This window comes from Massilia sp. CFBP 13721 (genome assembly GCF_014842025.1).
GTDB lineage: Bacteria > Pseudomonadota > Gammaproteobacteria > Burkholderiales > Burkholderiaceae_D > Telluria.
This window is the reverse complement of the sequence record NZ_JACYUY010000018.1, coordinates 56,755-114,425: the sequence shown is the minus strand read 5'-3', so window position 1 is coordinate 114,425 and position 57,671 is coordinate 56,755. Positions and strand designations below refer to the sequence as shown.

General features: G+C 57.4%; 45 protein-coding genes and 3 pseudogenes (2 of these 48 only partly in view). 33 read left to right on the top strand and 15 right to left on the bottom strand.

Annotation, left to right across the window (positions count from 1 at the left end):
- Both IFT60_RS17420 and IFT60_RS17415 read left to right on the top strand, forming a co-directional pair.
- On the top strand, nt 1-637 hold the end of the coding sequence (locus IFT60_RS17420) for a P-loop ATPase, Sll1717 family (protein ID WP_192053823.1). 845 nt of this gene lie to the left of the window's left edge; the window shows 637 of its 1,482 coding nt (coding positions 846-1,482); its start codon lies beyond the left edge, outside the window; the stop codon is at nt 635-637.
- 147 nt (nt 638-784) lie between these two features.
- Nucleotides 785-1,712: pseudogene (locus tag IFT60_RS17415) on the top strand (IS5 family transposase).
- 83 nt (nt 1,713-1,795) lie between these two features.
- On the opposite strand, the gene IFT60_RS17410 reads toward IFT60_RS17415, so the two are convergent.
- Complete coding sequence (locus IFT60_RS17410; protein WP_192053821.1) at nt 1,796-2,980, bottom strand: hypothetical protein; 1,185 nt, start codon at nt 2,978-2,980, stop codon at nt 1,796-1,798.
- 1,088 nt (nt 2,981-4,068) lie between these two features.
- On the opposite strand from IFT60_RS17410, the gene IFT60_RS17405 reads away from it, so the two are divergent.
- The gene (locus IFT60_RS17405) at nt 4,069-4,335 is read left to right on the top strand and encodes a hypothetical protein (protein ID WP_192053819.1); all 267 of its coding nucleotides are present in this window, start codon (nt 4,069-4,071) and stop codon (nt 4,333-4,335) included.
- A gap of 190 nt (nt 4,336-4,525) precedes the next feature.
- Nucleotides 4,526-5,899, top strand: coding sequence for a competence protein CoiA family protein (locus IFT60_RS17400; RefSeq protein ID WP_192053817.1), 1,374 nt, complete (start codon nt 4,526-4,528; stop codon nt 5,897-5,899).
- Between the two features lie 29 nt (nt 5,900-5,928).
- Here the strand turns inward: IFT60_RS17400 and IFT60_RS17395 are convergent, their stop codons facing one another.
- From IFT60_RS17395 to IFT60_RS26635, 4 genes and pseudogenes are all read right to left on the bottom strand, one after another.
- The gene (locus IFT60_RS17395; protein WP_192053815.1) at nt 5,929-6,204 is read right to left on the bottom strand and encodes a response regulator; all 276 of its coding nucleotides are present in this window, start codon (nt 6,202-6,204) and stop codon (nt 5,929-5,931) included.
- A gap of 162 nt (nt 6,205-6,366) precedes the next feature.
- Nucleotides 6,367-6,879 carry a hypothetical protein gene (locus tag IFT60_RS17390; RefSeq protein WP_192053813.1) on the bottom strand — a complete coding sequence of 171 codons (513 nt, stop codon included), beginning with the start codon at nt 6,877-6,879 and terminating at the stop codon, nt 6,367-6,369.
- A gap of 509 nt (nt 6,880-7,388) precedes the next feature.
- Nucleotides 7,389-7,636 (bottom strand): annotated as a pseudogene (locus IFT60_RS27100) (DDE-type integrase/transposase/recombinase).
- Nucleotides 7,633-8,010: a hypothetical protein gene (locus IFT60_RS26635; RefSeq protein WP_229510954.1), complete on the bottom strand. Its 378-nt coding sequence runs from the start codon at nt 8,008-8,010 to the stop codon at nt 7,633-7,635. Before IFT60_RS26635 ends, IFT60_RS27100 begins: the two are co-directional and overlap by 4 nt.
- A gap of 556 nt (nt 8,011-8,566) precedes the next feature.
- On the opposite strand from IFT60_RS26635, the gene IFT60_RS17380 reads away from it, so the two are divergent.
- Both IFT60_RS17380 and IFT60_RS17375 read left to right on the top strand, forming a co-directional pair.
- Entirely contained in the window at nt 8,567-8,893 is a 327-nt protein-coding gene (locus tag IFT60_RS17380; RefSeq protein WP_192053811.1) for an H-NS histone family protein, read from the top strand.
- A 1,908-nt stretch (nt 8,894-10,801) separates the two neighbouring features.
- Complete coding sequence (locus IFT60_RS17375; protein ID WP_192053809.1) at nt 10,802-10,972, top strand: hypothetical protein; 171 nt, start codon at nt 10,802-10,804, stop codon at nt 10,970-10,972.
- Between the two features lie 352 nt (nt 10,973-11,324).
- Here the strand turns inward: IFT60_RS17375 and IFT60_RS17370 are convergent, their stop codons facing one another.
- On the bottom strand, nt 11,325-12,554 hold the full coding sequence (locus tag IFT60_RS17370) for a site-specific integrase (RefSeq protein ID WP_192053806.1): 1,230 nt from the start codon (nt 12,552-12,554) through the stop codon (nt 11,325-11,327).
- Between the two features lie 1,520 nt (nt 12,555-14,074).
- On the opposite strand from IFT60_RS17370, the gene IFT60_RS17360 reads away from it, so the two are divergent.
- From IFT60_RS17360 to IFT60_RS17305, 12 genes are all read left to right on the top strand, one after another.
- On the top strand, nt 14,075-14,791 hold the full coding sequence (locus tag IFT60_RS17360; protein ID WP_192053802.1) for a nucleotide-binding protein: 717 nt from the start codon (nt 14,075-14,077) through the stop codon (nt 14,789-14,791).
- Nucleotides 14,772-15,329, top strand: a complete 558-nt coding sequence (locus tag IFT60_RS17355; protein WP_192053800.1) for a hypothetical protein — start codon at nt 14,772-14,774, stop codon at nt 15,327-15,329. Before IFT60_RS17360 ends, IFT60_RS17355 begins: the two co-directional genes overlap by 20 nt.
- Before the next feature lie 105 nt (nt 15,330-15,434).
- Complete coding sequence (locus IFT60_RS17350; RefSeq protein ID WP_192053798.1) at nt 15,435-16,478, top strand: CAP domain-containing protein; 1,044 nt, start codon at nt 15,435-15,437, stop codon at nt 16,476-16,478.
- 673 nt (nt 16,479-17,151) lie between these two features.
- On the top strand, nt 17,152-17,376 hold the full coding sequence (locus IFT60_RS17345; protein WP_192053796.1) for a hypothetical protein: 225 nt from the start codon (nt 17,152-17,154) through the stop codon (nt 17,374-17,376).
- Between the two features lie 545 nt (nt 17,377-17,921).
- Nucleotides 17,922-19,031, top strand: a complete 1,110-nt coding sequence (locus IFT60_RS17340) for a tyrosine-type recombinase/integrase (RefSeq protein WP_192053794.1) — start codon at nt 17,922-17,924, stop codon at nt 19,029-19,031.
- Entirely contained in the window at nt 19,018-19,890 is an 873-nt protein-coding gene (locus IFT60_RS17335) for a hypothetical protein (RefSeq protein WP_192053792.1), read from the top strand. Before IFT60_RS17340 ends, IFT60_RS17335 begins: the two co-directional genes overlap by 14 nt.
- A gap of 308 nt (nt 19,891-20,198) precedes the next feature.
- Nucleotides 20,199-21,275, top strand: a complete 1,077-nt coding sequence (locus tag IFT60_RS17330) for a ParA family protein (protein ID WP_192053790.1) — start codon at nt 20,199-20,201, stop codon at nt 21,273-21,275.
- Nucleotides 21,272-22,312 carry a ParB/RepB/Spo0J family partition protein gene (locus tag IFT60_RS17325; protein ID WP_192053788.1) on the top strand — a complete coding sequence of 347 codons (1,041 nt, stop codon included), beginning with the start codon at nt 21,272-21,274 and terminating at the stop codon, nt 22,310-22,312. Before IFT60_RS17330 ends, IFT60_RS17325 begins: the two co-directional genes overlap by 4 nt.
- On the top strand, nt 22,309-22,665 hold the full coding sequence (locus IFT60_RS17320) for a hypothetical protein (RefSeq protein ID WP_192053786.1): 357 nt from the start codon (nt 22,309-22,311) through the stop codon (nt 22,663-22,665). Before IFT60_RS17325 ends, IFT60_RS17320 begins: the two co-directional genes overlap by 4 nt.
- A 232-nt stretch (nt 22,666-22,897) precedes the next feature.
- A complete protein-coding gene (locus tag IFT60_RS17315; protein WP_192053785.1) occupies nt 22,898-23,953 on the top strand; it encodes a hypothetical protein in 1,056 nt (351 codons plus the stop codon).
- 1,118 nt (nt 23,954-25,071) lie between these two features.
- Entirely contained in the window at nt 25,072-25,854 is a 783-nt protein-coding gene (locus IFT60_RS17310; protein ID WP_192053783.1) for a hypothetical protein, read from the top strand.
- On the top strand, nt 25,832-26,104 hold the full coding sequence (locus IFT60_RS17305; RefSeq protein WP_192053781.1) for a hypothetical protein: 273 nt from the start codon (nt 25,832-25,834) through the stop codon (nt 26,102-26,104). Before IFT60_RS17310 ends, IFT60_RS17305 begins: the two co-directional genes overlap by 23 nt.
- A 786-nt stretch (nt 26,105-26,890) precedes the next feature.
- Here IFT60_RS17305 and IFT60_RS17300 read toward each other — a convergent pair.
- The 7 genes from IFT60_RS17300 to IFT60_RS17275 all read right to left on the bottom strand — a co-directional run bounded on the left by IFT60_RS17300 (nt 26,891) and on the right by IFT60_RS17275 (nt 34,198).
- Nucleotides 26,891-27,241 carry a DUF3147 family protein gene (locus IFT60_RS17300; protein WP_192053779.1) on the bottom strand — a complete coding sequence of 117 codons (351 nt, stop codon included), beginning with the start codon at nt 27,239-27,241 and terminating at the stop codon, nt 26,891-26,893.
- A gap of 507 nt (nt 27,242-27,748) precedes the next feature.
- Nucleotides 27,749-28,015, bottom strand: coding sequence for a hypothetical protein (locus IFT60_RS26305; protein WP_197986376.1), 267 nt, complete (start codon nt 28,013-28,015; stop codon nt 27,749-27,751).
- Between the two features lie 39 nt (nt 28,016-28,054).
- Nucleotides 28,055-31,291 carry a CusA/CzcA family heavy metal efflux RND transporter gene (locus tag IFT60_RS17290; protein WP_192053777.1) on the bottom strand — a complete coding sequence of 1,079 codons (3,237 nt, stop codon included), beginning with the start codon at nt 31,289-31,291 and terminating at the stop codon, nt 28,055-28,057.
- A 1-nt stretch (nt 31,292) separates the two neighbouring features.
- The gene (locus IFT60_RS17285) at nt 31,293-32,468 is read right to left on the bottom strand and encodes an efflux RND transporter periplasmic adaptor subunit (RefSeq protein ID WP_192053775.1); all 1,176 of its coding nucleotides are present in this window, start codon (nt 32,466-32,468) and stop codon (nt 31,293-31,295) included.
- Nucleotides 32,465-33,067: a TolC family protein gene (locus IFT60_RS26630; protein WP_229510962.1), complete on the bottom strand. Its 603-nt coding sequence runs from the start codon at nt 33,065-33,067 to the stop codon at nt 32,465-32,467. Before IFT60_RS26630 ends, IFT60_RS17285 begins: the two co-directional genes overlap by 4 nt.
- A gap of 30 nt (nt 33,068-33,097) precedes the next feature.
- Nucleotides 33,098-33,723: TolC family protein (locus tag IFT60_RS26625; protein WP_229510953.1), on the bottom strand; the 626-nt coding region annotated here is incomplete at its 3' end.
- Between the two features lie 91 nt (nt 33,724-33,814).
- Complete coding sequence (locus IFT60_RS17275; RefSeq protein ID WP_192053773.1) at nt 33,815-34,198, bottom strand: hypothetical protein; 384 nt, start codon at nt 34,196-34,198, stop codon at nt 33,815-33,817.
- Between the two features lie 1,329 nt (nt 34,199-35,527).
- Between IFT60_RS17275 and IFT60_RS17270 the strand changes: the two genes are divergently transcribed.
- The 14 genes and pseudogenes from IFT60_RS17270 to IFT60_RS17205 all read left to right on the top strand — a co-directional run bounded on the left by IFT60_RS17270 (nt 35,528) and on the right by IFT60_RS17205 (nt 54,205).
- Nucleotides 35,528-38,236, top strand: a complete 2,709-nt coding sequence (locus tag IFT60_RS17270; RefSeq protein WP_192053771.1) for a TonB-dependent receptor — start codon at nt 35,528-35,530, stop codon at nt 38,234-38,236.
- Nucleotides 38,237-38,323: 87 nt separating this feature from the next.
- Nucleotides 38,324-39,016, top strand: coding sequence for a hypothetical protein (locus IFT60_RS17265; RefSeq protein WP_192053769.1), 693 nt, complete (start codon nt 38,324-38,326; stop codon nt 39,014-39,016).
- Nucleotides 39,013-40,815, top strand: coding sequence for a 2Fe-2S iron-sulfur cluster-binding protein (locus tag IFT60_RS17260; protein ID WP_192053766.1), 1,803 nt, complete (start codon nt 39,013-39,015; stop codon nt 40,813-40,815). Before IFT60_RS17265 ends, IFT60_RS17260 begins: the two co-directional genes overlap by 4 nt.
- A gap of 56 nt (nt 40,816-40,871) precedes the next feature.
- Nucleotides 40,872-41,174: pseudogene (locus IFT60_RS27095) on the top strand (transposase); the annotation flags it as partial.
- Nucleotides 41,175-41,371: 197 nt separating this feature from the next.
- Nucleotides 41,372-42,529, top strand: a complete 1,158-nt coding sequence (locus IFT60_RS17250) for an acyltransferase family protein (RefSeq protein ID WP_192053762.1) — start codon at nt 41,372-41,374, stop codon at nt 42,527-42,529.
- Nucleotides 42,530-43,485: 956 nt separating this feature from the next.
- Nucleotides 43,486-45,753 (top strand): copper-transporting P-type ATPase, encoded by a 2,268-nt coding sequence (locus IFT60_RS17245; RefSeq protein ID WP_374001143.1) that lies wholly within the window; start codon nt 43,486-43,488, stop codon nt 45,751-45,753.
- Nucleotides 45,754-45,774: 21 nt separating this feature from the next.
- Nucleotides 45,775-47,715 carry a copper resistance system multicopper oxidase gene (locus IFT60_RS17240; protein ID WP_192053758.1) on the top strand — a complete coding sequence of 647 codons (1,941 nt, stop codon included), beginning with the start codon at nt 45,775-45,777 and terminating at the stop codon, nt 47,713-47,715.
- Complete coding sequence (locus IFT60_RS26620) at nt 47,712-49,016, top strand: copper resistance protein B (RefSeq protein WP_229510952.1); 1,305 nt, start codon at nt 47,712-47,714, stop codon at nt 49,014-49,016. The genes IFT60_RS17240 and IFT60_RS26620 overlap by 4 nt, the downstream gene beginning before the upstream one ends.
- Nucleotides 49,017-49,141: 125 nt before the next feature.
- A complete protein-coding gene (locus IFT60_RS17230) occupies nt 49,142-49,486 on the top strand; it encodes a four-helix bundle copper-binding protein (RefSeq protein ID WP_192053756.1) in 345 nt (114 codons plus the stop codon).
- A 322-nt stretch (nt 49,487-49,808) separates the two neighbouring features.
- Nucleotides 49,809-50,480 (top strand): heavy metal response regulator transcription factor, encoded by a 672-nt coding sequence (locus IFT60_RS17225; RefSeq protein ID WP_192053754.1) that lies wholly within the window; start codon nt 49,809-49,811, stop codon nt 50,478-50,480.
- Nucleotides 50,477-51,883: a heavy metal sensor histidine kinase gene (locus IFT60_RS17220; protein ID WP_192053752.1), complete on the top strand. Its 1,407-nt coding sequence runs from the start codon at nt 50,477-50,479 to the stop codon at nt 51,881-51,883. Before IFT60_RS17225 ends, IFT60_RS17220 begins: the two co-directional genes overlap by 4 nt.
- Nucleotides 51,884-52,246: 363 nt before the next feature.
- On the top strand, nt 52,247-52,615 hold the full coding sequence (gene copC, locus IFT60_RS17215) for a copper homeostasis periplasmic binding protein CopC (RefSeq protein ID WP_192053750.1): 369 nt from the start codon (nt 52,247-52,249) through the stop codon (nt 52,613-52,615).
- Nucleotides 52,616-53,506, top strand: a complete 891-nt coding sequence (locus IFT60_RS17210; protein WP_192053748.1) for a CopD family protein — start codon at nt 52,616-52,618, stop codon at nt 53,504-53,506. It abuts the gene before it with no gap.
- Nucleotides 53,507-53,863: 357 nt separating this feature from the next.
- Nucleotides 53,864-54,205, top strand: coding sequence for a CzcE family metal-binding protein (locus IFT60_RS17205; RefSeq protein ID WP_192053746.1), 342 nt, complete (start codon nt 53,864-53,866; stop codon nt 54,203-54,205).
- Nucleotides 54,206-54,280: 75 nt separating this feature from the next.
- On the opposite strand, the gene IFT60_RS17200 is transcribed toward IFT60_RS17205, so the two are convergent.
- Nucleotides 54,281-54,775, bottom strand: coding sequence for a DUF305 domain-containing protein (locus tag IFT60_RS17200; protein WP_229510951.1), 495 nt, complete (start codon nt 54,773-54,775; stop codon nt 54,281-54,283).
- 1,110 nt (nt 54,776-55,885) lie between these two features.
- Between IFT60_RS17200 and IFT60_RS17195 the strand changes: the two genes are divergently transcribed.
- Nucleotides 55,886-56,569: a c-type cytochrome gene (locus IFT60_RS17195; RefSeq protein WP_192053744.1), complete on the top strand. Its 684-nt coding sequence runs from the start codon at nt 55,886-55,888 to the stop codon at nt 56,567-56,569.
- A 60-nt stretch (nt 56,570-56,629) separates the two neighbouring features.
- Here IFT60_RS17195 and IFT60_RS17190 read toward each other — a convergent pair whose 3' ends face one another.
- Nucleotides 56,630-57,671: the 3' portion of a type II restriction enzyme NmeDI-related protein gene (locus tag IFT60_RS17190; protein WP_192053741.1), read on the bottom strand. Its footprint extends 248 nt past the window's final position; only the last 1,042 of its 1,290 coding nucleotides appear in the window; the start codon falls outside the window, past its right edge — the gene reads right to left on this strand; the stop codon is at nt 56,630-56,632.

Genomic DNA, 57,671 nt, shown 5'->3' with positions numbered 1-57,671 from the left:
TTATCAAAATTATGAGCCAGCCATTGATGGGGCCGCCATCAGAAAAATAATTTTTAAAGAGCCTTTCGCTTGGGGAACTGGCAGGTTTGTAGACTCGTTTAGGCCGATCCATATCTTATCGGCTGGGCGACCACGCTGGGCTGCTCAACTATGTAAGTTAGCCGCGAAAACTGCGTATAAAAATAGCTCGTCTCTTATTACTATAAATCACATTCACGACGTCTTACAGGATTACGGCAAGTTTCGAGTTGACGACCTCTATAAAGAGCATCGACACCAGTGTGCAGTGATGCAGGATATTGTAGAATCGTTTGCTGGCGGCCAACGTCGATTCGCAACAGATGCATTACTCGAACATATAGCCGAAAAAATAATCCGGCGAATCGGGATTCCGAAGATCGACGGCATTACAGCCGCTGAGGGACCACTTTCTGTTGCACATTTCCTTTTCCGTTGTGGATTTATAGCTGCACGAGATGATCAAGATCCTTCCGGGTTAGGATTCATTAAATTTGAGGACAGGCCGAATTTGCTCTCCGTCCAAACTAATTTAGATGATAATCTGGTTTGGGAAATTCACCCAAGTTATCGCCATTTCCTGCGTATTCAGGGAACTCGTGGCGCTGAAACTTTCTAATCAGTACTAGTACTAGCTAGTTGCGGACAGTTGATGTCCTTTGCGTACGCGAGGTAATAAAGGGATAGGATCAGTGGGGAAAAAGGCTTTATTGCGTAAAATCAGGCTCGGCCAGCGTAGAATGTGTCGGTCTGTTAGCCTGAACAGATGAAACCAGGTTTACAGAAGTACAGCACGACCAACTGGAAGGCATACAATGAAGCCTTAAGGCACGCGGTTTACGGCTCATCTGACCTGATCTGAATCTGAACTGGCACGGCCAGCCGAGCGGCAAGCGCAGGCGAAGACAGATGTTCAGCGATGAGGCTATCCAATTCTGCCTGAGTATTAAGTGCCTATTTAACTTGCCGCTGCGTCAGGCCATGGGCATGACACAGAGCCTGCAGATCCTGGCTGGGCTTGACTGGTCGGTGCCGGACTACAGCACGGCAAGTCGGCGGCAAAAGACGCTGTAGGTGATAATGGACGCCATGCCGACTACGACAGGATTGCATCTGCTGGTGGACAGCACGGGTATCAAAATGCTGGGCAAAGGCGAATGGAAAACGAAAAAGCATGGCGCAGAGTATCGCCACCAATGGCGCACGATGCATCTCGGATCATGCGTCCACGCTCGAGATCCGGGCCATGGAGGTAACCGACAAAAGTATCGGCGACGCACCTGTCCTGCCAGCGCCGCTCAGCCAGATTCCTGTCGACGAGAAGATTGCCAGTGTCAGTGGCGATGGCGCTTACCACACGAAGGACTACCATAAGGCGATCGCTTTGCGCGCCGCGCATGCCATTATCCCGACCCCCAAGAATGCCAAGCCCTGGAAGGCCCAGCCATTACGGTGCAGACACATGCAACGACATCCTGTACACAACACGCAGGCTGGGACGGGCAATCTGGAAGAAGTGGAGCGGCTAGCATCGCCGCAGTCTTGTTGAAACCAAAATGCGATGTTTCAAACTGCTGGGTGAACGCGTCATGGCACTTGACTTCGATCGTCAGGTCGCCGAAATAGAAGTGCAGGCTGCCGTGCTGAACCGCTTTACTCGACTGGGTACCCCGGCTACGGTCCCAGTGTTATAAACAAGCTACAAATAGCGTCAGCTCGGCCTTGCTCGATTTGCGCAACAAAGCCGTACTGATCATAAATCTGATGGGACGCAATATTAAGGCCCACCGTTCCTAAGCGTACGTTCCCATCCCCAAATCCACCACGTTGGCCCACCACCACTGCCTCCGGATTGTATTAATAAATCGATCCCGAGCGCAAGCTTCAAAAGACGCCGTGCTGCTTCCAGACATACATACGCCTCAGAGTGCTTTGGCATGCGCATTTCATGCGCCCATTTATTTCTAGTCTTTCGCGCTATTTCAAGATGCCTATACAGTTCGCTGTCTACTTTTCCAGTCATTTCTAAGATTTCGACCATAACTGAGGCAGTATAGTCTCGCCCTCTCAATTTCTTTAATCTCTCACCACCGATTTTTTCGCCAATATCCTTGTCTTTTTTCGACTCCACAATTAATCGATTCCATAAGATGGAAACCAACTGTTCAGATGCCCCCCACGCCAACATTACGCATTCGCCCGATCTACCTTCACTATCACGGCGTGCAGCGATAAAAACTGCCTCAATGATTTGTACGATACCAGAATCGCCAGTTCGAAGAATGTTATCAAGCAAGGTGAATGACAGGTCAATTGCACTAAGATCAACAACTCTCCTATGCAATGCTGGTTTGGAAACGTTGTCTTTATTATTGGCAACGTTTCGAGCCAAAGCATGCATGTCATATACGTTATCATGGTACCCATGTGCTTCATCGAAGGATAGAGATTTATGCGTATTCTGCGATGCCACTGGCACACCAGCTGGGGCATAAATACCGAACAATCGTTCTTCAGCGGTAGATAAGCAAGCCTGATGCACGTTCATAACCTGCGCGCGCAGAACCCCATAGGAGTCTGCCAACTTACGTTGTTTCTCATTCTCTGGAGGAATGCGATACATCTCGTTTGGGTGCTCATATCCTGGAATTCGGACTATCGGTGCAAGCGGCCATTGTGAGAAGTCAAAGAGAAACGTACCGTCTCTTTTTGCACAGACCTTGATGTTGCAAGAGAGATCTCTTCTATAAACAATCTCGTGATGAAGTTTTGGATCAAAAAATCGAGCTTGCTCATCTTCTAGAGCAATCCCCAACCAAATGGCCGGGAAACGGAAATATCCTTCGACAGCTGCCGATACACCGTCGGGCGTAACATTTTTGAAATCCGTCCTAGGGGTCGTATAAAGCTCCTCATTATTCGGATCCCGAAATCCATAAGGGCGGTTGTCAACGGGGTTCATAGGATATCCTATTGATTAGCATTTTCACAGATAAACCATTCAAATGAACAACGAGGAGCGGACGCCTTTTTGCTCAGTGCAACTTTGCGAGTCGGTATGTGATGCACAGTGTGGATTAGTTAAGTTTACAGCAATTATCATCGAAGGGAATTGCGCCGTGGTGGCGCTTTTTCGGCCAGATACCCTATATGCTCCGCTGGCGGTGCCTGGTAAGCGGCCGTTGTCAGGTGCTCGCAGGACGTCGACGCTGCACTTCAGGCATCGACGTCAAGCGCCAGCTAAGTCGGAAAGCCGCTGCACCTGTACTAACGGCGTGCACCGCTCACAATCACAGTCGATGCCGCCTTCGCCGTAGCTGGCCAGCGTGCAAATATCGTCCACGCTCAATTCTACGATCGACTCGACCTACATTCGGTCTAGGCCATTGAGGTCGCCCCAAGCACGCAGCCTTGTCAGCCTGCCATTGCAGGTGACACACTCAATCTCACACTCAAATTGGTCTTGCGTCGCCGTTGGTTCCGCCCTAGGCTAATTCTCGATCCAGATGATAAATGCAATTTAGCACTAAATGGTAACCGGCTTGGAAGTCTCTGCGGTGCGCCATCCCTGCTTCTAGAGTACGGCACTCACTGTTCTTGATGGGAACAGTTTTGTCTCTATATACCATTTGATTGTACTGAACTGGAGAACGTATGGACGCAACCGTCCCACTCTGTGTGCTTTGCGGGCACCCGGCCCAAATCACCGACACCGACCACGGAAATAGAAGTTACGTGGCGTGCTCGGATGTGGCGTGCGGCGACTACGAGATTTCAAGGCGGGCGTCACGGAAAATTGCTGGGAATGCAGAGCGGAAGGCGGCATTGCGGCGCTTGGTGGTCCAAACCAACATAGACGGAAAAGTGCTTGAGATTGTTGTCGGGACCGATGGCCAAGTGCAGACGACCACAGGCTGCCCTTAGCAAGATCACACTCGCACTGCCTTACTCTCCCTGCCTTTTTTTGCTCGCGCAGTCTGTGCGCCTTTCTCAGTTGCAATCCGGCAAATCCACTCTACAATTGTAGGATAACGATCCAGTGGGGCCGAGATGGCGAAAACTAACACAGCGGGTGAATTGCAATACCACGAGCAGCAGGAGGGCTGGACTTACGAGCACCTCCCGGGCGGCAGTTGCGTGTGCATCATGCGACCCCGCGAACTGGGAGGCCGGTTCGTCACAATTGACCTCGACCGTCGGGTCTACACCTGCGGATACGGCAAGCCGCGCCAGCACGCCGGCAACGATACGTACACCGGGAAGGATGGCGAGATCGCATCCTGCATGACGCGGTCGATCACCTCGATGCCGTCATGACGGCTTCGGACTAAGTTTGAGCTCTACCCTGCACTCTCGCCCAAGCGGATACGGTCGCGTTGCCGACTCAATCCCTTTTGGCAAAGGCATCGCTGATGGTCGAATGTACGAGCCGCGGGAGGTGCCAATTGGGAAGAACTGCGGTTGCATCTGCCCAGCATGTTCGCTCCCTGTCTATGCCAAGCATTGCATGGCCGGTAAGCGCGCACCGCACTTCGCGCACGCTCCAGGAGCCGACTGCGCGACTGGGGCTGAGACAGCGGTTCACCTTGCAGCGAAGCAAATTATCGAGACGCAAAAGTTCTTCTTTTTCCCAAAATTAGTTGTGTCGGCCGAAGAGGATGATCCAATTGTAGGCGTGTGCACGGCTTCGCGGACTTTATTCCCGGACGGACGGCGCAGGCTTGCGCAAGTCGAAGTCGAGACGGCTGTAGCATCCATTCGTCCAGATCTTATCGTTCATACCGAGCACTTTGGCACCGTGGCGATCGAGATCGCTGTAACTCATTTCGTGGACGAAGCGAAGCAGAGTGCCTTCGTTGATTTGGGTTTGTCGGTCGTCGAGGTCAATCTCTCTACGATGAGGGAAGTTACATTTGCATTGTTGGAGAAGCTGCTCTTGGACAGCTGTGAACACTCGCAATGGCTTCACCATTCCTCGTCAGAATCAGCGCAGAACGAGTTACGCCACGAACTGCATGTGGCCGTGCAGGACTCGCGCGCCCGATACGCCGCAAAGGTGGCAGCGAGGCACCGAGCGCGTAAGGAACGTCTTGAGCAAGAAGCATCTGAAGCACGCCGGCGGGCGCGCGAACGTGAGCGGCTTGCTATACGAGCCAAAATAGAGCGAGAGGCCGCCGAGGCAGCCCGGGCAATGGCTTCGCTTGAAAAGACAGCATTGTTCAAGGCGGCTGACGAGGTCGGGAAACGGTCGATCTTGGAGAGCTGGTTTAAAGATGGCTCTCTTCCTGGCAACGTCTTAGGTGAAGGCCAACAACCACATTCTTTCGGGATGCAAGACACGCACATCTGGCAGACCGCCATGTTCATTGGCCTAGTACACAAGCGACCTGCGCGGGGACTGTTCGTGCTGACGGCCGACAGTGCATTCAGATGGATGATGCAGCGCTTTGATAGCCCGGCATGGCAGCGCGACAGCAATGCGTCAGCACTTTGCGAGTACCTGCGTATTCTTGCCGATCGGGGAGCCTTGATTGCGAAGCCTCAAGGGTATTTTCATCTCGGCGTCGCAGACCTGGCGTCGTTCGACCAGTTGCAGGAACTGTTCAAAAGCCGAGTTCGCGATACCTCCCACTTGGCTCAACGGGTTGCATGGGTGGATCAGGACGAGTGGCCGATACCGAACCAGCGCTATGTCATCGCCTTGGTCATGAGCGGCGCACAGAGCCTCAAGGGCGCTTGGCGCGAGCTTGCGCGTATCGAAGATGGCGCCCGCAAGGTGACTCCATTGCAGGCCTGCCAGTGGGGCGCATCGCTCGGACTGGATGAAGCCATAACGCTAGAGTTTCTAGTGCGTGCTGGGTATGTCCGGTTTATCGATTAGCGCGTGCCGCCGCTGAACCGCTGTAGCGCTCAAGCGACAACGTGCTCGAGCAAGTCCAAAACGATCTCGACTTTTGCCGGCTTCGTCAGGTGCTTGTCAAAGCCAGCCGAAATAACCGGTGCGCGTGTCGCTGGATTATTCCAGCCGGTCAAAGCGGCGATATATACTTCTTCTTTCGACTTGGGGTGCCCACGCAGCGCCGCCGCGACCTCATATCCGTACATCCCTGGCATCCCAATGTCGAGCAGGACAATCTGCGGATCAGCACGCTCCTGTGTCGTCAGATGGATATAGATTCGGGGCATGGCGGCACTCTACAGGAACGAGTGTTGCACTTGGTTTTAGAGACTGCCCTTTCTGAAAGGTTACTACCTCCTCGAATATAGAGGCTTGAATAGCGAGAAAAAAGAACTTCCAAGCCCCAAGCCTCCAAAGGTTAACGAATTGGACTAATCTCGTAGGTATGCTTATTTGTTCAAGACGAACGAAAGCTCAGCTGGGTCACCACATAATTGGGAACGGGCTCGCTCTACGAATAGATCGTTGAATGAACCACTTGGGGAGTGAGCAATCGACGCCATAATTTTTTCCTCAACAATTTTGCACGATTCCTTCAGAAGTTCGGGCCAAATGGAGGGGATGAACGTATCGCCCACCCACGCGCGGAGAGAGTCGCATTCATCCGGTTTGCTGTAAAAGGAAATAACTGACCAATGCTTGTTCCCTTCATCACATTCAAATTCAGGATCAAAACGCGGATGGTTATTGTACATCCACATGAACAAGTCTTCTAGTTGCGCACTGTCAGGAAATAGAAGCAACAAACTTATCGGCATAAACTCCATCCGTAAGATCGGAGGGCTATTATCGTCATCCGGGTCGGATGGACTAGTTTCTTCGCTTACGCCTCCCCATGGAAACCGGTGGCAATGCGCAAACGAATATTCTTTACCTAGCCTTTTGATGAAGGTTCTGGGCATATCCTGCTTCGTGACCTTCCCGCACTTTAAAGATTGGATGGTGTGGCTATTCAGCTTCTCGAATGCATTGCAATTCAATTTATTCTCCTGTCATCAAAAATAATCTAGCATGGCTTCGCTTATAAAAGCGGCCGTAAGCTCCTGTGGTAGTAGCACCTTAATATCAAACCGATCTCGACCTGTGTGCTGCCACGTCGTCAACTCTACGTGGTTTAGCTAACATGTTCACTTCGAAAGACATGCAAATTTCGTTAGGATTTGATCTGAGAGGACGTATAACGGATCGTAGTCGTTACATACGTCCGGTCGAACCTGGGTTGTGTCGCGTGAGCGATTTGCAGTTCAGATTTCGTGGCGAATGAGGATGCTGCTGCCAAACTGGACGGATCTGTCCTGCCGTCGCATAAAATTGGTCGGCGAACGACATGGTCGCAGCACCGTTACTGGTGAACTGGCCCTTGCGGATCATGTACATGAGCTCGACGCCAGCGAGTCCGTTGGCCGCCGCGCTAAGCGACCCGAAGTCCCTGCATTGGCCTAGCCAAGCGCTTGATCGCGCGATGGTCCTGCTCGACTATGTTGATGAGGTATTTCACCAGCCAGACGGTGATTGGGACAGCTCTGGTGCCATTGACTTCGTCGATCCCGGCCTTATTGGCGCCGCTCTTATCCATCGCGATCTCCTCCGGCGCACCGTTCTCATGGATGGCTTGTCGATGAAGCGCCTGGCTGCGGCCATGTCGTGATGGGCCGTCAGCAGGAAATCGACAGTCTTTCCTTCTTTGTCGAGAGCATGGCAGAGATATTTCTAAGTCCCTCAACCTTGATGTGAATCTCGTCCGTCCGCCAGCTCGTGCCGACCTTTCGCGTTTGCTTTGCGACTGTTTTCAACAGTGGCGGGAAGCGGGTAGCCCAACGGTTAATGGTCGAATGATCGACCGAGATGCCACGCTCTTGCATAAGTTCCTCAATGTGCCCGTCGCTCAGCAGGTAAGCTGCGTACTGGCCAGACCGCGACACAGGGGAGCGACAGCCAACGCTGAGAGGCATTTCGACTGCCAAAGACACTCTCTGACGCAGCATGACGCTGTCCCAATGGTGCGGCCAGGGAGAGAAGGTAGTCGAGATCATTACTGGTACCGTCCAGTGGTATCAAAAAGGCTTGACAATGGTGCCACTGCGCTGGGTATTGGAGCGCGATCCGCAGCGCTACTTACACCACAGGCATTCCTCTGCAGCGACGAAGCCGCCGAACCCGAACAGATCCTGGCCTGGTTCATTCGTCGTTGGCAGATCGAAGTCACCTTTGAACAGGCGCGTGCGCTCCTAGGCACTGAAACACAGCGGCAATGGCCAGATCGCGCTATTGCATGCACCACACTGTGATCCTGGCGCTGTGCTCAATCGTGACATTGACAGCCAGGCAGTTGGTGTCACAGGGCGCACTGATGACCGGCATGCCGCCTGGTATGCAAAGGACAGCTCAACTTTTTTCAATACCATCGCCCTGGTGCGCTGCTCGCTATGGAGCGGAGCAATTTACGGCGGGTCGAGGCACCAGGGTGACATGCTGAAAATACCTCGGGCATAGGAAGCGGAAAGTGAGAACGCCCTTAACGCGCATGACCATAGTAGAATCGCGCATGACAATACGTAGCGCATTACCTTAACAGTGAAGGATAAATATATGGCAAAGGCAAATCTGTCGGACTACAACCTCAGCGAGCTCAAAGGATTGCAAGCGGAGATCGAAAAAGAAATCAAAGCTCGTCAACAACAGGAAGTCAGCAAAGCGCGCGAACAGATTCTCGCTATTGCTCAGGGTTTAGGTGTATCGGTAGACGAACTGCTTGCGAACAGCGGCGCCAAATCGAAAGGAAATGGTAAAAAGGTGCGAGCCCAGTACCGCAACCCGGCTGACAATACTCAGACATGGACTGGCCGCGGTCGACAGCCAAGGTGGCTTGCTGAGGGACTGGCGAGTGGGAAAACGCTCGAAGATTTCAGGATTTAATCGGGTCTCACCGTATAGTCAGGAGCCGCAACCCTGTGCTTCGGAGGGACCAAGCACCACTGGTCGCGAAGCAAGGATATCCACATTTTCGGTGGATATCCTTATGCATAACAGGGTAAGAACTAGCGTTCATGCGGGTCTTCGACGCCTGCCTAATAATTGTGCGTCTGCAGCGAAGGCACTTTCTTAAAAAAGGTGCATATGGTACGCCTTACTATAATCGTTACGTTTATTGCAAAAGGGTAATCTACCGCCTTTCAAATCTAGCTAGTGCTCGGTTAGCAGCGTATCTGGACACTCAATGCAGTTTTGGTGGCAGAATAGGCACATACATCGGAGGAAAAAATGTCCTTAACTTCTCGACTGATTCGTATCGGCCGCTTGACGATCGCGCCGCTTAGAGGCTTTTTCTCATTGAGGACTGAGACGGTGATGCCGGAGTTTGATCCAGATTGCACCACTTGGTGGGCCTACGTCAAAGCAGTAGCTCGCCGAGACACCATCCTCTACTTTGAGCCTTTCAAGTTCGCAGTTAGAGCCTTCAAGCAAGAACGTGCAAGACTTTACTAGAAGCGACGCTCATAAAGCGCAGCATCGACAAAATTGAAGACCGGTCTATCCCACCAAGAGTGATCATGAAACGTAGCAACGATCGTATCTGAGACGTATGTCGACTCGCGGATGATCACTCGCAGGTGTAGGGTGCTGCCTCTCGTTCGTGCACTTTGGCTTCAAAATATCAAAGCCCTAGGAAAGCGCTGATTTATCGGCTGCCGACCGTTTTGGCGACCAGCCCCACCTGAGGCAATAGCGGCAAGTTCCTCCACGCCCTACGATCATGCAAAAAAGCATTCTCGCTATTGGTTCGACCTCTAGTGGATCCGAGCCATCCAAGCTGACCGACGCCTGTACGTTCTCTCGACCGTTACCGAATTTAGAACTTCGACATCCACTTCGAACCGTTCTTTGACCAATTTCTGTAGCTTCGTCATCGGCAAACACCCTTCAATCCAGTAGTAGCAAATCTATCACTGTTCCGCCCTGAGCTTTGATGAGTTTCCCCGGGCGCGACTTGGCACTTGAAGTTGCGTTTGCGTGTTCGTCCGAAGTCATGAAATGATGCGGCCCGACCGTGAAAATCAGGCCTAGTTTTTTGATGGATAGCGCCTCGACATCATGTACAGCCGAGTTCGCCATTGGGGGAACCACGTAGCGGCTTTGACTTTACCGCGTGTGCCAGTATGTATAAGACGTACGCGAGATGGATGAAGGGCACCATACGTCAGATCTTGCCCTTCTATATCAGCTATGCCCCCTTTCAATCGCTATCTTGGAGAGAGGCTTCTGAGGATCCAGCGAACTGCATCCCTACTCTTTGCTGCATCGTTCAGCGAGCAGCGTACTTCAATCACCTTCTTAGAATTTGAGCAGGGTCTGGTACTGGTCGCTCACATATTGAGCAGAATATATGATCAGTCCTGCAGCTGTCCGGCGTGCATGGATTACCATGCGCAAGGCATTACAGACCAAGGTAGCTGGCATGCCCGGCGCCATTACCTAGCCCACGACTCTACGCGAGAACAGGTCGAGCACGACAGCCCAGGTATAACAGCAGCTCCTGGTCCGAATTTACGTGATATCTGATATCTAGTCCAGATTGGACGCTGCCGATCAAAAGCGGCTTACAAGCGCTTGAAAGCGTTCCCTAGCTGCCTAATCCGCTTTAGCCGAACCGTAGTTGATTTTGCACTAGCCCTGTCTATCAGTTTGTAGAGCAGCGGAATTTGCTCGTTTCGCAGCGATTTACCAGGGTTTTAGGCTGATAAGTAGTCGACTTGCGCGGCGAGAGTTGCAGCTTATTATAGATCTCGCAGCTGAACTTTCTTAACAACCTTTGGAGCAAAAGCAATGGAATTTCTTAACGCAATCATGGATCTGACCTTCGGTCAACTGTTTGTAGCTGGCGCAGCTCTTCTCGTAATTTTCAGTGGCCCCTCACTTAACACTGACGAAGAAGATGACAACAGCGATTACGAAAACGCGACTTGGAATCCTGGCAGTGTGAACTATAAGGAATGATTCGTAAAATCCTGCTGTGTTTGTTCGGTAGTCCGAGGGTCTAAGCCTTCAATAACGGTCCACAACTACGGGGATAACTAAACTTCCAAAGATGCGATACCTGACTAATGGTATTCCTTGTAGCCGCAGGGAGTCTTCCGGCTCCGACGTATCGCACTGCTGCCGTAAAAATAACGGTTATAAAAAAACTAGTCACTGACGGCGATGCCGTTCAGTTAAGCTAAAAAGGCCGCTTCGATTCACATCAAAGCGGCCTTTTCGTAGGTAGTGGGCTGTTTTAAGTCGCCCGAAGGTCGCTAAACGCGCTTAACTAAGCACCGTCAGATCATTACCGGGTGCTTTTGGCGCTTAACTACATGGCGCCAGACAGGTTTTTTGCAGCCGCTTCCATTGCGGCGACGTTATGAGAACCGAGAGTTAGCCACTCAACTCCGTGGCGTCTGCTATGGTTTTCCCAAAGCATTTGCGTAACACGCGGTTCGGCAGACGCACCAGCCATCATCAATTCGATGGTTAATTGCCCGCAATCGTTCATCCGTTCGGGTAAGACATCTTTCAAAAGCATGGGTGCAATGGCGCGAATAGCCGCCTCAACCGCTAGTTTCGTTCGGTCAGGCGAGTCAGGCTTATTATTTCGACCAAAGGATCCCAAGTATGGTCCTGTGACAAAAATTCGCGAATGCCCCAGCGATTCGCTAACCTGTGCACGCTTCAAATCCAAATCTTCTTTTCCCATTTGGCCTCCGGTTCCCCCCAACGTAGGCGGAATAACTGACAGCAAAAGCGCTGCATTCTCGGCATATTGCGATCGTAGTCCATGACCAGTAACCAGGCTGTCTTCTTTCGTAATCCCAACTTTTCCAAGTAACCTATACCATCTGCTTTTGTTGTATTCCAACGAGGCAGCACCGCCGTTGTCCTGCCGCGTTTTCCAGCCCAGATGCTCGTTCTTTTTTACCATAGACTTTGCATAGTTCAAAACAACTCGCTGCTCCGGAGTATCGATAAAGATGTCGCGCGCCCGACCAGTCTTTGTCTTTTCCGGAGAAAGCCGATCGGTACGATCATGCTTCCACGGACATAATTCTATTACCTCGTGAGCGCGTAGGCCGAATGCAAGGCACATGCGGAGCATCATACCGAAGCGGGGATCTATTGCGTCTGCTTCGTTAATTTTAGCGATCACGTCCACCCCATTGACAGCCCAACTCTTGCTCTTAGCTGCTACTGTCTTAACCTTCAACTCTTCTTTAGGCACCTCTGGCAAGTAGTGCTGAGCACTCTTTACCATATTCCCTTTGCCCATCCAGCGGCAGAAGATCCGCATGTACGACAAGTTTGATCTGATTGTGCTGGCTGCATAATTATTCTCATACCAGAATCGGCACAGGGCCACAATATGCCGCTCTCCGAAATTCTCGGGACGTTGCAGTTTGAATCCAAGATTGAGCAAATGATTAAAGTTTGCGTGTACATGTTCACCAATTGCTGACTTCGTCCGTTCACCAGCAACTGATCCATCCGTGCGAGTGCCGGCATTTCTTTTCAGGTAGGCATTAATCTGACTTCTAAGGCTTTCCATTGTTTCTCCTAAATTAGTTAACTTAACGATGCAAGCCATATCCGTCCGCACGTGCCGAGAAGGTACAGGTGGATGCGGCCTCTATAGACGTCTATGTTGCTTCTACAACCTGCCGGGGAGAGGGACCCATACTTAAGAAAGCTAATTTCACACTATCACCCCTCTTGGCAAGGAGACAATATGCCGGCACCTTTCGGTGGCCGATCGCCTGACTTACCGCTGTCAGGCCTGGAACACTTACGTGGTTTCTCACGTCGCGCTTCCCGCCCCAATGGGCAGGCCGTTGGTGGCGCAATCACCAGATGGCCTTTCTCACGCCGGATGGCGTCGCGGAGGCAGCACTCACGCTGGCACTAGGCCAGCGAGGCATGCGTCTGGGAGCTTCCAGATATCCGCCTGTCTACGTCTCGATGTATGTCATGGCCCAGACCGGGGCCCGCGGCGCAGCTGCGTTGAGCTGCTGTAAAAAGTCAATTTCACAAGTGATCTGTCGTTGGAAATGCCGCAGAAAAATCAGATCAGTGTGATTTCAGTGTTCGTGAATGCTCTGAAACCCTGATGTAGCCTAGGTTTCGTCAACACTCAGTATTCGTCAGAATTTTTTGCGCAACGTAAAAAAATGACGTCGGAACGCCAAGAAGCACTAAATGACGAACGTGTCGAACAAATTGGATGGGTATGCCAGGCCAAACTTCCCTGGTCAGGAGGGGTGCCGCTTAGACGGCAGTGCAATTGGTGCTTTTCTATTCAAGAGAACGGAAAAGGTATAGGTTACAAATATGCCGCATGGCGACAAGAAAATTATCTACCTAGTAAGGCCCGAAGTCAAACTAATTCGTTAGCAAAATCATGGTGTTTTCGTCCCATGGCCTTGTACCCCATTTGATACTCTGGCTCTCGTCATAACTTATGGACACAGGATGACCATAGCTTAGACAATTCTTAAGAATGGACAGGTATTTTGGATCCATATGAACGCAACTTAGACAAAGATTAGACATGTATTGGACATGGAATAAACACTTCTTTAGAAACTAGCATCTTTTTGTGCTGCACGCAGAAGTCTACAAAAAATTATGGCAAATAAACTAACAAGCGGCATTCCACCAACGAAGAGAGCAGTGCTTCGACAACTGGAGGACTTACTGCCCCAGATCGAAGATGGCCTTGCTCAAGGGTACTCACATGCTGTGATGCATGCAGAGCTGCCTGCACTTGGGATCAACATCAGCCTCCCCTACTATCATCGGGTGTTGCGGCTGCTTCGGAAGGAGCGAAGGGAGGGAAAGCGGGTACCCAGCCCTGCCTTACCGTGTGCGCCGGTCCAGCAAGAGGAAGCGCAATCGGAAGTACAGCAGCCTAGAAATACGAGAGCGGACGGTTTCCCAGGTGCTTTTCCCGGAATGACCAATGAATTGGTACGTAAAATAGACGTAGAGCCAGCTGAAACCAAGAAGTTCCGATGGAGTGGAAAAGAACTCCTTGATAAAGACTGGACTCAATTTTAATATTGGAAAAATATGAAACTGTGCAATTTGATCCTTATGAGCAAGGGCGGTGTGGGCAAGTCCTTTATTTCATGGGTACTAGCTCAATACGGTAGTGCAAAAGCCTACAACATGTATTGCGCCGATACCGATCCTGGTAACCCTACTTTTGCCGGGTACTCTGCCTTACAGGTTCAGTATATCGATATCGCAAACGATGAGATGCAAATCGATCGGGCGCGTTTCGACGATCTCGTCGATGACATCGCGCAGCATAGCGGGTTTAGCGTTATTGACACTGGGTCGACGACGTTTTTCCCACTGATGAGTTATGTCACCGAGGCACGTACTTTCGATACGCTAAAAGACGAAGGCGTCCGCGTTGTGATTCATGTACCCATCGTCGGCGGATCTGCAGTGAAGGAAACGTTAGCCGCCCTGGAGAAAGTATTGGAATGTACCAATGTTGAGGTCATCATCTGGCTGAACGGAAATTTCGGTGTTGTCGAACTGAACGGAAAGCCAGTTATAGAAACGCAGCTCTACAAAAAATTTGAAAGTCGGATACTTGGTATTGTGAATGTAAAAACCCGCGCAGCCGATACATTTGGAACGGATTTCGCCACTCTTCTTGGAAACAAGCTTACGTTTGATGAAATCGGAAGTCATAAATTCAAACTGGCGCAAAAGCAGCGTTTCGTGGAAGTACGTCGGGAACTGTTCGAACAACTTGACGAAATTCTTCCTTGAAATGAACCATACGGCTGAGCAGCAGGCGGTAATGACAGCGGTATTTGCTGTTACCGGCAAGAAAGTGGATGAGGACGACCCAATTATTGTGGCAGCCCTCTTCCAAGCGTACACCATGCGGGAGGCGACACGGGAAGTAACGGGCCAGATCGCCGAAGCAAGCCAGGCCTTGAAGGTTGCCGTGGATGAAGCGCGTAAGTTAGGCATTGAGGCCTGCGCAATTACACGACGGGCGGCGTCCGATGAAAAGGTGCGTGCGGAAGCGCTGGAAGCACGAATAAAAAAGGCGCTGCGTGGGGCAGGTCCTGTCCTTTCCTGCGAGGTTGGTCCCCCCGCAGGGTGGCGAGGCGTCATTGCCGGATTAGCTTTGGGCGTCTTGATTACAGGCGGCGTAATGTCGGTGGCCTGCAACTTTAGCTTTACATGGATTAGCGATGCCCGCCTCGGGGCAGAGTTTAGGGCAATTGTTCCCTCCCTGGAACCAACTTTTCGCGACAAGCTGATTGAGCATTTAGAAAGACGGCGAGCAGTACCGTAAACGGCGCACCGGTTTGCCAACCCGGCTTGCGCTGCGAATTTCCCGATATATCGTAGTTCTACGTTTCAGCGAAGAAACGCACTCACTTCCTCGAAAGGTAAGACCATGATGAAATTCAAACCCTGCGCTTCCGCCGTCGCTGTTGTTCTGTTCCTTGTCGCTTGCGGCGGTGGCGGCGGTAGCAATTCCCCATCGGCGCCGATCGCTACGGTCCCGCCTGTTTCGGTCCCAGCGCCTCTAGTGGTTACGCCCGCTGACATTCAGACCAGCGTTCCCACGTTCACCTACGCGGCGACCAGCGAAGAACACAAATTCGTTACGCTCTACAATCAGTTCCGTGCGCAAGTCGGCTTGGGCTTGTTGGCACAGAACCCTCAGCTCGATAAGACAGCGGCTAATCACCTGGCCTACGTCCTCAAGAATGATGTGAACACCGGTGGCGCCATCAACATGAACACCGTTGACCCGGTAACGGGACGCGCATGGTTCCACATCGAGCAAGGCGATAAGCCGCTGTTCACTGGCGTGCAAGAGCTGGATCGCGCAAAGTCTGTTGGGTATGTCGATACGGGCGTCGGGGAGCAAGGTGCATTCGGCGGCGGCAAAGGCGCCGCAGTGGCGTTTGATAGCGTGGCTTCGACGATCTATCACCGTGCGGGATTGATGTTTGAGGCGACGAGCGAAATTGGGATTGCTGTTGGCCAGGATCGCTCGCAAACGTTTGTTTTTGTGACCGGGAATCAGAAGCCCCAAGTCAACGCAAGTGACTACTTAGGCACGTATCCGGCAGCGAATCAAACTGGCGTTGGGCTTCATACAGGGGTCGAGTGGCCAAATCCATTCTCTGACCTGTCGACGGCCAATGCCGATTTCCCTACCAAGACAGGTTATCCAGTTAGCGTAGTCGTCAAGTCCGGCGCTATTCTCGAGGTGTTGTCGTTCACCCTGACGGAAGCAGGTAGCGCCTCTCCACTCGATGCGCGCTTGTTGACCCAGGCGAATGACCCGAACCGTTACCTCTCGTCGAACTTCGCGTTTCTGGCAGCAAAAGCACCGCTTAAGACGAGTACGATATACACGGCCAAGTTCTCGGGCCGCGTGAATAATGTCGTGGTTAACCAGGAGTGGCAGTTCACGACTCGCCAATGACAATAGGGCAGTGCAGACCGGTTCAGCAGTCTGTGAGAAAAACCGTTTGGCATGTTGAACTGACCAAATAGAGTGAGATGGTTGAGATCGCTATGAGCCAAGGTCTAAGTCTCGTACTGAATGGGACTTAAACCTTATAGTTGGGGTTGAAGGGGTCCTGGTTGTGATCCGTGATCTAGTTGGCCAATCCATCACGCAACTCATCAACGCTGTCGAACTTATTCAAGTAAAAGAATTTGGACTTAAGAATGGCAAACGTGTTCTCTATGGTCGCGTTGTCGCAGCAGTCACCGTTCCTAGTCATAACCTCTCCAAGGTGTGGCCCGTCAAGCTTGCTGTCATAAGCCTACAAGCGATGGGTTAGGGCGATTGCAATGGTCCTACATTGTCGGCGTCTGCCATCCTTTTAGCAGTTTTGGACAGAGTAGAGTAGAGCAAGATGGTTGGCGGAAAAGTTTCCTTTCTGCAAACTAGTAAAGAACTAATGGCATTATTATCAATAAATTTATGGGATGAACGGTAAAACACGAACCAGTTTTTACCGTTGCCAGTACCATGATCTGTTTATATTCAACGGCTTACGTTTAAAACTTGGTGGACACCGTGTCCATCGCTGTAGGGCTAGACCCAAAGCTGTGGAAGCAGCGGACGCACACTTATGTGAGAAGAGAGGATGATGAGTTTGGCGCAGATTGAGTTGCGCCGCCGTTTCTGTTGCTACTCGTGGGGTACACCGCAGCAGGGTTATCGCGTGTCCGAAGGGATTTCCACCAACGCCGACATCACCAAGCACGATTGGGCAACAGCGATCGCGCCCTACTGCGCTCATTCATCTGTTGCGATATTAGCAAAAGACGCAGGATCGATTCATGGTGAGTGGTTAGATGATCGTTGTTGACGCCGAAATTTACGCCGGAAGGTCAGGTTGGTGAATGAGAGCTGCGGTCGGTTACCACCATAACGAATAAAGTCTTGGTAGCAATGATCGTTCGAATTTCGATTTGAACAGCTTAGGCTTGCTTCTAGCTTCAGATCTTATCGAAGCTTCTGTGTTGTAAATTAGAAAACCATTAGTTAGATTTAACTTTGGCAACTAAAGAGGTTGAATGTATAAAAGCAGAGCCAAAAATTTACACTGAGCGTGTGTGGTTCATTTAAAATCAATAACTTAGGAGGAAGAAGCGATGGACACCGTGTCCATCGAGTGAGGATGCGATAGGTTCGCTGAGATCCATAAATGAAACTAACGGACAAGGATTTACAGCTGCCTTAAAATGACTTTCGCCTGACTGCAGGCCATCGAGTGCTAAAAGAGCAAAAAGAACGAAGAGAAGGAAGAGAGTCCAGAGAATCCCCCCGGCTGGGCACCGGAGTCGGCAGCAGTCGCATCTCCTATGGATTAGTGTGTCTTGCTCGTTCGTTAGTTTCAGTTATGGTATCCTTATGGTTGTCCACCCTGAAAACCCTGTGCTTGATGGCGCCTTCGGCGCCGGCCAGCACACCGCCGCTTCCAGCTCGAACAACGAGGTGCCTATGCCCGATCCAAAAAAATGGGACGCCGACCCGGTCGCCGCCTTCAAAGCTTTCCTCGAAACTGACGAATTCGCCCAGACGAGCAGACGACCGCGCAAGGGCCCGGCCCAGCCGGTGTCCAGTAAATCGGCTGCCATCTACATTTTCATGTTCCGCAAGTTCGTGACCTGGCTCGCTGGCCAGCGCCGATCATTCTCGCAAGTGAGCGAGCAGGACCTGTTACGCTTCATCGGCGAGCTCCGGCGAAACGGCGAACAAAACAGCGGCATCACCGAGCGCTACCTGCGGCTGCTGGAACGCTGCTACAACCACCTGCAAGTGGCGCCCAACCCGGCGACGTCGGCCACCAAACTGGCAACGGACAACATGTACCTGGCGCAGAACGCCGGCACCGAAGCACTTACAGAGGAGCAGATCGAAGCATTTGTCGCCGCCCTGCCCTCTCTCGATTCGCCCAGCGCGAACCGGGCCGGCCGGCCGCCGAAAGCGTGGAAGCGGCGCCGGGACCACGCGGTACAGGCGACGGTGCTCTTCGGCGGCCTGAAGGTGGCCGAGGCAATCGGCCTTCACGTCGACGAGGTCGAGGACTCGTTCAGCGAACTTCCCATCCGATTGAAAATCAGTCCAGAGGACAAACACGACACCAGCTACGAGCACGAAACCATTGTGCACGGCTATGGCGCCGACGCGCTGCGCCGTTGGCTCATCGAGCGCCTGGCCGTCGATGCCACGGGCAAGCGCATATTAAAAGGCGACCTTGTTTTCCCCGGCGACCATAACGGCAAGCCGATGTCGAAGGTAACGCTCTGGCGCCAGGTAAAGGAGACATTCGCCCGGGCCGGCATTGACGTCAACCGAAGCGGCGGCCGCACCTTGCGAAACACGTTCGCCGCACAAGAGTTGAAGCACGGCCGCACGAAAAGCGATCTGCAGGGATACCTGGGACTAGCGCTGGAAAGGTCCGCCGAAATCTACGAAACCGCCCAACCGAGGAAAAGGAAGTCCGATGAAGCTGTCTGAAATTACGAGCATCCTGGCGCAGGCCTCGCTGCCGGCACTCTCCCGCGATCAGCTGCTCGAGCTGGCCGGCTCGGGCGGCGGCAAACGATTCGAAGCTTCCCTTCTCGCGTTCGCCGCCGGCGAGCGCAAGGCACGGGACGAGCTGGAGGCAACCGTGCGCGTGCTCGATGCGAAAACCCGGGCCACGCTGCGGCGCGTCGGTGGCCAGCTGCCGGTCGACCAGCTCGTGGCGATCGCGTGTCGGGAACAACGTCGGTTCTTCGATTCCATTGACGCGATCAAGACCGGATCTGCCCGTGCAGCGTCTGCTCGATCCTACCTGGTCGAGCTTGGCGCCGCCTCGGTGCCCATGGCAGCCGCCCCGACGCCGGCGGCAACGCCCGCGGTGGATCCTCCCTACTACAGCTTTAAAATATTTAGCTCAGGTGCCGCGCTTTGTATTGCCGAGGCGACGACCCAGGCCGAGCGCAAGCACACGATCAACATCGAAGGCGCCGTCGCGCTCGCCGGCGGCACTCGCAAAACATTCGACTGGCCGAACAAGATCGTGGTGCAGTTGACCGTTCAAGAAGCATACCAAGTGCTGGCATTGTTGGAGAACAAGATCCGGTCCCTACGCTTCGACGGCCACGGCCGCGCGCATGACAAGTCGTTGTCTATCGATTTCCAAGACTCGCACTACTTTGTACGCGTGACCCAGCGCGGCCGTGCGGCAATCGCTCTGCCGGTGCGCCCGGTCGACACGATCCAGATCGTCGCCCTACTCTACCGCCAACTGCTGGCCAACGAACCTCATTTGCAGATCGCGGATATTCGGACGCTGGTCGCGCGGATGGCTTCGATGACGGCCAATCAGTGATCGAGTTCATGTGGTGTTAACGCGACAATAGCCCCTCGTGGTGCTGACCGCAGCCCAGTCGGCGAATGGTCACGTTTTCTCGACAGTATTTGAACCAGGAACGCGATCGGACGGTGATATCTTCGTTGTTCGCTATGTTGTCGCGCCGCGTTGCGTCGCTTTCTCGCCCGACGAGCGAACTTGCACCTCAAGCATAGACATTCACCCATAATCACATTGATGGCCGCTCGGTACATTTTCTTTGGTTTTCCTTTGCAATGTTACCCTGCCAGCTGTATGATGTGTTGACACAATATTCAGGAGGTTCCATGTCTGCTCGCCCTTTCGGCGTGAAGGCCCGTTTGGCACAAGAGTTGTGCGGCTTTACCGGTTCGCCCAAGGCGTTTCGGGAAAAGTACAACGTAGCCGATAAGGGTCAGTACCATCGCATCTATACCGCGGAGGACATTCGCCGGATTCGGATGAGCATGCTGTCACTCTCTGAGGATTCATCGCGAGAGAAAACTGTCCCTCCAATCTTGAACTTCCGGATGGCCAAGGGTGGTACTGGCAAAACGACCATTTGCGGAAATGTCGCCTCTGCCCTAGCGATGATGGGCCACAAGGTTCTGATGATCGATGGCGATCCGCAGGCATCGTTGACCGGTCTGTTCGGCATCGACTGGGTTTCGGAAAGCATCATCCATATTGGTGATTTGATGAACCGGAATGAGAAGAAGGAAAAGGACTTCGTCGACGTCAAGGCGGCGATCTGGCCGATTTACGCTGGCGGCATGCTGGACATTATTCCTGCCGACATCACGCTCGCCGACACCGACTCCTGGTTGATGGGCGCGACCAATCGCGAGTTTGTCTTCTCGCGGCTGCTCAAGCGTTATGTCGATGTTTTCGCACAGTACGACGTCATCCTGATTGACTCGGCACCGTCGACCTCGCTGCTCACGAACACGTTGATGACATCCTGCAAGACGCTGCTCGCTGTCGTCGTACCTGAGGGGCCAAGTACCAAGGCCCTTGAGATCCTGGATTCGAATGTCCATGAACTGAACTCGGCTTTTGCCGATGCCGGCCTCAACCTCGACTATCACGTCATCGTCAACCGGTACAACCAGACGAAGAAGCCGCATAACGACGCATTGTCCAAGCTGGTCAGCACCTATCCAGACCAAATCAACGACACGATCGTTCGCGACTTCATCGGATTTGTCCGCCAAAACGACGCCTTCGATGAAAAGAATAACGGTCCAGTGCTTGAGAAGGAGCCGAACTCCGTCGGCGCCCGCGATGTATTGGACCTTACCAAGTCGCTCATCCGCATGTACGACATCAAGCTGGCGGACGTTAATAGCCTGGCCCCTCTCGCAAGCGTGGGGAGGGCGGCATGAGTCGTGCACCTATTAAGGTCAGCGGCTTGGTCGCATCGGGGAAGGTTGCAGCTCGCGAGGGCGAGGACCAGCGAAAGCCGTTGGTGGGCGCACGTCCTGCGGCGGCTCCGTCAGTGGTCGAACTGCCGAGCCGTGTGGAACCAGCACAAGAAGGCGAATCTTCGGCTGCGAGCAACGAAAAGCGCCCTGCGCCCCCCCGTGAGGATGCGCACAAGATTCCGATTGCGCAAATTGTCGACTCTCCGTTCCAGCCACGCCTAAAGTATGACCCCGAAGAAATCGACCGCTTAGCTGAAACTATGGATACGGCTGCGCATGCAGACCCTATCAAAGTGCGAATGGTCAACGGCAAGTACGAGCTCATTAGCGGACATCGTCGTATTCGCGCTGCACGTTCCCTCGGCTGGAGCGAGATCGACGCCTACGTGGAAGAACTGACCAATCGGGAAGCACAAGCGAAAACTTTGCTGCTTGCTGTCGGGAGTGTTGGCCTTGCCGATTACGAGTATGCCTTGATGTTTGCAACGGCACTCAAGGAAGGTCTATGCAAGACCCAGCGCGAAGTCGCAAGTTACTTTGGTCAAGGCACGGTGAAGGTCAGCGGCTGCCTGGATATGCTGAAACTGCCAGCAAAGATCATCCGCATGCTTGATGCTAAGCCCGATCTGTTTGGATATCAAACTGGTGCGGTTATCAAGAAATTATGTTCCGATTACCCGGACAACCTCGCGGACATCGAGCGTGGTGTGCAGCGTCTGATGGAAGGCGCGGCGCAGAATTCTTTGAAGTCCTGGGTACTTCAGGCGATCAAAGGACAGGCCGAGCGTGACGGGTCCGAGCCTAACTTAATCACGAACGGACGTCGGCTCATTTTCACCACCAAAATCAGCGCTGACAAGCGCTCGGTCGTCGTGAACTGCAAAGTGCCCGATCTTGATATTGCAGCTTTCGAAAAGCATCTGCAAGCATGGCTTGAGCTCCAGGCCAAAGAGGTCAGCAGCTCAGCGCCAGACGAGATCGGCAGCGGAACCCTATGACCCCCAAGCACGCCAACGCCAACTGCCCTGCTCTGCCGATGTCGGCAGTCAGTAGGGCTTTTTCTTTTTCGCTTGGGCTACTGCATCGGCGCGCGGCTGTTCGTGCCGTTCCTGGACCTCAGAAATTTAGTCCGGAAATTCATAATATGAACGCGCTTGATTCATCCGAAGAAGCGCACGTTCATATTATGAATTTTGGGTTCGCCGGTCAAAAGCTATCGCGAGGAATTCATATTATGAATTTTATGAATTCAAAACAAGTTGAACCACCTTCTATTCGGTGGAAACCCGTTGGTGCCAGTAAGGCCAGAGTGCCTTCAACATACAAAGGATTTCCGAATGTTATGAGCTAAATAAAAAACCCCAGCTGAGCTGGGGTTTTTCTTTTCAGTCCCGCGCTAGCGGTGGACTTAGGTGACGCCTAGAGAACTTCATCTTAGCCCCCTGCAGCACGGTAGTCAAACACTTTTGCGGTGCGAAGCACCACAGGGGCAGCTGTGCGCTTAAATCTTAACTATCCGGTCCTCTCGGAGGACACTGTATTGCCTGAAGCACTGGTATGTGGACCCCTTAGTGGAGGTTCACGTGCTTAACCTCACCTATAACGACATGCTCAGTGCATATGAGGACTACCCGTCCCCGATACGCCCTTACCTACTTCGTGCCGAGACTCATCCCGATATCCGAGCCAAGCTGACAAAGTCCTTCATGAGGGTATTTATTGATTTGGTGGCGCGAACTCGCATTCGGAAGCCGAAGAAGGAAATCAGCGTTAGTGTCCATAAGTTGGCGTTAGAACTGGGGGTGAGCACGAAGACAGTGACGCGCACGATCGCGTTGTGCCTTGAGTACGGCTGGCTCGATCCAGACCCGCTACATGACGGTCGTAATCGCTGGGGCAAGTTCTCGGCCAAGCGCTATCTAGTCGCAACCCCGCTTCGCAAGCTTATCGGTCTTCCAACGACGGATGAGCAAACGTCATCGTGCGGCCCGGAGAATCCGTCAACTCCATCTGCGGATGAAACCATTCCTACACCTCAATCCGAGACCAAAATGTCTTACGGCATAGGGGTTAACAACTGCCTTTCTAAAAAAGAAGCTTCTTTTAACAACGAAGCTGAAAAACCAAAAGGCCTACCAGCCGATCTCTGGCCATTGAAGCGTGAACTTGGCATTGACCTCTTCGGTATCTTTTCGTTAATGGGTTTGGCAAAGCAAGTTGGCCAGCGTCTTCAGGACGTGTGGATCGTTAAGCGCCATCTCTTGCTGAACTCTGGTATCACTGGCGGACGAGCTGTGAAATACCTGCGGTCGTTGTTAAATTCGGGTGATGATTTTGCGTATGTTGCTCGAAAGCTGGCAAGCCCTCTGAGAAGCGCTAGAACGCGTGCTACGCCCTCGCAGCCACGAAGCCCGAGTACGCACCCACATACACCGTCGAACGCCTCTAATCCGCGCCTAGAGGCCATTGCTGAGGCTTGCCGTTACAAGACTTTCCGTCATGTCAGCCGCGACATGGTCGTCCGGTTCTACGATGGATTTGCAGAAGTGACTCGAGGCGCAGTGCGCGAAACTTATCCGGCTTGTCACATGGAAGGGCTGTACAAGGGCGTAGCTGCCGGCAATCTGGTAGAGGTTTAAACACGACGTCTGCCTGATTACTCTGCTTTCGACTAGGGGATCGCACAGAGACAGCGAGTACGAACTACGTTCCTGTTATCCGGCGCAACGGCGGAGCGAGCCGGCTTTGTTGCGACCTTGTCTTCGTGAAGCCGGGCTCCAGAGCATGCCGAAAATTCATAATATGAACGTGGGAAACCATTCAGGGCCCTTCTATGAGCACGCTGACCGGGCATCTTGAAAGTTCACATTAGGAATTTTTTACGGGGAAGACGTCATTACCTAACCGACTACAACCACATACCCAAAAAATTCATAATATGAATTTCTGGTCAAGGTGGTAGTTGGGCAAGCTTAGTCTAGGAGCAACAACAAAGAGGTCCGTAGGACGTTGGGGTTGTAACGGTAACGATCAGGGGTTCAAAATTTTTCGCAAGTTAGCACGCAGATCGATACTGCTGCCGCCTTAAGGCTCGGACCCGGTGATGACTAAGCCCTCAACGGATGCGTCATGCTCGCTAATTGACTCGACTGCTGAATCTGCACCATCGGCGAACGACGTCGAACTCGGCGTTGCCGTAACCTCAGTCGCCTTTTCTAACTCAGGTTGCTGCCAGGAGATTTGCTGGCGAGGACGGGTTTAACATCCAAACCCGCCCGCCATCTCTCAGGATTATTCCGTCGAGGATAAAGCCGGCTTGCTCAGCCGCATGGCCCAATTTGATCGACCTGCCCAATTGAGCACTCGTGTCGAGGACAGGCCTTCGCAGCCGCTTCATAATAAAGTCTCGAAGGCTGGGCAAGTGAAGCATACTGCGTGAAACTACAAGCGCTGGGGGTGAGCCCGCCACGGGACGGGGCTAGTACTAGACGTGAATAGCAACCTTGAAATCCAGCCCGTGGTGCAACAGGTTACTTGTCATCCTTCGCTACCGTTTAATTATTTCTGTGCGTTTCAGTACAGCGGATGCGAGTTATATTTTGCGATCACTGGCCAACAACGCCGCGCGGCGACAGCGAAGTATTGTATTTGTAGAGCGTTACTGCAATGCATGCATCCGAGAGGGCAGGGAGGTTGCAACTAGCGCTAGTCGTAGAGTAATCTGCGCGTTCCTACAACGACGGCCTCATCTATAACAGTGATCGATCCCGAATTCCTTTCAGAGAATGTCGAGCGGCTTGAAAAGTATTTGCTCAGCTTGCCCATTGGCACACTGTTCACTGGCGAGCTCTACAAGCTTTCGGACGAACGTTTTACCGGCATCAGTCTGGAGGGCTTTTCGGAAGAGCCCATGTGGTTCGACGCAACCAGCGTCGGGCGCCTGTTCATGGCCCCGGACGAATCGACTGTCGCTGTGTTGAACGTGTCCGAAGGCGACGACGGCACACCAGCAGGCGTCAAGGTAATTTCGGATAACGAGTTCGTCCAAGAGGATAAGCCTGTTACCATTGTCGCGTATCAGGATGAAGGCGGCCCTCGCATCCGGATCGACTCTCTGCACCTGGTGCAGGTGATGCTTAACAAGGAGGCGCCAGCGCAGTTTTGCACTGTCGCTTTCGGGCTTATGGCCTGTACCGCCTATCGACACGGCTTTACCAGGATTTCTCTTTTTGCTGGCGGAGACGGGCCGCCTGCGGCGGATTTGGAAGACGGTGACCTCATTGGCTATTTTGTCTGGCCTAAGTTCGGTTTCGACGCTCCGTTGCTCCCGGTCGATCTGAATATGGCGCCAGATCACATCCGTGATTGCACCAGCGTCCTCGGCGTCGTCGAGGCCGATCCGGCGTGGTGGGAAGCCCATGGGCGCGGTCGAGAAATGTACTTTGACTTGACCGCCGACAGCGCCTCATGGAAGGTTCTGCTAAACTATCTTTACACAGTTCTGTTGGAGAACGACGATGAACACCAAGAAAACGCTTGAGGCTGACGCCGTCGCGGCCTACCGCGCTGGTGCGGCGCGTCGTCGTGGGCAACGGAACCTCGAGAAGGTGATCAGCGCAACCGCTCCAACTAGTCAGGCCGGCATTAACTACAAAGGCGGAGCCGTCACTGTTAAAAAACCTGCAAATGCACGGCCAGTGTCTAGCTTAGGCGGACCAACGAAGGTATTCGGTCGGTCAAGCTTTGCCATCCCAGAGCTAGGCCACTACGCCAAGCGCTTAACGCGCTGATACGGCCATTTCCCGTGTATTCAGATCGATTCCTCGTCCGGTATCGACAATAGAAACCATATTGTCGAGTAACTCGAAGGTTCGAACGAGCATTTGACAGTATGGAAATAATTTCTCATCAGCTTTCAACTACCCCGATGCCATGAAGCGGTATTTACTGTCTGAGCCTGCGTTAGGCAAACGTGCAACCGCACGCACGGATTGGAAATAGAGCCAGGGCGTTGCACCCAGGCCGGTAGCGCCAAGGCCCCTGCAGCGATCGTTGCACAACGGAGCGCCGGCACAGGATCCCTTATCGGAGTTGCCGTCCCGAGCATGGTAATGGCGGCAATCAGTCGAGACGAAACAATTGCCACGCCGCGAAAGACGGCAGCGACTGATGAATAGGCGTCATAGTGTCCATCAACGCTGCAAGGAGGATCACCACTAGCAGTGCGGGGATACCCGCTAAGGCCGGCGCAGTGCGTGCTTGGCTGAATGTCCTCCATGGCGCGATGCCCCAAAATTGCCTTTTAGATTAGCTCTCCAATTTAATATTGGCTCACGTCCGTCCGTTTTCGGCCTATGGTGTTAAAAAATTCCTGGGCAAGAGTAGAGTCGATGAGCTTGTACGATGCCTGCCCAAGATTAAGTACAAACTATACCTTCTGAAACTGAGCTAGATGTAAAAAATGCTGCATCAGTTCATCTGAACGGTGGAGAGGACGCCGTTGTGGGGCAGGTTCACGATCATGCGAGTAGAAGCGTTGGCAGGTACTAGTCTGAGCAGACACTGTCCTTCTGTTACTAGATAAGCTCGATGCCAAATCGTTTGAGCAATGCCGCAAACATCGCGAAGCAGACGCCCGTCAGGACAACGCAGGCGGCGAGCGCGGGCCAGAAGCCAAGGCGAGAATATAGCATGGGGAATGCCAGGAACATCGGCAGCGTCGGAACTACATACCAGAACGTATAAAATGCGTGGTTGGTTACCTTGGCGGCGGGCTGTTTTTCGACATGTAGCCATATGAGCGTCAAGATCGTGACCATCGGCAGGGCGGCTACTAGTGCCCCCAGCTTGTCGCTGCGTTTGGCGAATTCAGAAACCAATACGACGACGCCGGCGGTAATAATGTATCTCGTCACTATCCAAAGCATGCTGTTTCTCTCAATACTGTTCAGTTATAGATGGTAATGCAATTCGATGGCCGAATGGACGATCTCTTCGCGCACTGCGATCGCTCGCGCATGGCGGTCGCACTGAGGGACCGATTGCGTGGCACCACGGTTACGGCGCATGCATAGGATTGGCGCCCGATTCGCCGCGCATGCACGTCCACAATCCTGGTGTCGCCATCACTCACGTCGGCTCCCACGACCTCGCGGATTTCATCGGCCACCGGCGCATCCATCTCACGGCCCAGCACACATTGCCGGTTTCCTTGATGAGGTTTTTGCCCCAAAGGGCCGCAGGGATGGCGCCAGCAATTTCAATCAGCGGGTCCAGCCTTCCCAGCCAAACATCCAGCCGCCGAAGAGGCAGCGATCGGCGGTGCCGAGATAGCAGCGTCCGAGATTAAATGGATACGGGTGAATTTTAGGTTATCCTCTTGATGCCTGTCGTGACCGTTGTCTCCGTGATCGTGCTTATGGCCGTGACCATGATCAGGGGCCGCCGCGGTCCCTGGGGAATGATCTCGATTTTCCAAGTGCCGAACGCGAAGTCCAGGTTTTGGCATACTTCGGTGTGGCCGCGTCGGCGAAAGCACTCAGGCCAATTGCAAGGGCGTGCGAGCGCATGAACCAGCCATTTGCCTGCAGCGCCATCGGGTCGACCCACCACCCGGCGGTAATCTCGACCACCTTCATGGCTGCGGTAATCCTCAGCCCCTGTGTGCCGCGATCGGCGGCCTGCCTTGCCGCTTCGAACACCCGACGCTCACCTCGATGAACGAGCGCCGGATTGGTGCTTCAAACGGCCTCGACCAGTGCCGCGCGCGGTTCGTCGGACTGCGTCCTCCGGCGCCGCAGCACCATGCCGGTGATCGCCGGCAGGACAAACAGCGTCAGCACCGTCGAGGTGATCAGGCCGCCGATGACAACGGTCGCCAGCGGCTTTTGCACCTCGGCGCCGGTGCCGGTGGCGATCGCCATTGGCACGAAGCCGAGCGAAGCCACCAGGGCCGTCATCAGGACCGGGCGCAGGCGTTCCAGGGCGCCGTCGATCACCGCATCACTTGCCGGCGCGCCGTCGGCCAAGCGCTTGTTAATCGCCGAGATCAGCACCAGGCCGTTCAGGACCGCCACGCCGGAGACGGCGATGAAGCCGACCGCCGCCGAGATCGAGAAGGGCATGCCGCGCAGCAGCAGGGCGAACACGCCGCCCGCCAATGCCAGCGGCACCGTCGTGAGCACGGTTGCCGTCAGCATGGCGTTGCCGATTGCCATGTACAGGGCCGCCGCGATCAGCACGAAGCAGACCGGTACGATGATGGCCAGGCGCTCGGTGGCGGTGCGCAGGTTCTGGAACTGCCCGCCCCACTCGATCCAGGAGCCGGGCGCGAGCCGCACTTCGTTCGCCAGGCGGGCCTGCGCCTCGTCCACATAGCTGCCCAGGTCGCGGCCGACGACGTTGGCCTCCACGTAGATGCGGCGCTTGCCGTTATCGCGGCTGACTTCGTTCAGGCCCTGGGTGAAGCGGAACTGCACCAGCTGGCGCAGCGGCACCGAGGCACGTGAGCCCTCGTTCGCAGCCGGCAGCATCACCGGCAGTGCGCCGAGCGCGTCGAGGTCGTTGCGCAGCGCGGTCGGCAGGCGCACCACGATGTCGAAGCGGCGGTCCCCCTCGAAGATCTGGCCCGCTTCGCGCCCAGCCAGCGCGGTCGACACCGTATCCGCTACCTCTTTCACGCTCAGGCCGTAACGCGCGATCGCGGCGCGGTCGAAGGCGATGTCGAAGGTCGGGAAACCCTCGGTCTGGGCCACGCGCACGTCGGACGCGCCAGGAATGGTGCGCAGCACGGCCGCAATGCGTTTGGCGCTGGCGGCCAGCTGGTCGAGGTCCTCGCCATAGACCTTGACCGCGACGTCGCTGCGTACGCCCCCGATCAGCTCATTGAAGCGCATCTCGATCGGCTGGGTGACGTCGTAGTTGTTGCCGACGATCGGCGCGGTCTTGGCGCGAATGCGCTCGATTACCTGTTCCTTGGTCGTCACGCCGGCCGGCCATTCGTCCTTCGGCTTGAGAATGACGTAGTTGTCCGAGGCGTTGGGCGGCATCGGGTCGGCCGCCAGGCTGGCGGTACCGGCCTTCGAGTAGACCGTTTTCACTTCGGGCAGGCTGAGGATGGCGCGTTCGATCGGCAGGTCGAGTTCCGCCGACTGCTCGATCGAGGTCGAGGGGATGCGCACCGACGACAGGTTCAGGTTCTGCTCGTCCAGGGTCGGCATGAACTCGCGGCCGACGAAGCTGAACGCGATCGCGGCCAGCACCAGCACGCCCAGTCCGGCGCCGACAAAAGGCAGCGGACGGGCGACGGCGCGCCGCAGCCACGGCTCGTATCGGGTCTTGCTTGCGGCGACGATGCGTACTTCCTTCTCCGAGACCCTTCCCGTCATCAAAACCGCGATCATGGCCGGCACGAAGGTCAGCGACAGCACGAAGGCCGAGGCCAGCGCCAGCATCAGGGTAATGACCATCGGCGAGAACATCTTGCCTTCCACGCCCTGGAAAGTCAGGCAGGGCAGGAACACGAGGAAGATCACCAGCTGGCCGTAGATGGTCGGGCGCAGCATCTCGCGCGACGAGGCCACGACTTCTTCCAGGCGCTCTTTCAGCAGTAACAGGCGCCCTTCGCGATGCTGGCGTTCGGCCAGGCGGCGCAGCGTGTTTTCGACGATGATGACGGCGCCGTCGATGATCAGGCCGAAGTCGAGCGCCCCCAGGCTCATCAGGTTGCCGGAAATGCCGAGCGAATTCATGCCGATCGCGCTCATCAGGAGCGACAGCGGAATGACGAGCGCGGCGATCAGGGCGGCGCGCCAGTTGCCCAGCAGGGCGAACAGGATCACGATCACCAGCAGCGCGCCCTCGGCCAGGTTTTTCGCCACCGTCGAGATGGTGGCCACCACCAGCTGCGAGCGGTCCAGGGTCGGCACGATGCGGATGCCTTCGGGCAGGGTAGTCGAGATGGCCTTCAGCTTTTCGCCGACCGCGTGGGCGACCGTGCGGCTGTTGGCGCCCACCAGCATCAGGGCGCTGCCGACGACGGCTTCGGAACCGTCGCGGCTGGCCGCGCCGCTGCGCAATTCTCCGCCGATGGCGACGTTCGCCACCTGGCCCACGGTGATGGCGACGCCGTCGCGTGTGGCGACCACGGCGCGGGCGATCTCGTCCAGGCTGCGGATGCGGCCGTCGGCGCGCACCAGGTAGGACTCGCCAGAGCGGCGGATGTAGTTGGCGCCAACGGAAACGTTGGCTTCTTCCAACGCGCGGCCCAGTTCGGAAACCGAAATGCCGTAGGACGCGAGGCGCGCCGAATCCGGTTCGACCACGTACTGCTTGATATAGCCGCCCAGCGAGTCGACGTCGGCCAGTCCTGGTGTGGTGCGCAGTTGCGGACGAATGATCCAGTCCTGCACGGTGCGCAGGTAGGCCAGTTGCGCCACGCGTTCGCCGAGGCGCTCGCCGCTATCGGTCAGGAAGCTGCCATCGGGCTGCCAGCCCGGCTTGCCCTCGGCGCGCGGCGCACCCTTGCCGCCGGGGTGGGCGAATTCGACGCTGTAGTGGAAGACTTCGCCGAGACCGGTCGAGACCGGCCCCATCTGCGGCACCGCCCCGTCCGGCAAATCGGGCTGGGCCCGCGCCAGGCGTTCCGATACCTGCTGGCGCATGAAGTAGAGGTCGGCGCTCTCCTTGAAGACGGCCGTGACTTGCGAAAAACCGTTGCGCGAGAACGAGCGCACGTTTTCCACGCCGTTCAGGCCCGACAGGGCCGTCTCGATGGGGAAGGTAACGCGCTTTTCGATCTCGACCGGGCTCAGGGGCGGCACCACGGTATTGATCTGTACCTGCTTGTTGGTGATGTCGGGCGTAACGTCGATCGGCAGCAGGTTCAGCTGCCAGGCGCCGGCCAACGCCACCACCAGCGTCAGGAACAGGATCAACCAGCGCGAGCGGACCGATCCGGTGAGGATGGAATCGATCATGTTATTCCTCTTCGCTCTTGATCATGTCCGCCTTGACCAGGAAGGCGTTGCGCGTGGCGACCTGGGCGCCGGGCTGCACGCCCGAAACAATCTGCGCCATGCCGCGGCTGCGTTTGCCCACCAGGACCGGCTGGGCACGGAAGCCGGCTTGGGTGCGTACGAACAGGACGTCGCGGCCTTCGATGTTCTGCACCGCATCTTCCGGCACCGTCATGCCGGCGCCGTTTTCCTTCACATGCAGGCGCACCTGCACGCCTTCGCCGACAACCAGACGCTTGGTTCCAGCGAGCGGCTCGAGTATGACGGTCGCGGCGCGCGTACTGCCGCCGACCGTCGGCGTCACCGACCGCACTTTCGCTGCGATCGACACATCGCCGGCCAGGATGCTGGCCGTGTCGCCGGGAGCGATGCGGCCGATGTCGGATGCCGGGACCGGGGCCTCGACCTCGACCGGGCCATTGCCTGCCACGCGGAAGAGTTCCGTCTGTGGCTGGACGAAGCCGCCCAGGGTCACGGACTCGGCCGTGATCTTGCCGGCGATCGGGCTGCGTACCGCCACCGAGCGGCCATCGGCCGAGACCTGCGCCGCGCGCGCGACGGCGTTGGCGCGCTGCGCTTCGCTCTCGGCGACCGCCAGGGCCGACTGCGCGGCTTCGAGTTCCTGGCGCGGCGTCACACCCTGCTGGAACAGCGAGGCTTCGCGCGCGTAGGCTTTGCTTGCCAGCTCGGCGCGGGCCGCGGCCACTTTCCGGTCAGCGGCCATGGTGGCCGCTTCCTGGCTTTCGACCTGGGCCAGCACGTCGCCGGCACGCACCGTGTCGCCCAGCCGGCGCAGCACGCGCGTCACGTTGCCCGAGGCGCGGGCGACGATCAGGGCCTCGCTGTTGGGCAGCGCCGACACGGTGCCGGTGGTCAGGATTTCAGCGTCCAGGCCGCCGCTGGCGACCGGTTCGACGGCGATGTTGGCGACCTTCAGGTACTCGGCCGGAATCGTGATCTCGGCGATGCCGGTACCGGCTGGGGCGGGTGCCGGCCTGGCTGCCTCCGCCACCGGGGCCGCGACGGGACTGTTGCGTGCCGAAGTCCAGTGGGCGGCGCCGAAGCCGAGCGCCGCGGCGACCGCCGCGAGGCCGGCCGCGAGCGGCCAGTTCATGTGACGGATGGATTTGTCGGTCATGGTGCTTCTCCAAATACGAGTCGGCCTTCGGCCAGGGATAGGGCGGCCAGGGCGCGTACGCGGGCCAGGCGGGTGTCGATGGTGAGCGCCTGCGCGTCGGCCAGGGCGCGGCGGATGGACAGCAGTTCAAGAAGCGGCGTCTTGCCGGCTTCGTAGCCGATACGCCCGAGCCGGTAGGCTTCGAGGGCGGCCGTTTCGCCTTCCTCGGCAGCCTGCAGGCGTTGTTCGGACGCGGTAGCCTGGGCTAGCGCCGCGCGGTGCGATGCCACGGCGTCGAGGCGGGCCGCTTCGACCCGCAGGGCGGCGCCGTTGGCGCGCTCGCGGGCGGCGTCGACGCCGCTGCGGTTACGGTCGAACAGCGGGATGCTGGCCGTTACCCCGACCGTGGCGGCCCGCTCGCTGCTCCAGGCAAACCTGCGCACGCCGAGGGACACGCCGATGTCGGGAATGGCGCGCTTTTGCTCGACCCGCACCTGGGCGGCAAGGGCGTCGCGTTCGGCGGCGGCTGCTGCCAGCGTCGGCGACTGCTCGGGCGTCCAGGCCGCCGCCGTGGCTGCTGCGGTGCCTGATGCCGTGCCCGCTGCCGCGACCCTGGCCATGAACGGATGGTCGATGCGCGTGAACGGTTNTGCTGCGCAGCGCGGGCGGCCGCCGCGCTGGCGCGGGCCTGGGCCAGCCGCAATTCGGCTTCGCGGCCGGCTTTTACCAAGGCCTGCGCGGCCCGCAAGTCGTCGCCGGCACGCTCGAGGGCCGCTTTGGCGACGGCCTGGCGGTCCTGCATGGCCTCGGCAGTGGCATAGGCGAGCGCCAGTTCGGTGGCGAAGGTCAGGCGGGCCTGGCGTTCACGCGTGCCGGTCGCGACGGCCTTGTGCTGCTCGGCTTCGATCCGGGCAGCGCGCTTGCCGCCGAGTTCGAATACCTGGGTCAGGGCGTAGGTGTCCTGGCGCTGGCTGACGCCGCCGCTCTCGGGGGCGTGCAGGTTTTCGAAGGTGGCGTCGAGCGTCGGATTGCGCCAGGCGCCGGCCTGGCGCACGTCGGCCTGGGCCGCGCGCACGTTGGCCGCCTGTTCCAGCAGCTGGGGCGCGCTGCCCTGGGCCCGCGCGAGGAGGGCGCTGAACGAAGGGGTTTCGGCATGTGCGAGCGAGATGGCACTGCCGAACAGTGCGGCGATGACCGCACCGCGGACGGAGAGCGTGCTGGATGCCGCGTGCCGGCCGCGTGACCTTGCACGCGACCTTGATGATGATATTTGCATGTAAAGCCTCTGCAGATTGAACAGGATTCAAACCAGCGGGCCACACGCGCATCGGGTGTGTGCGTGTTGTCGATGCGACGGCGCCCGCGCCTCAGGCGCGGGCGCGGGGAGGCGGGAGAGGCGGAAGCGTGCTGCGGTCGGAGAACGTTTCCGGCAACGGTATGGGAGGGAGACGGGGAAGGGCAATGGCAGACAACACCGGCGCCGCCGGCAACAGTAAGGCCGCGCCGCAACCGTGCTCGTAGTCGTTCAAGTGCTGGACCGATTTCTCGGATTGATCGACATGCGCGTCACCGTCGTCATGGGCTTCGTGGTGATGCAAGACGTGGGCCTCGTGCTCTGCCAAGTGCTTACCAACCTGCTCGAAACCGCCGGCGGCCTGGCTCGACATCACATGCGTGAGCGTGCGTTCAGCCGCGGCAATCGCTTGCCAGGGAAGTACGATCAGCAGGATGAGGAGCAACGCCTTCTTCATGAGGTCGGCCGGTCGGGGCGTGGGTTCCGATAAGGGAGCAAAAGGTGCTGATTATAGACGGTGCTTCTAGGCACGTGTCAATCGGATGTCTGTTTGTATGCAGCAGTGCGTGGAGGCGCCGAGGCTGTTTTTGTTGCGAATTAATTTTGGCAGAGATCAAAACTAAAGCCGTCACGATTAGCACTCAATCTCTTCGAAGACAAAAGGTGGAAAGGCATTTCCCGACTGGCAATTGCTCGTCGTGGCATTCCCTTATCAACCATGTGCACTTTTGACGTTGGGCATGCTACATTGACCATATGCGCAGCAGGCTACGATCATTTCTCTTGTGCCTACTTATCGTCTCCCTTCCAATCCAAAGCATTGCGGGAGTGGCGAGGCTTGCGTGCGGCATGATCCATCATCTATCCTCGGTTGATTCTAGGGAGCATGGCATGACAGCGCCGGTCATGATGACCGACGGGACCATGCATGACAGTGGACATCAGCATTCAGACTCCATGGCGCAAAGCTCGTTGCCAGGTGAGGACTGCAAGGACAGCGTCACCGACACTGACGGACGCTCGAGTTGCGGCACGTGTTCAGGCTGCTCCATCGGCGCCTACGCGCCGCCGCCGGTCATGGTTTTAACCGCCGGTGAAGAACCCGCAAACCAGCTCCGGCAATCTTCCTCATCTCCTTTTACCGGGCACATTCCAGCCCGGATCGAGCGGCCTCCCCGGACTAGCACGCCAATCGCGGCGTGACAGATCTTCGCGGCTGATACCGGCGACTCCTTCTTGACTTTGTTGCTCGGCAGCGTGCTTGCGCTCGCATGCGCGGCGCCGGCCCATTCCTGAAAGCGCCAGTTGCACGGTCCCGGCTGACTGCAGCGGCCGTACGTCGGCGACGTCCGTGATAGGGCTACTTGCACACGTCCGGGCTACCTGAACCTTAATGAGCACCTGGTCGTGCGAAGCATTTGCGCCAGAATTTTCGATTCAGATCGGAGGGCCCCAAGGCACATCGAGACTTGAGCCATGAGGCGTGAGCAGTTGATACCGCCGATTTCTCCAAGAGCTGGGAGCATCGAACGGTTGCTCTTGTAACTCCACAGAAGAGCGCAGACGCAATATGCGTCGGCCTTTTTGCGCCCAGAAGAATTAAGTATGGTCAATTATCCACAAAACAAAGTTTTATTGCTAACGGGTGAAAATTTCGATAGAGTAAAAAAATGACTGAACCTGTATAGACATGTTGGTCTGTCTCGGATCCCATGCGTCGCCACTGCCAATCAATACCGGCAGCTTGGCCTAGTAGCTTTCACAAAAAAGAAAACCCGGAGGGTAAATGGCTCACAAGTACGTCCCAAGAACAACGGCCGCGCTCGCATTAATGGTTCTGCAACAGAGCGCATACGCACAACAGCCCGCCACTGGCGATACTGCCGAAGCGGCAGGCATGCAGCGCGTACAAATTACGGGGAGCCGAATCAACCTTCGGCAGGAACAGGTATCCGGGGTTGGCCCAGTTACCGTGATCGATGCCGACACCATCCAGCGCTCCGGAGCGATTTCGATCGAAACGCTGCTGCAGCGCCTGCCTTCGTCTGCCGGTACGGCGGGCAGCCAGACCAGTGCGTATTGGACCAGCAACGGCTACGGGACCACGCAAGTGAACTTGCGTGGTCTCGGCATCGATCGCACCCTGGTGCTGCTGAACGGACGCCGGGTCGTCTCGGGTGGCACGGGGGCGAACAGCTCTGTCGACCTGAACATGATTCCGGTCGCGATGATCGAGCGGATCGAAGTGCTGAAGGATGGCGCCTCGGCGATCTACGGCGCCGATGCCGTTGCCGGCGTCGTCAACATCATCACGAAGAAAGCCATCGACGGTGTTGAAGCATCGGTGCGCTATGGGAAGACCGAACGTGGTGACGGCGCCGAAAAGTCGGCGGACATCGTCTGGGGAACGAAAAGCGAGCGTGGCTCGCTGATGGCCTCCCTGAATTATTCCGAGAGCGAGGCGGTCAACCTGGCTTCGCGTGCACCTTGCGCCCTGTTCGAGGATGACGGCGAACTGGTGTGTTCCGGCAGCTCGTCGACCATCGGAGGCCGCGCGCGGCTGGCAAATGGCCGCAGGGTCAACTTCAACCAGGATCCGAACGGGGACCCGCGCGGCTTCGAGACCTACAGCGCAGCCAAGCATGCCTACAACAGCAATCCGTTCCTGAACGCAGTCAATCCGATCAAGCGTGTCGGTGTGAGCGCCTTCGGCAACATGCACCTGACCGATAAGGTAGACCTGTTCACCGAACTCATGTTCACGAACCGCCAGTCGGAGCAGCTTGCCACCCCTGGCGCCATCGGGGTTTACCGCCCGATCGAAATCGCCGCGAACCATCCTACCAATCCGACCGGCCAGAACCTGACGCTGGAGCGGCGCCGGGTGGCGGAAGTCGGGCCGCGTTACTTCTTCCAGGAGACCAATACCTTCCGTATCGTCGCCGGCTTGAAGGGGGAACTTGCTCCGAAATGGGACTGGTCGGCGTCCGTCAACTGGGGGCGCAACACCGGCGTTGACGGGATGACGAACATCATCAACCTCGATCGTGTCGATGCGACGCTCAATACCGCTACCTGCGGCACCAGCCCGTCCGCGGCTCCTTGCGGCAACTATCTCGGCTACGGGAACCTCAGCCCTGCGGTCCTCGAGTACATCCATTTCACGACCCGCGATCATGGCGGCAACGACCAGAAGAGCTTCAACGCAAGCATCAGCGGCGAGGTGTTTTCCCTGCCAGCCGGGCCCGTCGGCTTCGCTTCCGGCTTCGAATACCGCCGCGAGAAAGGATGGCGCGACCCGGATAGCCTGATCGTATCGGGAGCCGCCAATACCAACGCCCAGGATCCGATTGCGGGCGAATACAGTGCGCGCGAGGTCTTCGCGGAGTTGTCCGTACCCTTGCTAGCCAAGCTGCCCCTGGTCGACTCCCTGACGATGAATGCCGCGGCCCGCTACTCCGACTACAGCCTGTTCGGGTCGCAGGCCACGTACAAGGTGGGTCTCGACTGGCAGGTAATTCCGTCGCTGAAGGTGCGTGCCAACCGTTCGACGGCCTTCCGCGTGCCGAACGTGCCGGAACTGTTCGGCGGTGTCTCCGAGGGCAACCTGACCACGACCGACCCATGCAACAACTGGAACACGCTCGATCCGAACTCCACGGTCTACAAGAACTGCCAGGGATCCGGCTTGCCTGCCGGCTTCAGGCAGTTCGGGCCGTCGATCCTGACGACCGGGGGCGGCAACCAGAACCTGAAGCCCGAGGAGGCCGATACGTTCACGATCGGCGCCGTATGGACGCCGTCGAAAGCGCTGACGCTGACGCTCGACTACTTCAACATCAAGATCGATAACGCCATCGAGACCGTTCCTGGCTCGACCAAGCTGGCGGTCTGCTACAACTCGCCTGGGCTGGCGCACATCTTCTGCGGTCCATCGAGTTTCACGCGTGATCCGAGCACCGGGGAAATCAACTTCCTGTCCTCGCAACCCGAGAACGCTGCGCAGCAGCGCGTGGCCGGGCTCGACCTCGGGGCGATCGTCGACTTCAACCTGGCGGGATGGACATCGTCGTTCACTGCGGATGTTTCCCGGCTTAACCAGTTCGACGTGACGCCATTCCCTGGCGGTGAAGTCATCGAGTACGCCGGCAGGATTACGGGCGGGCGCGGCAGCTATGCAAAATGGCGCTCGACCGCGTCGCTGACCTCGTCCAAAGGTCCGTGGTCCGGTTCCTATACCGTCCAGTACATTGGCAGCGCCGCCGACATCAATGCCGCCCCTACCGATATCGGCGCGCGCGCACCCGGCATCGTCTACCACAACGCCAGTATGAAGTATGCGTTCAACAAGGCAATGACGGTATCGCTGGGCATCGATAACCTGTTCGACAAGCGTGCGCCCTACATCCAGAGCTGGACAGACGGCAATACCGACACGATGACCTACGACCTGCTCGGCCGCCGCTGGCACGTTCGCCTCGGCTACAAGTTCTAAGGTCTTCATGGTGCCTTGCGGCCGCTGTGCGTTTATCATGCGCAGCGGCCGTTCCGCGGCCGGTAACTCAACTTATTCACAACAACTATGCAATCAGCTTTCTGGGTGCGGCGCGCCCACAAATGGATCGGGCTTGTCGTCGGGGTGCAGGCGCTGCTCTGGATGATCAGTGGTCTCTACATGGTGGTCGTTCCTCTCGAGGTCATCCACGGCGACCATCTGGCGCATGTGTCCACTGAGCCCCTCAGCCGCGCCGGCACGCGCATTGCTCAGGAACGCCTGCAACAACTGTATCCGGGCATGACCGCTGTGCGCATGAAAAGCCTGCTGGGCAAGGAGGCATATGAAATCAAGCAGGGCAAGCAGGTCACCCTGGTAGACGCGGCAAGCGGCCGGCAAATCAGTCCGCTGGGGCGGGAGGACATCGTTGCGCTCGCCGATGCAGCCTATGTGGGCGAAGGCAGCATCCGCGGCGTGGAATGGGTGACGAAGGCGCCTTCGGAAGTCGGCGCGCGGCCGGTGCCGCTGTGGGCCGTCCACTACGATGAGCCAGGCAAGACGACGCTGTATTTTTCGCCGTTCAGTGGCGACCTTGTCGCGCGGCGCCATGAACTCTGGCGGTGGTTCGATTTCCTGTGGATGTTCCACATCATGGATTATGAAGAGCGCGAAAACGTGAACAACACACTCTTGCGTGCGGCCTCGATTTCCGGTGTGGCGTTCGCGCTGAGCGGCGCGTGGTTGCTCTTCTATAGTTTCAGCCGGAGGAAGCAGGCATGAGCCATTGGATGCGGCGTCTCCATAAATGGGTCGGGCTGGTCATCGCGATTCAGTTCGTGTTGTGGATGTCCAGCGGCGTCATCATGAGCCTGCTCGACGCAACTAAGGTGCAGGGACGCGAGTTCCGCGTCAAGCCGGCCCCACCGTTGGCCTGGCCCAGTAATGTACTGAGCGTCGACGCGCTCCTTGCCGCGACCACCGAAAACATCATGTCGATCACGTCAGGATGGGTGCTCGACCGTCCTGTGTACCGTCTGCAAAACGACAAGCGTAGCTGGCTGGTCGATGCACGCTCAGGCCATAGCTTGCCAGTCGATGCGCAGCTCGCGCAGCAGATCGCCCGTGCTTCGTATTCCGGGCCCGGCAGCGCTGGGACGCCGCGCCTGCTGGACTTTACGCTCGAGGCGCGTGCGCACAAGGAACCCGTCTGGCGCGTCGACTTCAACGACCCGGAGGAGACCTCGGTCTATGTGTCGAGCCGTTCAGGGAACGTACTTGAGCACAGGAACAGCACCTGGCGGCTGTTCGACTTCTTCTGGATGCTCCACATCATGGACTACAGCGAGCGGACCAACTTCAACAATCCCTTGCTGGTGTCGAGCGCCATTGGTGGACTATGGATGGCCTTGACCGGCGTCTGGCTGCTGTTCGCCAGTGTTCGTCTCGCGGAGTTCGTGCCGGCCCGTTGGCGCCGCCGCAGCACGGTTAGCCTGATGGACGAGCAGGGCGGCAAACTGCGCGCGGTAGAGGCGGTCCAAGGTGACACCGTGTTCCAGTCGCTTGCGCGGGCCGGCTTGCAGCTGCCATCGAACTGTGGAGGAGGGCAGAGCTGTGGACTGTGCGCGGTACGCTGTGTCGGCAAGGCGCCGGAACCAACGGGCGCAGACCGCGCGTTGCTGTCGCCGCGGAAGCTCGCAGCGGGCTACAGGCTCGCATGCAACCTGAAGGTCAAGCGTCATGTCGAGATCGACATTGGCGACGTGCTGGTGGCGTCTGCGGAGCAGGTTGGTGTGGTGGCAAGCGTGACGCCGGTGGCGCCCTTCCTGCGCGAGGTTACGATACGCCCGCAAAGCCCCGTGGAATGCCGTCCCGGCGCTTACGTTCAGATGCATGTGCCGGCATTTGTCCGCAACGGCGATGACCTGGCCATTCCGGCGGATCATCACGCCGACTGGCACGCGATCGGCATGCCGGCCGAGCTGGCCAACGATGTACCGGTACGGCGCTCGTATTCGGTATCGGTTCCGGTAGAGCGCTGCGACGGGAACCTGAGCTTCCTCGTCCGGTTTGTGCCCGGTTCGAAGCCCGGCCGCGGCTCGGGCTACATGTACACGCTCAAGCCAGGCGATGAGGTGCGCTTCAGCGGGCCGTATGGCGACTTCGCCCTGAAACCAGGGACGCGGGAAAAGGTTTTCATCGGCGGCGGCGCCGGCATGGCGCCGCTGCGCGCGATGATCCACGACCTGCTGGCAAAGGGCGCCACCGAGCCGCTGCACTTCTGGTACGGGGCGCGCAGCCGTCGCGATGCGCCTTATGTGGCCGAGATGCGCGAGTTCGCCGAGAACTATCCGAACTTCCACTGGCACCTGGTGCTGTCGGAGGAAGCAGGCGCCGCCGATGTGCAGACCGGATTCGTCCATGATGCAGTGCTGGAGGGCTTGCTGCGCACACATCCTAATATTGCCTCGCTCGAGTTTTATGTTTGCGGTCCTCCAGCGATGCTATCGGCGACTCGGGAGATGTTACGTGGTCTCGGTGTTGACGATGCCAGGGTAGCGTACGACGATTTCAAGATCTGAACGGCGGAAACCGTATTTGACTTAGGGATAAGGGCAATAAGCGTTATTGAATCGCCATGTCATTTGTAGACACTCCTGAGCCAGAATATCGGGCGCGAGAAGAACGTACGAGCGGCAAGCGGTACACAGAGGAATTCAAGATTGCAGCCGTCAAATAGGTAGCCCAGCGTGGGCACCCAGCGAGCGAAGTAGCGGAGCGGCTTGAGGTGAGCATCTGTAGCCTGTACGCCTTGATGAACCGTTATGGCGTTCCCGAGGCGGAGCGCAAGGCTGTCGATGCCCAGTCTGACGAGATGCAGCGCCTGAAGGCCGAGCTCAAGCGCGCCAGGGAGGAGCGTGACATCTTGAAAAAGGCGCGGTGTACTTAGCCAAGACGTCCGGGTAAGATCCAGCCGGATCGCACTTGCGCCGCGATCGGCACACAGCAATTTGAAGAGACACATCGGCAAGTATGCATGGTTCTGCCTCCTTGTCCGGCATGCTTGTTCGCTATCAGACGGGTAGTTTTGGGTTGCCCTACGATTGGTGAATCTAGACCTTTGGAAGAGCACCAAACATGCCTAAGATAACATTGCTCCAACGCTCGAACCTGTCCGAAGACCAGTGGCATTCCATGCTCATAGCACAACTACGGGGACTGGCGGCCTTGGTCGTCGCAGCAGCGCACTTGCGTGCCCAGGTCTATCCCGGTTTCGGCACCGTCCAGAACCCCTCGCTTGCTTTCCAAGGGCTCGCCTTCGCCACCGGGTTTGCCTATCTGGCCGTGATCGTATTTTTCGTGCTCAGCGGCTGGCTGGTGGGAGGCAGCTTGCTCAATCGCCTTGACACTCACCAGGCCATTGCAAATTACGCGATCGACCGGGCGACGAGATTATGGATCGTGCTGATACCGACTTTTGGCGCAATGCTGCTGTTCGGTCTTGCGACGGCGGCGCTCGATCCCACCCGTTTGTCGTTCGGCCCTGACAACGTTTATTCGGCGGCTGCCTTCTTTGGGAACCTCGTCGGACTGCAAAATATTCTCGTGCCTGAGTTCGGCGGAAATTTCCCGCTGTGGAGCCTGGCGAATGAAACCTGGTATTACGTGTTGTTCCCCCTACTCGCCATGCTTTTTCGTACACGGTCCGCCCTGCAGGGAGCGCTGATCCTGATGGCGCTCGCGGCTATCGTTCACTTCCTCGACAGCGCAATCCTTTTATACTTTTCGATCTGGCTGCTAGGGGCAGCGTTCTCGCGCGTACGCATTGAGTGCGGCGCATACCTGCGCTGGGCATTATTCCTCGCTCTCGTGGCCACGGCAGTCGGTATCCGCATGAAAGGCAAGAACGACATCACGGTGGACAGTTTTCTGCAGTACCTGCTTTTCAGCGTGATCTTCGTGCTTTTTCTGTCCAGCATGCAGTACAAGCGTCAGCGTACCCGCTCGATTGAACTGGCAAGCCGGATCGGGCGTTTCTTCTCGGAGTTCTCGTTCACGCTGTACGTACTACATATACCGCTGATGGCAGTGTTCCTGCATTTTGGCGTGCCAGCCCTCGGCAACGACCGATTGGACCCGAATCGGCCAATGCATTTGCTGGTGTATCTGCTCCTGTATCTTGGACTCGTCGTCGGTGCGTATCTGTTCCACATGCCCTTCGAAGCCAAGACTTATCGTGTCAGGGAATGGCTTAAGACGATGTGGATTGCCCACGGCCGACCGGCGAGGGCGTAAGCGAGGGACGGCGCCTTGGCAATTATGGCCATCATCGACACCGGACCGTAGTGGATCTTGCTGCGGCCGAGCGAATATCCCGTTTCGGCCAGCGCGCCGATGCAGGAGATTGGCAACCGCGGCAAGCCCGGCGCTTAACTTTCGACATCTACCCAAGCGGACTCCAACATCTGTGGAGATAGGCCCAGTACGAAGCGGGGATCTCAGCGTTCTTGCCGACGCGCTGCTCGAGTTGCCGCACAGGGCCTTGAATCACCGTATTGTGCGGCAATGCTATTTTCATATGTGCTAAATTCGCCGTATGAGTAAGCGTCTGCGACATTTCGTTCTATGGCTGTTGATGGCCTGGCTACCTGTCCAAGGTATGGCAGCCGCCATCATGCCGCCGTGCGCCATGGCGCACCGTGGAATGTCCAGTGCTTCAGTAAACGGTTCCCAGCCATGCGATGAGTCAGCGATGGCAATGGAAAGCAAGGACTATTCGCAGGTGGGTGTGCGAGACAGTGATGGGCATGACCAGTCCACGCAAGGCTCCGTGCACAAGAGTTCGTGCAGCCACTGCGCGGGCTGCACTTTTGGCGCGTTTGCGCCGCCCTCCGTCGCCGGGTTCGCGTCAACCGGCGCTCCATCGAGCGTCGTTCTTCTCCCTTCTTCCGACCCGTTCACCGGGTTCATCTCCGCTCGCATAGAGCGACCTCCACGTTACGCGGCCTCCTTCGCCGGCTGAACATCGTTTCAGGAAGCGCATCCAGCAGTAGCCTGCCGTCGCTTTCCATACGGTTTGGTATCCGCATGCCCTGCAGGCGTTGCAGCCGGATCGCGAACCATGTACAGCCAAACGTCCTGATGCTGCCCGCTAGCGCCGGTGCGGCGCAGTATGCCCGATCAGAGAACCGGTAAGGATCCCGGTGGTCCGCCGAGCATCCGCTGGTGTTTCCGGCTATGGCTCAAGGGAGATGAATATGAAGAACCATTCTACGCACGACCACCAGCACGGGCATGAGCACAGCCATGCCGATCGCCATCATGAACACGCCGCATCTTCAGTTGTGGTAGCGGAGCCGCAGCGGGACGCCAACATTGATGGGGACTCTGCCGGAGGCGTGTTTACGTGTCCCATGCATCCGCAAATCCGCCGCGATGCCCCGGGGAATTGCCCCATCTGCGGCATGGCGCTTGAACCGGTTATGCCGGCGCTCGATGAAGGCGAAAGCCCTGAACTCGTGAATTTCAGGCGGCGGTTCTGGGTAACCTTGCCTTTGACGGTCGTCGTGACGGCGCTGGCCATGGGAGTCCATCAGTTCGTACCGGAGGGGCTGCCCTACCAAAACTATATTGAATTGGCGCTCAGTGCGCCGGTTGTGTTGTGGGGAGCCGCGCCGTTCTTCAGGTTAGGTGCGCAGTCCGTGGCCAACCGAAGCCCAAACATGTGGACCCTGATCAGCCTGGGCGTGCTGGCCGCCTTTATCTACAGTGTGGTAGCAACCGTCGCGCCGCAACTCATCCCGGAGCAATTCGGATCGCATGGCCGAGCCAGTGTGTACTACGAGGCCGCGGCCGTGATTGTGTCCCTGACTTTGTTGGGACAGATACTGGAATTGCGTGCACGGTCCCAGACGTCGGCGGCGATCAAGTCGCTGCTGGGCATGGCGCCAAAAACTGCGCGACGGATCGGTTCCGACGGAAACGAGGAGGACGTTCAGATCAGCCACGTGCACGTGGGCGACATGCTGCGAGTACGCCCTGGCGAGAAGGTGCCCGTCGACGGCCAAGTCGTCGAGGGGACAAGTGCGGTCGATGAGTCCATGCTGACAGGCGAGCCGGTTCCCGTAGTGAAACAACCAGGCGACAAGGTCATTGCCGCAACGCTAAACACGAACGGCAGCCTGGTGATTCGCTCCGAGCGCATCGGTGCCCAGACCGTCCTGTCCCAGATCGTGCAGCTTGTTGCCCAGGCACAGCGCTCGCGGGCGCCGCTGCAGCGCCTCGCAGACCAGGTCGCCGGATACTTCGTGACGGTCGTCGTCGTCATTGCCCTCTTGACGCTGGTCGGGTGGGGCGTATGGGGACCAGGGGCTAGCTGGAGCTACGGCTTCGTTAACGCCGTATCCGTGCTGATTATCGCGTGCCCCTGTGCCCTGGGCCTGGCAACGCCCATGTCGATCATGGCCGCGACCGGCCGCGCCGCCACCCAGGGTATCTTGTACCGGGACGCGGCCGCGATTGAGGCGATGCGCAAGGTGAATACTCTAGTCGTCGACAAGACCGGCACGCTCACCGCGGGAAAGCCAGCCTTCGACCGGGTGCTGGCGGCCCCGGACTTCGACCCGGACGAGGTGCTGCGCATTGCGGCCAGCCTGGACCAGGGCAGCGAGCACCCGCTTGCTGACGCGATCGTTACAGAAGCCCGGGGTCGGCAAATGAGCTTGTCGGCATCCGCGCAGTTCGAGTCGTCCACTGGCATCGGTGTCACCGGCATGATCGACAACCGCCGCGTAGCACTGGGGAACACCGCCCTGATGCAGGCCGAAGGTGCCGATGTCCACCCCCTGGCCGCCGAGGCGGACAGCCTGCGCCGGGATGGAGCCAGCGTCATGTATTTAGCGGTCGACCAACGCTTTGCCGGCTTAATTGCAGTGTCGGACCCGATCAAGGCGTCGACGCCGGAAGCCCTGGCAAGCCTGCGCCAGTCCGGCCTGTCCATCGTCATGGCAACCGGCGACGGCGTGGCGACGGCCGCCAGCGTTGCAGCAAAGCTGGGTATTCAAGAATTTCATGGCGAAGTGAAACCGCGGGACAAGCTCGAGCTCGTTGAACGCCTGCAAAGGCAGGGCAAGATCGTCGCGATGGTCGGTGACGGCATCAACGATGCGCCGGCACTGGCCAAGGCCGACGTCGGGATCGCAATGGGAACGGGGACCGACGTCGCGATCCATAGCGCCCATGTGACCCTGGTTAAAGGCGACCTGCGCTCGATCGCGCGAGCACGCGAGTTATCGGTCGCGACCGTGCGCAACATGCGGCAGAACCTGGCTTTCGCATTCGTCTACAACGCGCTTGGCATCCCGTTGGCCGCCGGTCTGCTGTACCCGGTCACGGGTCAATTCCTTTCGCCAATGATCGCGGCCCTGGCCATGAGCCTGAGCTCCGTATCAGTCATTACCAACGCATTGCGCCTGCGCGGCGGCACCAGTGCACAGAGCGTACCAACACCAAGTGCTTAATTAATCGAAGAGGGAGGATTCATGCAACACGATGATAGTGCAGGAAGCGGCGTCAATACCTGGCGCCGCCGCATCCTGCAAGGAGTGGGAGCTGCGGCCGGCGTTGCCGGGCTCAGTCCGGCGCGGCTGTTTGCCGCCGAGACCGATCCTGGGGCCCTAAGGGGAACTGAGTTCGATCTCCAGATCGGAGCGACGCCCGTCAATTTCTCGGGAGCCCAACGGCTGGCAACTGCCGTCAATGGCCGAGTACCGGCGCCCACCCTGTACTGGCGCGAAGGCGACACGGTCACCCTGAGAGTGACTAACCGCCTGCCCGACACGAGCTCGATCCACTGGCACGGCATTCTGGTGCCGGCAGAGATGGATGGGGTTCCCGGAATAAGCTTTTCGGGCATCCATCCGGGGGAGACCTTCGTGTATCGTTTCGAGGTCAAACAGAGCGGGACCTACTGGTACCACAGCCACTCGGGCTTCCAGGAACAGACTGGACTCTACGGCCCGATTGTCATCACACCCAAGGGGGGCGAGCGGGTACCGACCGATCGCGACTACGTCGTCATGCTGTCCGACTGGACCGATTCAGACCCCGAGCGGGTGTTCGCGAACCTGAAAAAGATGAGTGACTTCTTCGCCAGCAACCAGCCGACTTTTGGGGACTTTGTAAGCGATGTCAGGTCGATGGGCCTCGGCCCCGCCGTGGACAAGCGCAAGATGTGGAACCGCATGCGCATGATGCCGACCGACTTCAGCGATGTAACGGCGAGCCGCAATGTCAGCGGAGGCCTGCATTTCCTGATCAACGGGATGCCGGCGACGAAGAACTGGACAGGGCTGTTCCGGCCAGGCGAAAAAGTGCGTCTGCGGTTTATTAACGGCGCGGCGACGACGATATTCGATGTTCGAATTCCGGGCCTGAAGATGACGGTGGTTTCGGCCGACGGCCAGGATGTCGAGCCGGTTCCCGTCGATGAGTTCCGTATTTCCGTTGCTGAAACCTATGACGTGATCGTCGAACCCCAGGACGACAAGGCTTATACGATCTTTGCGCAGTCGATCGGTCGTTCCGGCTTTGTCCGCGCAACCTTGGCCCCCCGGGCCGGCATGCAGGCGCCGGTACCGGAAGTCGATCCGGCCGGATGGCTGACGATGACAGACATGATGGGTTCCATGTCGATGGCCGGGATGGCCGGGATGGCCGACATGCCGGGCATGGACCAAAAAAAGGGTCAAGGAGCGGGCAGCATGCAGGGCATGGACCATAGCAAGATGGAAGGTATGGCGATGCAGGGCATGGACCACAGCAAGATGCAGGGAATGGACCATAGCAAGATGGAGGGCATGAACATGCCAGGCATGGACCACAGCAAGATGGCGGGCATGCAGACGGGTTCGAAGCAGGACATGCCGATGGGCGCTGGCATGCAGCATTCGGGGCAAACGCCGAAGGTCACGCACGCCAAGACGGAGTATGGTCCTGGCGTCGACATGCATGTCGACATGCCCCGTACCAATCTCGACGATCCGGGCATTAACCTTCGAGACAACGGGCGCCGCGTCCTCACCTATGCGGACCTGCGTACGATCGGCGGGCCGATCGATCCACGCGAACCGACACGCGAGATCGAGCTTCACCTGACCGGCAATATGAACCGGTTCATGTGGTCGTTCGATGGACAGAAGTTCTCGGAAGCGACGCCAATTCATTTCCGCGCCGGAGAGCGCCTGCGCATCGTCCTCGTGAATGACACGATGATGACCCACCCTATCCACCTTCACGGGATGTGGAGCGAGCTGGAGTCGCCTGACGGACAGTTTCAGGTACGCAAGCACACGATCAATGTCCAGCCGGCGCAACGCGTCACCTATCGGGTCACCGCCGACGCCCCAGGCCATTGGGCTTACCACTGCCACTTGCTGTACCACATGGAGGCGGGAATGTTCAGGGAGGTGGTCGTATCATGAAGAAGCCAATGATGACAAGGGGAGGGCTTCCGCTGCTCCTTTGCGCGCTCGCCGCCAATCAATACGCGCAGGCGCAGTCGGCCGCACCTCAGGCCGCAAATCCGCCAGGCATCTTGCAGGATGGTCCTCTCCAGGGCATGACCGGTATGGATCATTCGCAGATGGACCATTCGAAGATGAACCAGTCCAAGCCGCGGCAGTCCAAGGCCAGGAAGCCCGCAGCAGGGCAGCCGGCGAAGGACCAGTCGAGCATGGGCCACTCCGGAATGGACCACTCGCAGATGAAGATGCCGGTCCCTGCACAGGCGCCGCCAGCACCGATGTCGCAGCAGCAGAAGCAGACGATGCAGGGCATGGACCACTCGCAGATGAACCACTCGATGCCGCAGCAGCTCGATTCAACCACGCCCACCGGCGAACAGCCGGCGAAGGATCAGTCGGGCATGGATCACTCGCAAATGACGATGCCCCCGTCGGCGCAAACCTCGTCGGGGGCGGCGGCGCAGCAAGCGATGACGCATGGCACTGCGGGCTCGATGGGCTCGATGCAGATGGGCTCGATGCAGATGGGGCCGATGCAGGGAGGTAAAGCGCCTGCCGACGCACGCGACCCGAACGCCTACGGCGAAGGAACGCGTAACGCCAACCTGCCCGGCAACGAGATGATGGACGACATGCCCTTCGGGCGCGTGCTGATCGACAACGCCGAACTGTCGCGCGGGGACGGCGAGCATGGCCAGAATCTCGACGCTGAAGCCTGGTACGGTGGGGACTACAACAAAGTGTGGCTGAAGGCCGAGGGCGAGCGTACGGGTGGCCGGCTCGAGTCCTTGCGCACCGAGGCCCTTTGGGATCACGCCTTTGCCCCCTTCTGGAGCACGCAGCTCGGCGTACGCCACGATACGGGCGGGGGAGAGTCCCGCAACTGGTTTGCTGCCGGCGTGCGCGGCCTGGCACCGTACTGGTTCGACGTGGAGGCAACTGCCTACGCGCGGCCTGGAGGCGAATTTGCTGCCCGGTTCGACGCCCGTTACGAATTGCTGTTCACGCAACGGCTCATCCTCGAGCCTCAGCTCGAGGGCAATTTGTACAGCCGTGCCGATCCAGGTCGCGGAACGGGGACCGGCCTGTCCGACATCGAGTTCGGCCTGCGCCTGCGGTACGAGATCAGGCGCCAGTTCGCGCCCTACGTCGGCGTCACATGGAACCGCAGGGTCGGCAGCACCGCCGACCTGGCAAGAGCACGCGGCGAGGACGCTACGACGTTCCGTGCTGTTGCCGGATTACGCATCTGGTATTGACCGATTTACGAAAGAGATCGAGAGCGACAGGCCAGGGCGCGTCCGGAGGCGCGCCTGTGGTGATGCCGCCGATGTACCTGAAAGGGCATTGTTCATTCAATTCATTTCGACAAAGGAGCAACATCATGCATAACCAACAATTCGAATCCTGTATCGCCGCGTGCAACGACTGTGCCGACGCCTGCGACATGTGTGCGTCGGCCTGCCTGCAGGAGGACGACGTCAAGATGATGGCCCGCTGCATTGCGCTGGACATCGATTGTGCGCAGATCTGCCGGGTCGCTGCTGCGGTCATGGCTCGTGGAGGCCCGGCGGCAAATGTGATTTGCCAGGCCTGCGCCGCGATCTGCGATATGTGCGCGGACGAGTGCGCCAAGCACTCAATGCAGCACTGCCAGGATTGCGCCGCTGCTTGCCGCCGCTGCGCCGAGGAGTGCCGCCGGATGGGTTCGATGGGCGCGAACGCCTGATTCAAGGAACCATTGGCATGGCAACAGGGCCGCGAGGTGCTCTCCGGTAGAGTTACAGCGTGGCCCTGTCCCGGTTAGCTGGGAAGCAATGGGACGGCGGCTTCACGCAGTCGATTCTCAGAGAAGCTGTCTGCTGTTCCCCGCAGCTGCCCGCGCTTTCGAGGACCTCTGTCCTGGTCCTTTTCGAAGCTCCCTGCGCGCGAAGGTGCACGCTGTAATGAGGCTGTCATCCCGATGTAATAATCGAGTCATCCTGCTGCCATGTTTCTCTTGCGTGTGGCCGCTAAAATACGCCTGGCCTAAATAGTGTTACGGGGTGAACATGCGTCTATTAGTTGTCGAGGATGAGCCTAAAGCAGGTGATTATCTTCAGAAGGGATTGAGCGAATCGGGCTTCGTTGTCGACCTGGTCCGGAGCGGAACAGAAGGACTCGCTGCGGCCACTGCCATGCATTACGATCTGATTGTGCTGGACGTCATGCTCCCTGGACTTGACGGATGGCAGGTCGTTAGTGCGCTGAGGAAGAGCGTCGATACGCCGGTTCTGTTCCTGACCGCACGGGACGCGCTCGCTGATCGTATCAAGGGGCTCGAGCTGGGCGCGGACGACTATCTCGTCAAACCGTTTGCTTTTGCTGAACTACTCATCCGGATCAAGACGCTGCTGCGGCGTGGGCCCATACGTGAACTCGAAGTCCTACAGATTGCCGACCTCGAGATCGATGTACCGAAACATCGCGTAATCCGGATGGGAAACCGAATCGATCTCACCGCAAAGGAGTTCGCCTTGCTGCACCTGCTGGCCCAGCGCGCGGGACAGGTGCTGTCGCGTTCGGCCATCGCTTCGCAGGTTTGGGACATGAACTTCGACAGTGAAACCAACGTCGTCGACGTCGCGATCCGGCGGCTTCGCGCAAAAATCGACGACCCGTATAGCGCGAAGCTCATCCATACGGTGCGCAGCATGGGCTATGTACTGGAAGACCGGGGATGAGTGTCTGGAAGCGTTCCCTTACGATGCAACTCGGGGCGCTGTTCGCGGCGATTGCTGTCGTGGTATTCGCTGCCGTCGGTATTGTCCTGTACCAGGCGCTGGCGCGCCAGCTGCAAGAGCGTGACGATGCCGACCTGGTTGACAGGATTTCGTTGATACGCCACCTGCTCGACGAAACCGCGACGGTGACTGACGTGGGCAAGACTCCCCACCAGTTCCTGGACGCTGTCGACATCCATGGGGGCTACCTTCTTGTGATCGAAACGATCGATGGGCAGCCTCTGCTGCGCAATGTCGGGCAGAGGAACTTTACGGTCCCGGCTAAAGCCGTCGCTACAACGCGTGCGCCGGCTGCAAATGATGTGATTGGCGAAAACGAGGTCGGAGGCGGAGGGCTGAGGATATTGACGGCGCTGGGCGAGGCTGCTGACGGGAGTGTGGTGCGCATCGTTCTGGCCAGGACGCCTTATGACCGCTCCGCGCTGCTCGCAGCATATCGCCTGAAAGTGATGGCCGCGGTGATCGGGGGAGCCATTCTTACCGCGTTGATGGGTTTTCTGCTGGTAAAGCGCGGTCTGCGGCAGGTATGGCGACTGGCTGACCAGGCCAGAAACGTGACGGCGAATAACCTCGCCGTGAGGCTCGACGCGGCGAGCGCCCCAAATGAGTTGCTCGTGCTGGCTGATGCCTTTAACGCCGTTCTTGACCGTCTCCAAAAAAGCTTCGAACACCTGTCGCAGTTTTCTGCCGATCTGGCACACGACATGCGCACACCGCTCAACAACCTGATGGTGCAAACGCAGGTTGCACTGTCCCAGCCGCGGTCGAACGAGGAATACCAGAACCTGCTGTCATCGAATCATGAAGAGTTCGAGCGCCTGGCGCGCATGGTGGAGAGCATGCTCTTCCTGGCGCGGGCGGACCACGAAGAAATATCGCTGAGCACCGATCTGCTCGATGCGAACAAGGCGCTCGAGCAGATCGCGGAGTATTTCGAGGCCCCAGCGGCGGAAGCGGGGATCGGTATCGAAGTCCGAGCGAGCGGCACCGTCCTTGCAGACCTGCACCTGCTGCGGCGCGCGGTGAACAATCTTGTCGCTAATGCGGTCCGGTACACGCCCAAAGGCGGCACGATCCGGCTCGAAGCCTCCGCAGCGGACGGCGGGATACGCATAGCGGTCATTAATCCCGGCGTCGGCATCAGCGCCGCCGACCTGCCACGGCTGTTCGACCGGTTTTACCGGGCTGACAGTTCGCGCTCGAGTGCAGCCAGGTCGGCAGGCCTGGGACTGGCGATCGTTCGGTCCATCATGACGCTCCACCGGGGCCGGGTCAGTGCAAGCAGCGAGCAAGGGTTGACCCGTTTCGAACTGTTTTTCCCTGATCGCCGGACGGAAACTTAAATTGCCCTGCACACGCTGATGTTTCGACCCGATAGCTCAAGTTCGATGCTGCTATACGTCGCGGATATCGGCTCGTGCATAGAGTCCTGCCGGGCTGATCCTGACTCGTTATTAGACAAGTACCACACTTTGGTATTCCGGCAGCTACCGATACGGCGCCAATGCCATTGCCCCCTTGACCACTCCATCCGGTTGGCCCTCGTTGTAATGCGAATGTAATGTTTGGGTAATTTACCCGTATGACGGGCTCCCTATAATAGCTTCATGAAAATTTATATGCCTGCAGCAAGGCATGTAGCGAAGGAGCGATGGGGTGCCACGTCCGCACCCCATCCGGTAGACCATCAACCAAGGAGTAACAAGATGAAAGCATTCCAATCGATCATGATTGCATCGGCATTCGCGGCATCAGTACTTGCAAGCCCGTTTGCGTCGGCCCACGCCAGCTTGAAGGCCTCGGATCCTCTCGCAGGCAGCACTGTCGCGACCGCACCGAAACAGATCTCGCTGACCTTCAACGAGAAAATCGAGCAGGCCTTCAGCACTGTCAGCCTCAACGACAGTACGGGCAAAGCCGTGACCACCGCCAAGGCCACGGTGGATGCCGATAATCCGGCCGTCCTGCGTCTTGAGACCCCGACGCTGGCTGCCGGCGCCTACACCGTCAAGTGGGCAGTAGCGGGCCACGATGGGCATCGTCGCACCGGCCAGTTCTCGTTCACGGTGAAGTAATTGGATCGCGTTGCGCTGCTGCAGGTGACCTCAGCCTGGCTGGTCGACTTCGGCTTTGCCTGGCTGGTCGGTTCCTGGTTTGGGCGCCGCTGGCTTCAAGCCGCGAACGTACCCCCGGCGAGCTACCAGGAGGTCTTGCGTCAGCTCGACCTTGCGGCAGCGGGATTGGTAGTGGCATCGAGCGCGGCTGCATTCTGGGCTGCTACCGCCGTCATGGGCGGATTCCAGCTGGCTGAAGCAGGTCCAATGCTCTGGACAATGCTTGCCACGACCTCGCTCGGGCACGCCGGGGCTGTTGGCCTGGCGGCGATCGCGCTACTGCTTCTGTGTCGGCTCATCGATCGTTCCGGTCGCGCTGCGGATGGGGCAGTCTTGTTGCTGCTTGGCGTGTTCACTGTTACCCGGGCCTCGATGGGGCATGCGGGCGAGGAGGGGTTCTTGAGCATGCCGCTTGCCGCTGAAAGCATCCATCTGTTTGCGATCGCGCTCTGGGTCGGCATGGTGATGGTGTCGGGGTGGGTTGTCCTGGACCGCGTGAAGGTGGACAGAGCAAAGATGTCTGCCTATCTCGACGCAATGTCCAACGCGGCCATGGTCGCGGTGACGGCCATTGTCGCTACGGGTCTATACAGTGCCTGGCACCGTGTCGGGACTGCCGAGCACTTGGTCGGCACCGACTACGGCATTACGCTGTTGGTGAAAGTAATCTTGGTAGTGTTCGCTATCGCGCTGGGCGGCTATAACAAGTTCTTTGGTCTGCCGGCCGCCACCAACTCGGCTGAGGGCCAGCGCACCGTACGCTTCGTGTTGCGTCTGGAAGCCGTGGCGGTTCTCGGCGCGCTCGCCGCCGCCGCGTACCTCGTCTCGCAGCAGCCTCCAAGCGCGATGTGATTGTCGTGTGCCGACAGACGCTCGACCTGCCGATTACAGTCCGAATCACTTCAGTTGCAAAATTCGCCGGCCACGTCCGCAGTCAAGCGGCGTGGCCGTTTTTTTAGCCATCCAATCTGGGGGTGCACAGCTGGGGATACTGAACCGGCGGAGTGCTTGTTTTCTGTTCGTCTGTACCAAGGGGCAGTCACGTCGCGCTCTGTGCCACCACGCTTGGAAAATTAACAATGGGAATTGGCCATATCCTTCGTGACGTAATTTGAATGTAATGTCCGAGTAATTGAGCCGTTCCCTTTGCTACCTATAATTATTTCGTGGGCACGCTGTATTTAATCAGGAAACTCTAAGGAAACAAAAATGTTTTACTCTACAAAACGACTCGTAGCTTTTTTCTCCGCTGTAGCTCTTGCACCGGCCGTTTATGCACATGACGGCCCGCACGAGGAGATGAGCAAGCTCGGAATGACGGCGCCTATTGCCGCCGCAACACGCACGGTCACGATTGCTCCGCAGACACGGTATGTAAATGTGAATCAGGGGGACATCGTCAAGTTTGAAGTCGACGGGAAAGCCTTTGCATGGCAGTTCGACACGGAACGTCCCCAAGGTTGGCTTGATCTATCGCTGTTCGCTCCGAAAGGGACAAATACACATGCAGTACAAGTGTTTGTCGGGCCGAATCCGCTTTATCAGAACTGATACACACAAGGCCAACGCCGGGAACCCGGGCGTCCCACCCGTGCACCCGGCAGTTGGAAAACCACTTATCACTAATTAATTTTGTTTCTCCAAATCACGGATGTATTCCTTCATTTCTCCAATTTCTTTTTTCTGAGCGGCGATGATCCCATCAGCGAGTTTGCGAACTCGCGGGTCAGTAATGTTCGCGCGCTCGCTGGTCAGGATGGCAATCGAGTGGTGGGGGATCATGGCGCGCATATAGGCTCGATCGTCCACCGTCGCTTGGCTGCGGACTAACCACAGTGATATAAGAAATACCGCGACGCTTGCCACAAGGATTCCAATGTTGGTCCCTTTGTTCGGATACATCTTCCACATGAACGCGAGCATCACAATCGCCATCGTGGCACCCATGATGAGTGCCATGAAAGCCCTTGTTTCGCTGAAAAAAATGTGATCAACTGCATAGGTATTCAGATACATCAGTCCGAACATGATGGCAGTTCCAACAACGATCATTTTTGCGAATGTCGTGTACTTCATTGCTGCCATTGCGTGGTCTTGATGATGCGCGTGTGATTCTTTCATGTCTTTCTCCTTTTTGAGTTTATCGATCTGAGCGGCGCCGGATGACATCGTCGGCGTCATCACAGCCCGTATTTCGAAGCGAGTCTTCGGGAGTAATACTCCTCAAACTTCGTTTTCGTGGCCGGCACGGGAGCCGCATTCGCACAGCAACCGACTTATTCGTTGCCAGCCAATCCAGGCGACATTGAACACGAGCGGAAGCACAATCGGCCGCGTCTTGCATTAGCATTAATGGCGGAGAACAGTGAGCAGTTGGCACAGCCAGCTCACGGTTAGCCGACGGATGGGATGGGTGACTTACACGCGCGGCGGCCGCTCGATACGGGACGGAATCCAACCCGTAAACGAAGAGATCGTGGGAACGGTATCGTTCACAAAATGGGCACTCAGGGAAAAGGGAATTGCGAACGGTGGGGGTGCTGACACGCCTGTGCAACAGGAACTGCAGATTCGGCAGGACGAGTGCTTCTGATGCGCCCCATGTTCACAAGGCATATTCTGGTGAGTGACAGGGGAGCTGGCAAGCTCCGCCACATGGAGGGTCATCATCTCGGACTCATCGCCGTGAGCTATCGTTCCCGGATATGGAATGACGGTAACTCCGTGCTCCATCGTGCATGCCGATATAACCGAGGCAGCGATGCCTTGCACGGGCAGAGACGCGATCAGTATCCAAAACATGAGGAGTCGAACAAATGGGCGCATGCTAGATAATTTAGCACATGCAAAATTGATGGTTCGCACGATACTGCTGCGTCAACAACCGAGTCGAGGTCGCATTCTTGGCCTATGGGAAGCTGGCCCGCAAGTTGAATCAAGTGTTACGGACCGTGCCAGCTTCCAGATTCCTTCATTACGAAACGCACCGGTGAAACTCACCTATCGTGCGCTTGCGCACGGAAAGAATGAAGGAGGCGCCGTCAAAATAGTATCGTCAAGCCTTGCACAAAATTCAGAAGACGCATCTCGTGCCGTCCATGAGCTCGATGACGGCGCCAAGGATCGCAGATGCGAATGCGCCTCGCTGCCGACGCCCGATGGCCATCACCTTAACGCCTGGTCCCCGAGAATGCTCCCCCGTGATGAAGTAAATGGAAACAGAAAGAGCGAATGAAACCGATCACCAAACACATCCTGGGGACGACCGCAGTCCTACTTGCAGGCGGCGCTCTGATTTTTGCCCTGTTCGCGCATTTTGGCGTGTACAACTTCGGCGCCGACGCGCAACATTCCGCACCAGTCTATTCGTTGCTCGACTATATGCGCGAACGCTCGATCGAGGTACGCGCGCAAAGTATCAAAGTACCTGTCCTTCAGGACCCTGGCCGGACAGTCAAGGGCGCGGGAAACTATAACGCCATGTGTGCGCAATGCCATTTGGCCCCGGGTATGGCAGAGACCGAGCTGAGCAGGGGTCTATATCCGGCCCCCCCAAACCTTTCGAAAGCCCGCGTTGAACCAGGACACGCGTTTTGGGCGGTCAAGCATGGGATAAAAACATCCGGTATGCCGGCTTGGGGCAAAAGCATGAACGACGAAGAAATCTGGAATATGGTCGGGTTCCTGCAGCAACTGCCGGATCTCGATGCCCAAGGGTATCGCGCTATGGTTGCCAAGAGCTCTGGACATTCCCATGCCGGTGCAGGCGCGGGTCATGACGAAGGCAGATCGGGCGAAGACGCGCACGCTGGAGAGGGGCATGCCGAAGGGGAGGGCGAACATCCAGGCGGCATGCCAGACATGGACCATGCGACGTCCCCCAAGCCAGCGCCCGAAGCTGAGCACGCACACTGAGCCACGTCCCGAAGTACGGGACGTGTACGGAACAAGCCAGACTGACTGCAACGGATCGACTTAGCTCGTCAGCGGGGTCGAAATTGCCAACACGCCTTTCGCGCCGTGGCCGAAACGCGCTATCGCGTCGCGATGCTTGGCCAGCTCTCCATAACTGATGTAGCGCACGTCGAGTCCGCTGACCCGGGAAAAGGCCGGACGAGCGAACTGGTTGCGGACATCCTGCTCGCGTGCGTCCGGGGCAATCAGGAAGAACGTCGATCCGTCGTGTTCCGGAACCCCAAGGGCGAGATCGAGCATCCGGACGATGCCGGAGTAAATGCTTGTACTGTGCTCGACTTCAAACGCCATCGCGATCTTTCCGCTTCCCGGATCCAACCAGAGAACGTCAATGAGTGCGATCGTGTCGCATGCCGGGCTCGAGCGAATGAACTGAGGAAGCTCAGTGAGACAATGGTCGCCGAGCTTGCCACCGGCGTATTCCCGCCCCTTGTCGTTATTTGCGATCCAGACCCGGTATCCGAGAGACGCGCCAAGATCTCGCAGCCATCCTTGGACCTGCGTATGACTCTGGTCGTTTTCCAACGCCGCCAGCCTTGCCTTCGTCGCAGCGGCGCTGTCCTGATGCACCTTTGCCAGGTCTGCTTTCCAGTCTACCGAGAGAGAGCTGCCGGCCTCCAGTGCGTAGCGCCCCGTCCCGATATCGAACAGCAAGCCTGCGACTGCGCCCAGGTCATTGGACAGCAGCTTGCGATGCGTCTCGTTGAATTCGATAACGCGCCGGCGCATCGCCAGATATTCACTCCAACGACCGAGTTTCACATTCGCACCAAACAATGCGTTGAAACCCTTGACGATCGCGGTATTGTTGGGAGGGACAATGGTGGGATGCAGGAAGTACAGCAGGTTGGCACACGCAGGACCCAGCCCTTTGATCTGCACACTGTCCAGAAGTTGAACAGCCTTGACGACGTCGTCTTCACGCTCGCAACACAAACAGGTGTCGAGAAATCGCCCGAAAGCGAGCTGATTGTTCCGGCTCTCGTAAATGTCGGGGATCCGTAGTTTTGGTTTCCACAGGAACGCATGATCGGCTCCTTTG

What these genes read in the sequence shown, in the direction of transcription:
- IFT60_RS17410 (WP_192053821.1), bottom strand. Translation starts at nt 2,980, where the DNA reads ATGAACCCCGTTGACAACCGCCCTTATGGATTTCGGGATCCGAATAAT.
- IFT60_RS17405 (WP_192053819.1), top strand. Translation starts at nt 4,069, where the DNA reads ATGGCGAAAACTAACACAGCGGGTGAATTGCAATACCACGAGCAGCAG.
- IFT60_RS17400 (WP_192053817.1), top strand. Translation starts at nt 4,526, where the DNA reads ATGGCCGGTAAGCGCGCACCGCACTTCGCGCACGCTCCAGGAGCCGAC.
- IFT60_RS17395 (WP_192053815.1), bottom strand. Translation starts at nt 6,204, where the DNA reads ATGCCCCGAATCTATATCCATCTGACGACACAGGAGCGTGCTGATCCG.
- IFT60_RS17390 (WP_192053813.1), bottom strand. Translation starts at nt 6,879, where the DNA reads ATGCCCAGAACCTTCATCAAAAGGCTAGGTAAAGAATATTCGTTTGCG.
- IFT60_RS26635 (WP_229510954.1), bottom strand. Translation starts at nt 8,010, where the DNA reads ATGATCTCGACTACCTTCTCTCCCTGGCCGCACCATTGGGACAGCGTC.
- IFT60_RS17380 (WP_192053811.1), top strand. Translation starts at nt 8,567, where the DNA reads ATGGCAAAGGCAAATCTGTCGGACTACAACCTCAGCGAGCTCAAAGGA.
- IFT60_RS17375 (WP_192053809.1), top strand. Translation starts at nt 10,802, where the DNA reads ATGGAATTTCTTAACGCAATCATGGATCTGACCTTCGGTCAACTGTTT.
- IFT60_RS17370 (WP_192053806.1), bottom strand. Translation starts at nt 12,554, where the DNA reads ATGGAAAGCCTTAGAAGTCAGATTAATGCCTACCTGAAAAGAAATGCC.
- IFT60_RS17360 (WP_192053802.1), top strand. Translation starts at nt 14,075, where the DNA reads ATGAAACTGTGCAATTTGATCCTTATGAGCAAGGGCGGTGTGGGCAAG.
- IFT60_RS17350 (WP_192053798.1), top strand. Translation starts at nt 15,435, where the DNA reads ATGATGAAATTCAAACCCTGCGCTTCCGCCGTCGCTGTTGTTCTGTTC.
- IFT60_RS17345 (WP_192053796.1), top strand. Translation starts at nt 17,152, where the DNA reads ATGATGAGTTTGGCGCAGATTGAGTTGCGCCGCCGTTTCTGTTGCTAC.
- IFT60_RS17340 (WP_192053794.1), top strand. Translation starts at nt 17,922, where the DNA reads ATGGTTGTCCACCCTGAAAACCCTGTGCTTGATGGCGCCTTCGGCGCC.
- IFT60_RS17335 (WP_192053792.1), top strand. Translation starts at nt 19,018, where the DNA reads ATGAAGCTGTCTGAAATTACGAGCATCCTGGCGCAGGCCTCGCTGCCG.
- IFT60_RS17330 (WP_192053790.1), top strand. Translation starts at nt 20,199, where the DNA reads ATGTCTGCTCGCCCTTTCGGCGTGAAGGCCCGTTTGGCACAAGAGTTG.
- IFT60_RS17325 (WP_192053788.1), top strand. Translation starts at nt 21,272, where the DNA reads ATGAGTCGTGCACCTATTAAGGTCAGCGGCTTGGTCGCATCGGGGAAG.
- IFT60_RS17320 (WP_192053786.1), top strand. Translation starts at nt 22,309, where the DNA reads ATGACCCCCAAGCACGCCAACGCCAACTGCCCTGCTCTGCCGATGTCG.
- IFT60_RS17305 (WP_192053781.1), top strand. Translation starts at nt 25,832, where the DNA reads ATGAACACCAAGAAAACGCTTGAGGCTGACGCCGTCGCGGCCTACCGC.
- IFT60_RS17300 (WP_192053779.1), bottom strand. Translation starts at nt 27,241, where the DNA reads ATGCTTTGGATAGTGACGAGATACATTATTACCGCCGGCGTCGTCGTA.
- IFT60_RS17290 (WP_192053777.1), bottom strand. Translation starts at nt 31,291, where the DNA reads ATGATCGATTCCATCCTCACCGGATCGGTCCGCTCGCGCTGGTTGATC.
- IFT60_RS17285 (WP_192053775.1), bottom strand. Translation starts at nt 32,468, where the DNA reads ATGACCGACAAATCCATCCGTCACATGAACTGGCCGCTCGCGGCCGGC.
- IFT60_RS26630 (WP_229510962.1), bottom strand. Translation starts at nt 33,067, where the DNA reads ATGGCCAGGGTCGCGGCAGCGGGCACGGCATCAGGCACCGCAGCAGCC.
- IFT60_RS17275 (WP_192053773.1), bottom strand. Translation starts at nt 34,198, where the DNA reads ATGAAGAAGGCGTTGCTCCTCATCCTGCTGATCGTACTTCCCTGGCAA.
- IFT60_RS17270 (WP_192053771.1), top strand. Translation starts at nt 35,528, where the DNA reads ATGGCTCACAAGTACGTCCCAAGAACAACGGCCGCGCTCGCATTAATG.
- IFT60_RS17265 (WP_192053769.1), top strand. Translation starts at nt 38,324, where the DNA reads ATGCAATCAGCTTTCTGGGTGCGGCGCGCCCACAAATGGATCGGGCTT.
- IFT60_RS17260 (WP_192053766.1), top strand. Translation starts at nt 39,013, where the DNA reads ATGAGCCATTGGATGCGGCGTCTCCATAAATGGGTCGGGCTGGTCATC.
- IFT60_RS17250 (WP_192053762.1), top strand. Translation starts at nt 41,372, where the DNA reads ATGCCTAAGATAACATTGCTCCAACGCTCGAACCTGTCCGAAGACCAG.
- IFT60_RS17245 (WP_374001143.1), top strand. Translation starts at nt 43,486, where the DNA reads ATGAATATGAAGAACCATTCTACGCACGACCACCAGCACGGGCATGAG.
- IFT60_RS17240 (WP_192053758.1), top strand. Translation starts at nt 45,775, where the DNA reads ATGCAACACGATGATAGTGCAGGAAGCGGCGTCAATACCTGGCGCCGC.
- IFT60_RS26620 (WP_229510952.1), top strand. Translation starts at nt 47,712, where the DNA reads ATGAAGAAGCCAATGATGACAAGGGGAGGGCTTCCGCTGCTCCTTTGC.
- IFT60_RS17230 (WP_192053756.1), top strand. Translation starts at nt 49,142, where the DNA reads ATGCATAACCAACAATTCGAATCCTGTATCGCCGCGTGCAACGACTGT.
- IFT60_RS17225 (WP_192053754.1), top strand. Translation starts at nt 49,809, where the DNA reads ATGCGTCTATTAGTTGTCGAGGATGAGCCTAAAGCAGGTGATTATCTT.
- IFT60_RS17220 (WP_192053752.1), top strand. Translation starts at nt 50,477, where the DNA reads ATGAGTGTCTGGAAGCGTTCCCTTACGATGCAACTCGGGGCGCTGTTC.
- copC (WP_192053750.1), top strand. Translation starts at nt 52,247, where the DNA reads ATGAAAGCATTCCAATCGATCATGATTGCATCGGCATTCGCGGCATCA.
- IFT60_RS17205 (WP_192053746.1), top strand. Translation starts at nt 53,864, where the DNA reads ATGTTTTACTCTACAAAACGACTCGTAGCTTTTTTCTCCGCTGTAGCT.
- IFT60_RS17200 (WP_229510951.1), bottom strand. Translation starts at nt 54,775, where the DNA reads ATGAAAGAATCACACGCGCATCATCAAGACCACGCAATGGCAGCAATG.
- IFT60_RS17195 (WP_192053744.1), top strand. Translation starts at nt 55,886, where the DNA reads ATGAAACCGATCACCAAACACATCCTGGGGACGACCGCAGTCCTACTT.